This is a genomic window from Microbacterium sp. GXS0129 (assembly GCF_044769785.1).
Taxonomy (GTDB): Bacteria; Actinomycetota; Actinomycetes; order Actinomycetales; family Microbacteriaceae; genus Microbacterium; species Microbacterium nymphoidis.
The window spans coordinates 1-56,979 of sequence record NZ_JBIZVZ010000003.1 but is presented as its reverse complement, the minus strand read 5'-3'; the positions used below and the strand labels follow the sequence as shown (position 1 = coordinate 56,979).

54 protein-coding genes (1 of these 54 only partly in view) are annotated in these 56,979 nt (G+C 69.1%); 36 read left to right on the top strand and 18 right to left on the bottom strand.

From position 1 onward, the window contains the following. From ACIQJ5_RS10440 to ACIQJ5_RS10430, 3 genes are all read right to left on the bottom strand, one after another. Window positions 1-48, bottom strand: the 5' end (the start) of a protein-coding gene (locus ACIQJ5_RS10440; RefSeq protein ID WP_231092259.1) for an acyl-CoA dehydrogenase family protein. Its footprint begins 1,113 nt before the window's first position; only the first 48 of its 1,161 coding nucleotides appear in the window; it begins with the start codon at window positions 46-48; its stop codon lies beyond the left edge, outside the window. Window positions 49-187: 139 nt separating this feature from the next. Then, window positions 188-1,123 (bottom strand): NADP-dependent oxidoreductase, encoded by a 936-nt coding sequence (locus ACIQJ5_RS10435; protein ID WP_402843543.1) that lies wholly within the window; start codon window positions 1,121-1,123, stop codon window positions 188-190. Window positions 1,124-1,217: 94 nt separating this feature from the next. Next, window positions 1,218-2,489 (bottom strand): MFS transporter, encoded by a 1,272-nt coding sequence (locus ACIQJ5_RS10430; RefSeq protein WP_231092261.1) that lies wholly within the window; start codon window positions 2,487-2,489, stop codon window positions 1,218-1,220. A 399-nt stretch (window positions 2,490-2,888) separates the two neighbouring features. Between ACIQJ5_RS10430 and nrdH the strand changes: the two genes are divergently transcribed. From nrdH to ACIQJ5_RS10390, 8 genes are all read left to right on the top strand, one after another. Beyond that, the gene (gene nrdH, locus ACIQJ5_RS10425) at window positions 2,889-3,122 is read left to right on the top strand and encodes a glutaredoxin-like protein NrdH (protein WP_231092262.1); all 234 of its coding nucleotides are present in this window, start codon (window positions 2,889-2,891) and stop codon (window positions 3,120-3,122) included. A gap of 12 nt (window positions 3,123-3,134) precedes the next feature. Then, entirely contained in the window at window positions 3,135-3,602 is a 468-nt protein-coding gene (gene nrdI, locus ACIQJ5_RS10420) for a class Ib ribonucleoside-diphosphate reductase assembly flavoprotein NrdI (protein ID WP_231092263.1), read from the top strand. Next, window positions 3,584-5,743, top strand: coding sequence for a class 1b ribonucleoside-diphosphate reductase subunit alpha (nrdE, locus tag ACIQJ5_RS10415; protein ID WP_402843538.1), 2,160 nt, complete (start codon window positions 3,584-3,586; stop codon window positions 5,741-5,743). The genes nrdI and nrdE overlap by 19 nt, the downstream gene beginning before the upstream one ends. Window positions 5,744-5,791: 48 nt before the next feature. Beyond that, window positions 5,792-6,769, top strand: coding sequence for a class 1b ribonucleoside-diphosphate reductase subunit beta (gene nrdF, locus ACIQJ5_RS10410; RefSeq protein WP_231092265.1), 978 nt, complete (start codon window positions 5,792-5,794; stop codon window positions 6,767-6,769). Between the two features lie 11 nt (window positions 6,770-6,780). Further along, a complete protein-coding gene (locus tag ACIQJ5_RS10405; protein WP_402843535.1) occupies window positions 6,781-7,602 on the top strand; it encodes a hypothetical protein in 822 nt (273 codons plus the stop codon). Between the two features lie 42 nt (window positions 7,603-7,644). Next, window positions 7,645-8,346, top strand: coding sequence for a VOC family protein (locus tag ACIQJ5_RS10400; protein WP_402843533.1), 702 nt, complete (start codon window positions 7,645-7,647; stop codon window positions 8,344-8,346). Window positions 8,347-8,422: 76 nt separating this feature from the next. Next, a complete protein-coding gene (locus ACIQJ5_RS10395) occupies window positions 8,423-8,908 on the top strand; it encodes a DUF523 domain-containing protein (protein ID WP_231092268.1) in 486 nt (161 codons plus the stop codon). A gap of 128 nt (window positions 8,909-9,036) precedes the next feature. Further along, window positions 9,037-9,840, top strand: a complete 804-nt coding sequence (locus tag ACIQJ5_RS10390; RefSeq protein WP_231092269.1) for a TerC family protein — start codon at window positions 9,037-9,039, stop codon at window positions 9,838-9,840. Between the two features lie 51 nt (window positions 9,841-9,891). Here ACIQJ5_RS10390 and ACIQJ5_RS10385 read toward each other — a convergent pair whose 3' ends face one another. Continuing rightward, the gene (locus ACIQJ5_RS10385; RefSeq protein ID WP_402843529.1) at window positions 9,892-11,106 is read right to left on the bottom strand and encodes an FAD-dependent oxidoreductase; all 1,215 of its coding nucleotides are present in this window, start codon (window positions 11,104-11,106) and stop codon (window positions 9,892-9,894) included. An 80-nt stretch (window positions 11,107-11,186) separates the two neighbouring features. On the opposite strand from ACIQJ5_RS10385, the gene ACIQJ5_RS10380 reads away from it, so the two are divergent. The 7 genes from ACIQJ5_RS10380 (at window position 11,187) to ACIQJ5_RS10350 (ending at window position 16,329) form a co-directional block, all read left to right on the top strand. Next, window positions 11,187-11,660 carry a MarR family winged helix-turn-helix transcriptional regulator gene (locus ACIQJ5_RS10380; RefSeq protein ID WP_402843526.1) on the top strand — a complete coding sequence of 158 codons (474 nt, stop codon included), beginning with the start codon at window positions 11,187-11,189 and terminating at the stop codon, window positions 11,658-11,660. A 32-nt stretch (window positions 11,661-11,692) separates the two neighbouring features. Next, a complete protein-coding gene (locus ACIQJ5_RS10375) occupies window positions 11,693-12,043 on the top strand; it encodes a hypothetical protein (RefSeq protein WP_402843523.1) in 351 nt (116 codons plus the stop codon). A 218-nt stretch (window positions 12,044-12,261) separates the two neighbouring features. Beyond that, window positions 12,262-12,861 (top strand): alternate-type signal peptide domain-containing protein, encoded by a 600-nt coding sequence (locus ACIQJ5_RS10370; RefSeq protein ID WP_231092273.1) that lies wholly within the window; start codon window positions 12,262-12,264, stop codon window positions 12,859-12,861. 49 nt (window positions 12,862-12,910) lie between these two features. Beyond that, entirely contained in the window at window positions 12,911-13,537 is a 627-nt protein-coding gene (locus tag ACIQJ5_RS10365) for a hypothetical protein (protein WP_231092274.1), read from the top strand. A 4-nt stretch (window positions 13,538-13,541) separates the two neighbouring features. Continuing rightward, window positions 13,542-15,005, top strand: coding sequence for a hypothetical protein (locus tag ACIQJ5_RS10360; protein ID WP_231092275.1), 1,464 nt, complete (start codon window positions 13,542-13,544; stop codon window positions 15,003-15,005). Continuing rightward, window positions 15,002-15,751 (top strand): hypothetical protein, encoded by a 750-nt coding sequence (locus ACIQJ5_RS10355; RefSeq protein WP_231092276.1) that lies wholly within the window; start codon window positions 15,002-15,004, stop codon window positions 15,749-15,751. Before ACIQJ5_RS10360 ends, ACIQJ5_RS10355 begins: the two co-directional genes overlap by 4 nt. Beyond that, window positions 15,748-16,329 (top strand): signal peptidase I, encoded by a 582-nt coding sequence (locus tag ACIQJ5_RS10350; RefSeq protein ID WP_231092277.1) that lies wholly within the window; start codon window positions 15,748-15,750, stop codon window positions 16,327-16,329. Before ACIQJ5_RS10355 ends, ACIQJ5_RS10350 begins: the two co-directional genes overlap by 4 nt. Window positions 16,330-16,374: 45 nt before the next feature. Here the strand turns inward: ACIQJ5_RS10350 and ACIQJ5_RS10345 are convergent, their stop codons facing one another. Beyond that, window positions 16,375-17,109, bottom strand: a complete 735-nt coding sequence (locus tag ACIQJ5_RS10345; protein ID WP_231092278.1) for an EI24 domain-containing protein — start codon at window positions 17,107-17,109, stop codon at window positions 16,375-16,377. A gap of 84 nt (window positions 17,110-17,193) precedes the next feature. Here ACIQJ5_RS10345 and ACIQJ5_RS10340 point away from each other — a divergent pair, with 84 nt between their 5' ends. The 10 genes from ACIQJ5_RS10340 (at window position 17,194) to ACIQJ5_RS10295 (ending at window position 27,043) form a co-directional block, all read left to right on the top strand. Next, window positions 17,194-18,111, top strand: a complete 918-nt coding sequence (locus ACIQJ5_RS10340) for an aldo/keto reductase family oxidoreductase (RefSeq protein ID WP_231092279.1) — start codon at window positions 17,194-17,196, stop codon at window positions 18,109-18,111. Continuing rightward, window positions 18,108-18,548, top strand: coding sequence for a MarR family winged helix-turn-helix transcriptional regulator (locus ACIQJ5_RS10335; RefSeq protein ID WP_231092280.1), 441 nt, complete (start codon window positions 18,108-18,110; stop codon window positions 18,546-18,548). Before ACIQJ5_RS10340 ends, ACIQJ5_RS10335 begins: the two co-directional genes overlap by 4 nt. A gap of 91 nt (window positions 18,549-18,639) precedes the next feature. After that, a complete protein-coding gene (locus ACIQJ5_RS10330) occupies window positions 18,640-19,101 on the top strand; it encodes a DUF3817 domain-containing protein (RefSeq protein WP_231092281.1) in 462 nt (153 codons plus the stop codon). Window positions 19,102-19,192: 91 nt separating this feature from the next. Further along, entirely contained in the window at window positions 19,193-20,089 is an 897-nt protein-coding gene (locus ACIQJ5_RS10325) for an SIS domain-containing protein (RefSeq protein ID WP_231092282.1), read from the top strand. Then, a complete protein-coding gene (locus tag ACIQJ5_RS10320; protein WP_231092283.1) occupies window positions 20,086-21,009 on the top strand; it encodes an ROK family protein in 924 nt (307 codons plus the stop codon). The genes ACIQJ5_RS10325 and ACIQJ5_RS10320 overlap by 4 nt, the downstream gene beginning before the upstream one ends. Beyond that, a complete protein-coding gene (locus tag ACIQJ5_RS10315; protein ID WP_402843515.1) occupies window positions 21,006-21,968 on the top strand; it encodes a 1-phosphofructokinase family hexose kinase in 963 nt (320 codons plus the stop codon). Before ACIQJ5_RS10320 ends, ACIQJ5_RS10315 begins: the two co-directional genes overlap by 4 nt. Further along, complete coding sequence (locus ACIQJ5_RS10310) at window positions 21,965-22,807, top strand: class II fructose-bisphosphate aldolase (protein WP_231092285.1); 843 nt, start codon at window positions 21,965-21,967, stop codon at window positions 22,805-22,807. The genes ACIQJ5_RS10315 and ACIQJ5_RS10310 overlap by 4 nt, the downstream gene beginning before the upstream one ends. Beyond that, window positions 22,804-23,604, top strand: coding sequence for a DeoR/GlpR family DNA-binding transcription regulator (locus ACIQJ5_RS10305; protein ID WP_231092286.1), 801 nt, complete (start codon window positions 22,804-22,806; stop codon window positions 23,602-23,604). Before ACIQJ5_RS10310 ends, ACIQJ5_RS10305 begins: the two co-directional genes overlap by 4 nt. Before the next feature lie 57 nt (window positions 23,605-23,661). Continuing rightward, window positions 23,662-26,187, top strand: a complete 2,526-nt coding sequence (locus tag ACIQJ5_RS10300) for an ATP-dependent Clp protease ATP-binding subunit (protein WP_402843511.1) — start codon at window positions 23,662-23,664, stop codon at window positions 26,185-26,187. Between the two features lie 133 nt (window positions 26,188-26,320). Continuing rightward, complete coding sequence (locus ACIQJ5_RS10295) at window positions 26,321-27,043, top strand: DUF1684 domain-containing protein (RefSeq protein ID WP_402843508.1); 723 nt, start codon at window positions 26,321-26,323, stop codon at window positions 27,041-27,043. A gap of 84 nt (window positions 27,044-27,127) precedes the next feature. On the opposite strand, the gene ACIQJ5_RS10290 is transcribed toward ACIQJ5_RS10295, so the two are convergent. Genes ACIQJ5_RS10290 through ACIQJ5_RS10270 form a run of 5 tightly spaced genes read right to left on the bottom strand, consistent with a single transcriptional unit; the run spans window position 27,128 to window position 31,417 of the window. Then, window positions 27,128-28,237: a PLP-dependent cysteine synthase family protein gene (locus ACIQJ5_RS10290; protein WP_231092289.1), complete on the bottom strand. Its 1,110-nt coding sequence runs from the start codon at window positions 28,235-28,237 to the stop codon at window positions 27,128-27,130. Window positions 28,238-28,247: 10 nt separating this feature from the next. Then, window positions 28,248-28,622 carry a hypothetical protein gene (locus ACIQJ5_RS10285; protein WP_231092290.1) on the bottom strand — a complete coding sequence of 125 codons (375 nt, stop codon included), beginning with the start codon at window positions 28,620-28,622 and terminating at the stop codon, window positions 28,248-28,250. 32 nt (window positions 28,623-28,654) lie between these two features. Then, on the bottom strand, window positions 28,655-29,536 hold the full coding sequence (locus tag ACIQJ5_RS10280; protein WP_402843504.1) for a phosphotransferase: 882 nt from the start codon (window positions 29,534-29,536) through the stop codon (window positions 28,655-28,657). Then, entirely contained in the window at window positions 29,537-30,415 is an 879-nt protein-coding gene (locus ACIQJ5_RS10275; RefSeq protein ID WP_231092292.1) for an NYN domain-containing protein, read from the bottom strand. 12 nt (window positions 30,416-30,427) lie between these two features. Continuing rightward, a complete protein-coding gene (locus ACIQJ5_RS10270; RefSeq protein ID WP_402843500.1) occupies window positions 30,428-31,417 on the bottom strand; it encodes a Gfo/Idh/MocA family protein in 990 nt (329 codons plus the stop codon). 72 nt (window positions 31,418-31,489) lie between these two features. Between ACIQJ5_RS10270 and ACIQJ5_RS10265 the strand changes: the two genes are divergently transcribed. Next, a complete protein-coding gene (locus ACIQJ5_RS10265) occupies window positions 31,490-32,317 on the top strand; it encodes a sulfurtransferase (protein ID WP_402843497.1) in 828 nt (275 codons plus the stop codon). A gap of 81 nt (window positions 32,318-32,398) precedes the next feature. On the opposite strand, the gene ACIQJ5_RS10260 is transcribed toward ACIQJ5_RS10265, so the two are convergent. The 4 genes from ACIQJ5_RS10260 to hrpA form a co-directional block, all read right to left on the bottom strand. Further along, window positions 32,399-33,340, bottom strand: coding sequence for an NADP-dependent oxidoreductase (locus ACIQJ5_RS10260; protein ID WP_231092295.1), 942 nt, complete (start codon window positions 33,338-33,340; stop codon window positions 32,399-32,401). A gap of 89 nt (window positions 33,341-33,429) precedes the next feature. Continuing rightward, on the bottom strand, window positions 33,430-34,191 hold the full coding sequence (locus tag ACIQJ5_RS10255) for a polysaccharide deacetylase family protein (RefSeq protein WP_402843494.1): 762 nt from the start codon (window positions 34,189-34,191) through the stop codon (window positions 33,430-33,432). A gap of 25 nt (window positions 34,192-34,216) precedes the next feature. After that, entirely contained in the window at window positions 34,217-36,274 is a 2,058-nt protein-coding gene (locus tag ACIQJ5_RS10250) for a BCCT family transporter (RefSeq protein WP_402843491.1), read from the bottom strand. A 117-nt stretch (window positions 36,275-36,391) separates the two neighbouring features. After that, window positions 36,392-40,351, bottom strand: coding sequence for an ATP-dependent RNA helicase HrpA (gene hrpA / locus ACIQJ5_RS10245; protein WP_402843488.1), 3,960 nt, complete (start codon window positions 40,349-40,351; stop codon window positions 36,392-36,394). A 195-nt stretch (window positions 40,352-40,546) separates the two neighbouring features. On the opposite strand from hrpA, the gene ACIQJ5_RS10240 reads away from it, so the two are divergent. After that, entirely contained in the window at window positions 40,547-41,380 is an 834-nt protein-coding gene (locus tag ACIQJ5_RS10240; protein WP_231092299.1) for an aldo/keto reductase, read from the top strand. Between the two features lie 4 nt (window positions 41,381-41,384). Continuing rightward, a complete protein-coding gene (locus tag ACIQJ5_RS10235; protein WP_402843485.1) occupies window positions 41,385-43,154 on the top strand; it encodes a thioredoxin domain-containing protein in 1,770 nt (589 codons plus the stop codon). Here ACIQJ5_RS10235 and ACIQJ5_RS10230 read toward each other — a convergent pair whose 3' ends face one another. Next, window positions 43,155-44,843 (bottom strand): dolichyl-phosphate-mannose--protein mannosyltransferase, encoded by a 1,689-nt coding sequence (locus ACIQJ5_RS10230; RefSeq protein ID WP_402843482.1) that lies wholly within the window; start codon window positions 44,841-44,843, stop codon window positions 43,155-43,157. A 23-nt stretch (window positions 44,844-44,866) separates the two neighbouring features. Here ACIQJ5_RS10230 and rsmI point away from each other — a divergent pair, with 23 nt between their 5' ends. From rsmI to ACIQJ5_RS10210, 4 genes are all read left to right on the top strand, one after another. After that, window positions 44,867-45,685, top strand: coding sequence for a 16S rRNA (cytidine(1402)-2'-O)-methyltransferase (rsmI, locus tag ACIQJ5_RS10225; protein WP_231092302.1), 819 nt, complete (start codon window positions 44,867-44,869; stop codon window positions 45,683-45,685). A gap of 53 nt (window positions 45,686-45,738) precedes the next feature. Further along, window positions 45,739-47,313, top strand: a complete 1,575-nt coding sequence (metG, locus tag ACIQJ5_RS10220; RefSeq protein ID WP_402843479.1) for a methionine--tRNA ligase — start codon at window positions 45,739-45,741, stop codon at window positions 47,311-47,313. Continuing rightward, window positions 47,310-48,218: a TatD family hydrolase gene (locus ACIQJ5_RS10215; protein ID WP_402843476.1), complete on the top strand. Its 909-nt coding sequence runs from the start codon at window positions 47,310-47,312 to the stop codon at window positions 48,216-48,218. Before metG ends, ACIQJ5_RS10215 begins: the two co-directional genes overlap by 4 nt. Window positions 48,219-48,315: 97 nt before the next feature. Next, window positions 48,316-49,503: a hypothetical protein gene (locus ACIQJ5_RS10210; protein WP_402843473.1), complete on the top strand. Its 1,188-nt coding sequence runs from the start codon at window positions 48,316-48,318 to the stop codon at window positions 49,501-49,503. Here ACIQJ5_RS10210 and ACIQJ5_RS10205 read toward each other — a convergent pair. Further along, window positions 49,452-50,744 carry an MFS transporter gene (locus ACIQJ5_RS10205; RefSeq protein ID WP_402843470.1) on the bottom strand — a complete coding sequence of 431 codons (1,293 nt, stop codon included), beginning with the start codon at window positions 50,742-50,744 and terminating at the stop codon, window positions 49,452-49,454. The two genes, ACIQJ5_RS10210 and ACIQJ5_RS10205, sit on opposite strands and share 52 nt — an antisense overlap. Before the next feature lie 77 nt (window positions 50,745-50,821). On the opposite strand from ACIQJ5_RS10205, the gene rsmA reads away from it, so the two are divergent. The 4 genes from rsmA to ACIQJ5_RS10185 all read left to right on the top strand — a co-directional run bounded on the left by rsmA (window position 50,822) and on the right by ACIQJ5_RS10185 (window position 55,158). Continuing rightward, entirely contained in the window at window positions 50,822-51,664 is an 843-nt protein-coding gene (rsmA, locus tag ACIQJ5_RS10200; protein ID WP_402843467.1) for a 16S rRNA (adenine(1518)-N(6)/adenine(1519)-N(6))-dimethyltransferase RsmA, read from the top strand. Window positions 51,665-51,782: 118 nt separating this feature from the next. Continuing rightward, window positions 51,783-52,844: an aldo/keto reductase gene (locus ACIQJ5_RS10195; protein ID WP_402843464.1), complete on the top strand. Its 1,062-nt coding sequence runs from the start codon at window positions 51,783-51,785 to the stop codon at window positions 52,842-52,844. Further along, entirely contained in the window at window positions 52,841-53,785 is a 945-nt protein-coding gene (locus tag ACIQJ5_RS10190) for a 4-(cytidine 5'-diphospho)-2-C-methyl-D-erythritol kinase (RefSeq protein ID WP_372459806.1), read from the top strand. Before ACIQJ5_RS10195 ends, ACIQJ5_RS10190 begins: the two co-directional genes overlap by 4 nt. 62 nt (window positions 53,786-53,847) lie before the next feature. Next, window positions 53,848-55,158 carry a GNAT family N-acetyltransferase gene (locus tag ACIQJ5_RS10185; protein WP_402843461.1) on the top strand — a complete coding sequence of 437 codons (1,311 nt, stop codon included), beginning with the start codon at window positions 53,848-53,850 and terminating at the stop codon, window positions 55,156-55,158. Between the two features lie 99 nt (window positions 55,159-55,257). Here the strand turns inward: ACIQJ5_RS10185 and ACIQJ5_RS10180 are convergent, their stop codons facing one another. Together ACIQJ5_RS10180 and deoD are read right to left on the bottom strand one after the other, a co-directional pair. Further along, on the bottom strand, window positions 55,258-55,761 hold the full coding sequence (locus ACIQJ5_RS10180) for a hypothetical protein (protein ID WP_231092309.1): 504 nt from the start codon (window positions 55,759-55,761) through the stop codon (window positions 55,258-55,260). Window positions 55,762-55,982: 221 nt separating this feature from the next. Next, window positions 55,983-56,690 (bottom strand): purine-nucleoside phosphorylase, encoded by a 708-nt coding sequence (gene deoD / locus ACIQJ5_RS10175; RefSeq protein ID WP_231092310.1) that lies wholly within the window; start codon window positions 56,688-56,690, stop codon window positions 55,983-55,985. Window positions 56,691-56,979 lie beyond the last annotated feature (289 nt).

The following is a 56,979-nucleotide window of genomic DNA, read 5'->3' as shown; positions in this document are numbered from 1 at the left end:
CTCCAGGAGATCGTCGGGAAGATAGTGGGCCGGATCGAACACGCTCATACGTCCATTCTGTCCCCGTCCCCCGTGTGCTCGCGGGGGCTTGCCTCGCGTTCCTCGCGCTCACCAGGCTTCTCTCCAGGCGCAGGAGAAGCCTGGTGAGCGCGACGAAACCGGCTTCACAGGAGCGATGACACCGGCTTCACACGAGCGCCGGGTCCACCGCGATGACGAGCTTGCCACGCACATGGCCGTCACGCAGTCGCTTGACGGCAGCCGCCGTCTCCTCGATCGGATAGGTCCCGGCGATCTCCAGACGCAGTGTGCCGTCGGCGATGCGTCGCTGGATGTCGGCCAGGGCGTCGGGACGTGCGTTGCCGCCGCCGGTGGCGATCACGCCCTCGGGAAGCGTCGCGCCGTTGGCCGCGATGGACGTGATGCGCTCGGGGGAGACGCCGAGAGCGAGCGCGGCATCCACCGTCTCCGTTCCCTGGAGGTCCGTGGCGGCGGTCACCGGGCGATCCGTCGCGGCGCGAACCCGCTCGGCGAGCCCGGCGCCGTAGGCGACGGGGATGGCACCCAGCTCGCGCAGGAAATCATGGTTGGACTCGGAAGCGGTGGCGATCACCTGCGCTCCGGTTGCGACGGCGAGCTGGACGGCGATGACGCCGACTCCTCCCGCCGCGCCACCGATCAGCACAGTGTCCGACGCCGTGAGCTCGAGCGCGTCCACCGCAGCCGCGGCGGTGCGACCGGCGATGTCGAGTGTCGCAGCGTCGCGCAACGAGACACCGCCCGGCACCGCGACGAGCTTCGTCGCGGGAACGACGACGAACTCCGCGATGGCGTGTCCGCGCGCCGCACCGAGCACGCGATCACCGACGCTCCACCTCTCGACGCCGTCGCCGAGGGCGTCCACCACACCGGCGAAGTCGTTACCGTACCCGCCGGGGACCGTGACGCGGAAGGCCTCGGCCAGCGCGGGATAGGCCGCCAGCTTCCAGTCCACCGGGTTCAGCCCCGCGGCGGCGACGCGCACCCGCACCTCGCCGGGGCCGGGAACCGGCACCTCCGCCTCCACGATCTCGATGTTCTCCGGTCCGCCGAACGCGGTCTGCCACACGGTGCGATTGCTCATGCAGCCGCCAACACGAGAGCGGTCCAGCGCTATTCCCCCGTGTCGGCGGAAGTCCCGATCACGGACGGGAGGACGGCGAGTCTCCCATCGAGCGTCAGGAGACCGTCTGGATCGGCGCCGTGTCGGGGATCGGTGCGGCATCGCGGTGCCGCAGGTCCGGGAAGCCTCGGACGAACACGGTGGAGACCACCGTTCCCACCAGCGCGAGCCCCGCCGCCGCGATGTACGCGCCGGCGGGTCCGATGCCATCGATGAGGAAGCCGGCGAGTGCGGAACCCGCAGCGCCTCCGATGAGCTGGCCCGTGGCCACCCACCCGAAGGCCTCGGCGGTGTCGCTGAACTTCACGCTGGCGGTGGTCATCGCGAACAGCACCGCCAGAGCGGGGGCGACGCCGATGCCGGCGAGGGTGAGAGCGGTGCCGATGGCCCACGGCTCGCCCGCCCACTCGGGATTCACGAAGAACGGGATGACGGCGAGGCCCACGGTGACGATGAGGAGGCGTCGTGCCATCGCCCAGCGGCTGATCGGGATGGCGCCGGAGATGAGTCCGCCCGCCAGCGAGCCCACCGAGAACACCGCCAGCACGAGGCCGGCTTCCACACCGCCGTGGCCGAACGTGGCGATCACGCCGGCCTCCACGGCCGCGCAGGCGCCGATGAGGAGGAAGCCCACCACGGTGGCCAGCAGCACCGCGGGCTTGCCGAGCACCTTGCCGAAGCTGCGCCGGCTCTGCGGGATGCGGACGCGGCCCACTTCCGGCAGCACGAGGAACCAGGTGCCGCCGCCCACCAGGATGGCGACGATCGTGAGGAGCCCGACGATCGTATTGATCTGGGTGCTGACCAGGGTGATCAGCACCGGAGCGATGATCCAGATGATCTCCTGCAGCGAAGCGTCCAGGGAGAAGAGCGGGGTGAGCTGTCGGGAGTTCACCATCTTGGGGTAGATGGTGCGCACGGCGGACTGGATCGGGGGAGTGGCGAGGCCGGCGATGAAGCCCAGCACCATGTAGATGAAGACGATGGGCGGGAATACGCCGCCGTCACCGCGCACGACAGTCTCCGGTACCACGAGATGAAGCGTGGTGATCGCGACGAGCGCGGCGGCGCAGACGGCGATCATGGCCCCGATGACGGGGCGGCTTCCCCAGCGGCCCATCCAGCGGCTCGCGACCGGCCCCGCGATGGCCTGCCCCACCGAGGTGGCGGCCAGGACGAGACCCGCGGCCGCGTAGTAGCCGGTGATCTGCTCCACGTGCATGAGGATGGCCAGACTCGTCATCCCGTTGGGGAAGCGCGCGACGAGCTGAGCGATGATGATGCGCGCTACGCCTGGCGTGCGCAGCAGATCCTTGTACCCGGCCACGAGAGTCCAGATTACCGTTCGGCGACCCGGCTCAGGAGGGGATCCGGCGTGGCGTCCGGCGCGTCGATCACGACACGCCGCGACACGCCGAGATCGGGTCTGTCCACCGGATTGCGATGTCGGAGGCCCGGCGTAGCGTGCAGCCTGTGGAAGGACGAGGCCGTGACGTCCGACACCCCGGCTTTCCCGCGGGTTTCAGGCCCTCAGATTCGTCCCTCGGTTGTGGATGAAATCGTGGACAACCTGTGTTGAACCCTGTGGAGGACGGTGGATAACTACACGAATGTAACTACTACCTCTTGTGGTCACTTCCAATGTCGACACCTATATGTAGTATTGGAGCTCCGGCACTGGTTGCCGGCCACACACCAAGATCATCAGAGGGGAAAGACGGTCAAAATGTCTGTAACGGTCTACACGAAGCCCTCCTGCGTCCAGTGCAACGCGACCTACCGCGCACTCGACTCCAAGGGCATCGAGTACGAAGTCCTCGATGTCACGCAGGACGCTGACGCTCTCGAGCAGGTCAAGGCTCTGGGGTACATGCAGGCGCCGGTCGTGATCACGGAGGGCGACCACTGGTCGGGCTTCCGTCCCGACAAGATCGACGAGCTCGCCGCCCGCCTCGCCTGATCGGATCGGCGCATGTCGGTCCTGCTGGCTCCGCAGGCGCCGGGTCTCGGCACGACGCCTTCCCACCCCGCGGCGGATGCACCGCTGCTGGTCTACTTCTCGAGCGTGTCCGGCAACACGGCCCGCTTCATCGAGAAGCTGGGCATGCGTGCCGTGCGGATCCCGCTGTACCGAGCCGACGAGCCGCTCGTCATCGAAGAACCCTACGTGCTCGTCACCCCCACCTATGGCGGAGGTGACGGGCACGGCGCGGTCCCCAAGCAGGTGATCCGCTTCCTCAACGACGCGCGCAATCGCTCTCTGATCCGCGGTGTCATCGCCGCGGGCAACACGAACTTCGGTGAGGCCTACTGCCTCGCCGGCGACATCATCTCCCGCAAGTGCCACGTGCCGCATTTGTATCGAGTGGAACTCTTCGGCACGCCAGATGACGTGGCTCAGGTGAGCAACGGATTGGAACGATGGTGGAAGCAGCAGTGACCGAGGTCAGCGACTTCAAGGCGAACCCCGCGTACGAGGGTATGGACTACCACTCGCTGAACGCGATGCTCAACCTCTACGACGCGAACGGCAAGATCCAGTTCGACGCCGATCGCCGCGCCGCGCGCGAGTACTTCCTGCAGCACGTCAACCAGAACACCGTGTTCTTCCACTCGCTCAAGGAGCGCCTGGACTACCTGGTGGAGAAGGAGTACTACGAGCCGGCCGTGCTCGAGAAGTACTCCCTCGATTTCATCCAGAAGCTCAACGACCGCGCCTACGCCGCCAAGTTCCGCTTCGAGACCTTCCTCGGCGCGTTCAAGTACTACACGAGCTACACGCTGAAGACCTTCGACGGCAAGCGCTACCTGGAGCGCTTCGAGGACCGCGTCGTGATGAGCGCACTCGCACTGGCCGACGGCGACCAGAAGGTCGCCGAGCAGATCGTCGACGAGATCATCTCGGGCCGCTTCCAGCCGGCCACTCCGACGTTCCTCAACGCGGGCAAGGCGCAGCGCGGCGAGCTCGTCAGCTGCTTCCTGCTGCGCATCGAAGACAACATGGAGTCCATCTCCCGCGGCATCAACTCCGCGCTGCAGCTCTCCAAGCGCGGCGGCGGCGTGGCGCTGCTGCTGTCGAACATCCGCGAGTCGGGTGCTCCCATCAAGCAGATCGAGAACCAGTCCTCCGGCATCATCCCCGTGATGAAGCTCCTCGAAGACTCCTTCAGCTACGCGAACCAGCTCGGTGCACGTCAGGGTGCCGGCGCCGTCTACCTGTCGGCGCACCACCCCGACATCATGAAGTTCCTCGACACCAAGCGCGAGAACGCCGACGAGAAGATCCGCATCAAGACGCTCTCGCTGGGTGTCGTGGTGCCCGACATCACCTTCGAGCTCGCCAAGAAGGGCGAGGACATGTACCTGTTCTCGCCGTATGACGTCGAGCGCGTGTACGGCGTTCCGTTCGGTGACATCTCGGTGACCGAGAAGTACCACGAGATGGTCGACGACCCGCGCATCAAGAAGACGAAGATCAACGCGCGCGAGTTCTTCCAGACCCTCGCGGAGATCCAGTTCGAGTCGGGCTACCCGTACATCATGTTCGAGGACACGGTGAACAAGGCCAACCCGATCAAGGGCCGGATCAACATGAGCAACCTCTGCTCCGAGATCCTGCAGGTCAACACCCCGACGACCTACAACACCGACCTGTCGTACGACGTGATCGGCAAGGACATCTCCTGCAACCTGGGATCGATGAACATCGCTCTCGCGATGGACGGCAAGAACCTGGCCGGCACCGTGGAAACCGCCATCCGTGCGCTGACCGCGGTGTCCAACCAGAGCCACATCGCCTCGGTCCGCTCGGTGGAGGACGGCAACGACCGCTCGCACGCGATCGGTCTCGGCCAGATGAACCTGCACGGCTTCCTGGCTCGTGAGCACGTGTACTACGGCTCGCCGGAGTCGATCGAGTTCACCGACGTGTACTTCGCCACGGTCCTGTTCCACGCGCTGACCGCGTCGAACAAGATCGCCATCGAGCGCGGCGAGCACTTCGACGGTTTCGAGGACTCCACGTACGCGTCGGGCACGTTCTTCGACCAGTACCTGGAGAACGACTTCCTGCCCACCAGCGAGAAGGTCGCGTCCCTGTTCGAGGGACACCAGCTCCCCACCCGCGCGGACTGGGCAGCGCTGAAGGAGTCCGTGCAGAAGCACGGCATCTACAACCAGAACCTGCAGGCTGTCCCGCCGACGGGATCGATCTCCTACATCAACAACTCGACCAGCTCGATCCACCCGATCGCGTCGAAGATCGAGATCCGCAAGGAAGGCAAGCTCGGCCGCGTCTACTACCCGGCGCCGTTCATGACGAACGACAACCTGGACTACTACCAGGACGCGTACGAGATCGGCTACGAGAAGGTCATCGACGTGTACGCGGCAGCCACCCGCCACGTGGACCAGGGACTGTCGCTGACGCTGTTCTTCAAGGACACCGCCACCACCCGTGACATCAACCGTGCCCAGATCTACGCGTGGAAGAAGGGGATCAAGACGATCTACTACATCCGCCTGCGTCAGATGGCACTCGAGGGCACCGAGGTCGAGGGCTGCGTCAGCTGCATGCTGTGACGCCCCTCACCACCGCCCATCACCCCTGAATCACCCAGAGAAGAAGAGATGACTCCCGAGAAGCTCAAGCTGGCCTCCACGGTCCAGGCCATCAACTGGAACCGTATCGAGGACGAGAAGGACGTCGAGGTGTGGAACCGCCTCGTCAACAACTTCTGGCTGCCCGAGAAGGTGCCGCTGTCCAACGACATCCAGTCGTGGAACACGCTCACCCCGGAAGAGCAGCTGCTCACCATGCGCGTGTTCACCGGTCTCACCCTGCTGGACACCATCCAGGGCACGGTAGGCGCGGTCTCGCTGATCCCCGACGCCATCACCCCGCACGAGGAAGCGGTGTACACCAACATCGCGTTCATGGAGTCGGTGCACGCGAAGAGCTACTCGTCCATCTTCTCGACGCTGGCGTCGACGAAGGAGATCGATGAGGCCTTCCGGTGGTCCACGGAGAACCCGAACCTTCAGAAGAAGGCTCAGATCATCATGGACTACTACCAGGGCGATGACCCGCTCAAGCGCAAGGTGGCCTCCACCCTGCTGGAGTCGTTCCTGTTCTACTCGGGCTTCTACCTGCCGATCTACTGGTCGTCCAAGGCGAAGCTCACCAACACGGCCGACCTCATCCGCCTCATCATCCGTGACGAGGCCGTGCACGGCTATTACATCGGCTACAAGTTCCAGAAGGGTCTCGAGAAGGAGACCGAGGAGCGTCGTCAGGAGCTGAAGGACTACACCTTCAACCTGCTGTTCGAGCTCTACGACAACGAGGTGCAGTACACGCAGGATCTCTACGACGGCGTCGGCCTGACCGAGGACGTGAAGAAGTTCCTGCACTACAACGCCAACAAGGCGCTGATGAACCTCGGCTATGAGCCGATGTTCCCCTCCACGGTCACCAACGTGAACCCGGCGATCCTGTCGGCCCTGTCGCCGAACGCGGACGAGAACCACGACTTCTTCAGCGGTTCGGGCTCGTCCTATGTCATCGGCAAGGCCGTCGCTACGGAAGACGACGACTGGGACTTCTGAGTCACACCGAGATGAGTGTCAGTCAGGGGGAGCCGCCATATGCGGTTCCCCCTGAGCTGCTCACCCCGGGCGAGAAGTTCCCCCTCCCGGTGGCCTGGGGAACCGGGGCCGTCGCGGCTGCGCTGGGCGCCGTCTCGGTGTGGTGCACCGTGTCCGGTTCCCTGATCTGGGCAACCGTGAGCGCGGTGCTGTTCGGTGTGGTGGCCGTGCTGGCTTTCGCATTCGATCTCGGCGACGCGGCGGCGCGCCCCCCACAGCTGCTCAACGCAGTGGTCCTCGGGCGCGCCACCGTTGCGCCCGCCGATGACTGGGTGCACTTCTATCGCGAGCAGACCATGCACGTCTGGGTGCGCGTGTGGATGGTGCTCAGCGGCATCGGCACCGCAGCGCTGCTCGTCTTCGCGATGATCGCCGTGCTCGCGACGCCGGGTGGCGTGTGGTGGTTGTTCCTCTTCGTTCCGCTCCTGATCGTGTGTGCGGTCGCGGGGACATATGCGCTCCTGCAGAACCTGCTCGACGCCAAGAACACGTCCTTTGGCAGGATCCCGGTGGGTCTCACGCTCGGCAGGAGCGGCATCACCCGGCACCTGGTCGCGGGTGCGCACTTCGTCCGCTGGGAAGACGTCACGGCTGTCGACGTCGCGCCGCATGCGCGCATCCGGATCTGTCGCGGTGCGGGTGAATCTCTCGAGTTCACGGCCGGGATGATGCAAGAGCGAGCCGGCCTGATCTACAACGCCATCCGCCTGTACGCCGAGCATCCGCATCTGCGCGCGGAGCTCAGCACGACCGAGGCGCAGCGGCGCTTCGAGGCTTGGCACTCCTCCGGCTGACGCTCCTTTCGCGCGTCGAGCGCTGAGGCCTAGGGTCGAAGCATGCCGATCACCTTCGAATCCGTCATGCTGCGCAGTCCCGAACCCGAGCGCGCCGCTGCGTTCTGGTCCGCGCTGCTGCACCGGGAGACCCGCGAGGACACCGAGGGCATCCTCCTTCCCGGATCCGCCACGCAGGCGGGCCTCCGATTCGCGTCGGGTCGCGCTCACTCGGCTCTCAAGAATCGGGTGCACCTTCACCTGAGCCGCGCGGAGCGGACACAGCAGCAGACGATCGCTGCCGCCGAGCGCGCCGGAGGGCGACTGCTCGGCAGCGGGAACATTCCGGCGGGCAGCTACGCCGTGATGGCGGATCCCGCCGGAGACGAGTTCTGCGTGATCGAGGACGAGAACTCCTACCTGGCGGGCTGTGGCCCGCTCGGTGAGGTGACCTGCGAGGGCACACGCGCCTCCGGGCTGTTCTGGTCCGCCGTGCTCGGATGGCCGCTGGTCTGGGACGAGGGGGAGGAGACGGCGATCCAGTCCCCGGAGGGCGGGACGAAGCTCGCCTGGAGCGGAGACGCCGTGGATCCTGCGCGCGATCCGTCTCGTCAGGCCTTCGTTCTCGTCTGCGCATCACCGGAGCTGGCCACCGAGCTGGCGCGTGTGGAAGCGCTCGGCGCCCGGGTCGTCGACAGCTCCTCGGCCACGACCACCGTCCTGGAGGATCCGGAGGGCGTCGAGTTCCTGCTGCGCTCGGCGTGAGGAGGCGCCCGCGCTCGACGATTCCGGAGCGTCCCCGACGCTCGGGTATCGTCGGCAGTGATGATCGGAGGCGGACATGGCGCGAACCCGGCTCCTGGTGAGCGCATGCCTCGCCGGTGAGGCATGCCGCTACGACTGCCGTGCGAAGCCCGATGCCGCTGCGGTTGCGGCCGTGCGCGCGGGGGAAGCGATCGCGCTGTGCGCGGAGCAGCTCGGTGGGTTGCCGACGCCACGACCCGCTGCCGAGATCGTGGGCGGCGATGGCCACGACGTCCTCGCCGGCACGGCGGCCGTCGTCACGATCGAGGGGGAGGACTGCACCGACGCCTTCGTGCGCGGCGCGCACATCGTCGCCGAACGTGCGGTTGCTGCCGGGGTGACCCGTGCGGTGCTCCAGGCACGCAGCCCCTCGTGCGGGGCGGGCACCATCTACGACGGGACGCACGCTGGCAAGCTCGTGCCCGGGGATGGGGTACTGGCCGCGCTGTTGCGTTCGCGGGGGATCGCGGTGACGTCTGTGCGCGGGACCAGCCCGGAGAGCAGCGCGTCCGCGCCCGTGTGATCCAGGTCTGATCCGAGCCGCTCCGTACTGGTGCATTCCCGGCAAGTCGCCGAGAAGGCGCCGCTGATCCGCCGCGAAGCACCCTGACGGGTGCACAATGCGCCGAAATCATGCTCTACGCTCAGGCCATGGAGTTCGACTTACCCCTGTCCCCAGATCTCATCGCCGTCTTCCTGGCCCTGTTTCTGCTCGAGGTGGTGCTCGGTGTCGACAATGTGATCTTCATCTCCATCCTCGCGGGCAAGCTGCCGCAACATCAGCAGGCACGGGCGCGCAAGCTCGGTCTCACCCTCGCCATGCTGATGCGCATCGTGCTCATCTTCTTCGCGGGCTGGATCATCACGCTCACCAACGATCTGTTCCACATCGGCACCCTCGGCTTCTCCGTGAAGGACCTGATCCTGATCGCGGGTGGACTCTTCCTGCTGTTCAAAGCGGTGCAGGAGATCCATCACAAGCTGGAGGGCGATGACACCGAGGTCCACGGACCCGGCGTCGTGGCGACCACCTTCGGCGCCGTCATCGTCCAGATCCTCGCGCTCGACCTGGTGTTCTCGCTGGACTCGGTCATCACCGCCGTCGGGATGACCGCGAACATGATCGTCATCATCGCCGCGGTGCTCATCTCGTTCACGATCATGCTGTTCGCGTCCGGCGCCATCTTCGCGTTCGTGAACCGTCATCCCACGGTGAAGATGCTGGCTCTGTCGTTCCTCCTGCTGATCGCGGTGTTCCTGATCGCCGAGGGATTCGGCATCAAGATCGACAAGGCGCTGATCTACGGTCCGATGGCCTTCGCCATCCTGGTGGAGACGCTGAACCTCGCCGCGCGAGCCCGTTCCGACAAGCGCCGGGCGGCGAGGGCCGAACACGGGGATGACGCCGGTGGACGCTCCAGCCTGGAGGCGGCGCCGGACGGCGCCACCTCCTGACCGAGTCGCTGAGGCGACCGCCCGCGCCGGCGTGGCTCGGGCGGTCGCCTCTTACCGTCTGCGCGGGTGTCCATCCGGTGAGGGCGCCGGCTCATCGGCGACCACGTAGTTGTACAGGTCGTTGTTGCGCGTGTCGGTCATCGCGCCACGCAGGAACACCGGCAGCATCGCATCGCGCAGCCATCGCGTGAGCCGGGTGCGCGGAACGCGCTTGTTGCGGTTGATGGACGCCGCGTACGCGACGACCTTCTCGGCGCGCGGCTGACGACGCTGCTGGTAGCGCACGAACGCATCCGGGAACCCACCCGTGCGGAGGCACTGCGCGAGGGTCGCGGCGTCCTCGAGGGCCAATGAGGCTCCCTGCCCCGCGCTCGGCGACGTGGCGTGGACGGCATCGCCGAGTGCCACCACCCGGCCACGGTGCCAGGAGGGCACGTGCGTCAGCTCGTAGACGCCGTATGCGCCGACCGCTCCGACGACGCCGTCGAGGATTTGCGGCACGGGGTACGGGTCGTTTCGATGGGCATCGCGCAATTCGGCCAGGATCTCGTCGCGCGGCCAGGTGCGCAGCGCTTCGCGGTCGATCTCCTCGTGCGTGGGGTTGGCGAACCAGTACACGGTGCCGTCCTCGCGTACGAGGTATCCGAAGAAGCCGTGCTCGCCGAACACCATCGTCTGCGCGTCCGGGGTGGGCTGCAGCCCCTCCACCCGCGCGAACCCGCCGACGCTGAGGAGTCCCGCACAGCGTGGCTCCGGGGCGTGCGGATCGATCCAGCGCCGCGTCACCGAGCCGACGCCATCGCAGCCGATGAGGATGTCGCCCACAGCGGAGGTGCCGTCGGCGAAGTGCGCCGTCACGGCATCGGGGCCCTCCTCAATGCGCTCGAGGCGAGCGCCCCATCGCGTCGGGATCTGGGCGGCTTCGGCGGCCTCACGCAGCACGAGATTCAGCCACTCGCGCCGCACGACCGCGCTTCCGCGTTCGGGCTCGCCGGCGGGGCCGTTGGGCACGGTGGCCAGGAGCTGTCCTCTCGCGCCGCGCATGTGCATGTACGGGCAGTGATGGGCATCGCTCAGCAGTCGTTCGCGTACGCCGAGTGTCTCCAGCACCGCCAGACCGTTCGTCGCGACGTTGAGGAACAGGCCACCGAACGCGTCCGGCTCGCGTCGTGATTCGAACAGCTCGACCTCCCATCCGTCGCGCTGGAGGAACAGCGCCATGGCGGGCCCCACCACGCCGCCGCCGATGATGAGTGCCTTCGGCATGATCGCCCTTCGATAGAGTGAACTGAGCAGAAGAGAGTCTCGTTCGCAGAGTCTCTCGGATTTAGAGAGAATAGCAGACGATGAATGACGATGCCCGTCGTGCCGACGCGATTGTGCGTCAGGCGGAAGCCATGCGTGACTTCCAGGCGCGATCGGTGGTGTTCCAGGATGCCGTGGCGCGTTCTGTCGGACTCAACGGCACCGATGTGCAGGCGGTCGGCCTCCTTCTCGGCGAGGGACCCGCGACGCCCGGTGAGCTGGCGGCGCGCACCGGGCTGACATCCGGCGGTGCGGTGACGGCGATGATCGACCGGCTTGAGCGGGCGGGGTATGTGACCCGCTCGCGGGATGAGTCGGATCGACGCCGGGTCATCGTTGCGGCTGATGCCGACGCGCTGATGGCCGACCTCGGTCCGGTATACGCGCGAGTGTCGGAGCTCTGGGGGGAGTACCTTGACACGCTGAGCGTGGAGCAGGTGGAGTTCGCCGCCGCGTTGTTGCAGGCCGCGGCCGATGTGAACCGCCGCGCCGTGGAGGAGATCCGGCGCGGCTGACTCGCGCCGCCGGCACTGGCTACCCTCGTGTCATGGACATGCAGACGGTCACCCTGCTCGTATCGCTCGCCGCACTCGCCATCTCGCTGCTCGCGCTGACGACTGCGGCCCGGGCGTCCCGGCGCCGCGACGACAGTGCGAGCCGGACGCTTCCGAGTGGCGCTGTGCTCAACCCGGGAGTGAGTAGCGCACCCCCGGCGGTCCATTCGGCACCCTCCGTCGGGGCTGCGACGAGCGATAGCACATTCGAAGTGCCGGCTGACGTCGTCGAACTGGTGCGGCGGGGGGAGAAGATCCAGGCGATCAAGGCGTTGCGTGATGCGCATCCGGGCCTCGGTCTCGCTGAGGCCAAGCGCGCCGTGGATGCCCTGTCTCAGCTCTGATCAACAGTTTTCGGGCGGTGATCGTCCCCTGCATTGTGCGCGTTGCACAATGCAGGGGATTCGATGGGGGAAGCGGGAGACATGTCGCACGAACTCGTGCACAATTACCGGAAGCTCCCCGCGCGAAACCTTTGGGCGACCCACCCGGAGGGGAAGATCCGAGAGGTTCTGGGTGAGGGGTGCGCGGAAACTCCCCTACTCCGAGAACCCGAGGAATCATGAAGAAACTCACCAAGGCCGCTATCGCGGCCGCCGCCGGCACGGCGCTGCTGCTGGGCGCCGGCGGAACGCTCGCCTCCTGGAACGCATCGGTCAACGCGGGCGGGGCCACCATCACCGCCGGTGACCTCGCCTTCGTCGAAACGGCCCCCACCGGCACCTGGCAGGTCAAGAAGAACGCGGCCGCGACCGCGGTGGCCATTGCGGACATCAGCACGTTCCGGGCCGTCCCCGGCGACATCCTCATCTATACGTCCACCGCGACCGTGCGTGCCCGAGGCGACAACCTCAGCTTCACGGTGGGCCTCACCCCCGGCTCGATCACCGGTGCGACGGCATCGGCCGCTGATACCGCGCTCGCGGCGACCCTCTCCGGTGCGGTGACCTATGCAGTCTCCAGCACCGCCCCCGGCGTGACAGTGACGAACAACTCGTTCACGATCACGAACGTCGGCGCGGCCGAGAAGACCTACCCGGTCACCGTGACCGCCACCATCACCTGGCCGTTCGGCACATCGGGTTCCGACAACGCGAACAAGACCGGCGCAGTGAACCTGTCGCAGTTCGCCGTCCTCGTCAACCAGGTCGCAGCCTCCTGATCGGACGCGGGTGCCGCCGACGCAATGCGGCGGCACCCGGGCAGCGCAGATGACGACCGCTGAGCACACCAACACCACGGCCGTCCCCGCCCGGGGCGTGTCGCGACGCAGCGAGCGCGCTCGACGCGCGGTCGCTGCTCGCCGCGCCCGCAGGCGCTCCGCCGGTGTGCTCACCGCATTCGTCGGCGCGGGTGTCGTGCTCGGACTCGCCGGTGTCGGCGGCACGTATTCCTTCCTCACCGCGCAGATCACCGCACCGGCGAGCGTGGTGAAGGCGGGATCGCTGAGCCTCACCGTGGACGGCGCACAGAGCGCCGCACTGGCGGCCCTCCAGCTCGCACCGAACGTCTGGCAACTGCGTTCCGTGACCGTCATGAACACCGGGGACGCGCCGGCCGCCCTGACCGCCTCGGCAGCGATCACGAGTGCCGATCCGATCTCGGCCGACGCTGTGGTGCGCCTCACGACGGTGCCCTTCGGCTCCACGTGCGTGGCGGGGGGAGTCGTGCCGACCGCCCCGCTCTCCGGATTCAGCGGCGGGCTGGGATCCCTCGCACCGGGAGAGCGCACCGTGGCCTGCCTCGAGGTCGGGCTCCGCCCGGCGACCCCGCCCGATCGCAGCGGTCAGGCAATCGCCTTCCAGCTGACCATCACCGCACAGCAGCAGGCGGGGTGAATCCATGACCGCTTCGCATCGCCGCTCTCGCACCTGGATCGCCTTCGGTGTGGCGTTGCTCACGGTGCTCTTCACCGGCGTCGCGAGCACGTCGATCGCCTCATGGACGACCGCGGTCCCGGTGACCGGCACCGTCACGACGACGCGCGTCGCGATCACCCAGCAGGGGTTCGGGGCGCTCTCGGCCACCTACCTGAACAGCTCGATCAATCCGCTCGCGGCAGACTTCGAGGGCCCGGGCCTCGCCAGCACGGGTGTGTTCACCGTGACCAACACCGGCGCCGCCGCCGGAGCGGTCACCGTCAGCCTCACGGCGGGAACCGGCGCGCTCGGCACCGTGCTGAACAGGACGGTCTGGCCCGTCAGCCAGTCGGCCGATTGCACGCCCCAGGCCGCCGTCGGCTCCCCGATCTCGACGATCGGGACGACGTGGGCATCGGGCGGCTCCTTCACCACGGGCTCGCTCGGAGCGGGCGCTTCCGCGATCTTCTGCGTGCGATCGTTCGCCGACCGCGCGGCGCTGGCGAATACGAGCGGTACCCAGACCGTGTCGGCGAATCTGTCTGCAACGCTCGCCGCCGCGGGATGGACCACCGCGCCCGCAACCGACACGCTGACTCTGAAGACGGCGGCCGTCTATCCCCTCACGGCGACGATCACCCCCGACAACAGCCAGCTCGGGTGGATGATGCTCCGGCTGGCGAGCGATCCGGCCACCTGTCTCCAGATGGCCAATGACGGGGGCGTCGGAGCTGCGGTCAACCTCGGCCCCTGCCGCGCCGCAGGTCAGACGAAGCCCTACACGCGCTCGATCTGGCAGCTGACGGGGGCCATCGCCAACAACACGGTGCTCACGATGCGTCCCGGAACGGCCACCACCGCCCGTCTGGCCGCCGCCGCGGACGGGAGCGTGAGCCCGGCCGCCGCGAACGCCGTGCTCGGCGCCGGCGGCAGCGCTCAGAACCAGCGCTGGTTCGTGCAGGAGCGACAAGCGCAGCAGTACCAGCTGGTCTCGATGCTCAACGGCAAGTGTCTGGGCATGGTGTCGGGGGCGGGGCGGCTGGTCGACTGCACTGATCCGGCAGTCGTCGTGCTGACCACACCCGAGGCGATCGCACCGAGCGCCGGACTCGGGCTGCTCGGTCTGAACATCTCGGCGATCCTCGACGTCGGTGCGGTCCGGGCGACATCGACGGCGCCGGGCTACAAGGTGCAGATCGCGAACTCCGCGAACCCCACCAGCTGGAACTCCTGCGTTCTGCTCGGACTCGGCCAAGCAGTCGTACAGCCCGGCAGCAGCTCGGTGTCGTGCGTGATGCTGCTCACGGCGGGTCAGGCCAACTACATCCGGGTCACCGATGCCGGCTCGGACAGCGACATCATCATGCAGTTCGTCACGAAACTCACCTGTACGAACCTCATCACCCTCGTCTGCTCGGATCCGACGGTGGATCAGGTGAGGCGATGAGGCCGCATCGCGGACGCCGGCTGGTGCCGGCTGCGGCGATGTCGGCGATGGCGGTCGCGGCGATGCTGGTCATCGCACCGGCGGTCGCGCGCGCGTCCCCGTCATCCGATGCCGGGCCGCTGGAGATCTCCCATGACGGCGTCACTTTCACGGTGGACGGCGACGAGCCGCTGTTCGACGCCATCGACCGCGTCGTTCCCGGGGACCGCCTCGCCGAGAGGCTCTGGGCGCGAAGCGCTGCCCCGACGGAGGGTCGTCTGGGCGTCCAGCTCACCGACGTGACGGCCGATGACCTCGCGCTCTCCCGGGCGATCAGCATCGCAGTGAGCGTGGACGGCGTACCGGTCGGCTCGGTCACCCTCGCCGATGCGGACGGCGGGTGCATGGTGATCGACGACTCGACCCTGCTCCAGCCGGGAGAGACCGCCCGCATCGACGCCGAGCTCACCGTGTCCGCTGCGCTCGGGGGCCCCTCGCTGCCGGGCGGGCAGGACGGGAGCGTGGGCTTCGAAGTGCGTCTGACTCTCACTGACTCCGCCATGCCCGAAAGCGGACCGGGCCCGTGTCGCACCGCGCCGACGGCAACGCCCTCCCGCACCGCGCCGACCGGCGTGCCGTCGACATCCCCGGCGGGGCCCGGCACGCTCCCGGCGACCGGTGTCACGTCGTTGGTGCTGGTTGCCGTGGCCGCGCTCGCCGCGACGGTGGCCGGCGCAGCCATGCACCGTAGCCGGAGGACGCGATGACGGATACCGTGCCGAGCTCTCGCCGCGAACGCCGAGCGCGGCGCACCGAGAGCGCCGAGCGAGGGCTGCTGTCCTCCCTCGGCAGCGCGGTGATGGCGGTCGTGCTGGTCATGATCCTGGCGATCGCGGCAGCCGCCATCGTCGTCCCCGCGGTGACCGGATCCACGGCCCTCACGGTGCTCACCTCGTCGATGGAGCCGAACCTGCCGCCCGGCACCCTGATCGTCGTCCGTCCGACGCCGGCCGAAGAGATCCACCCCGGCGACATCGTGACGTATCAGTTGCGCAGCAACGAGCCCGAGGTGATCACCCATCGGGTGATCCAGCGCACGGCGCTCGCGGACGGCCAGCTGGTGTTCATCACCCAGGGTGATGCCAACCCCGTGCCCGACGACGCCCCCGTGCAGGAGGTGCAGATCCGCGGCACGCTCTGGTACGCGGTGCCGTATCTGGGGTGGATCAGCGTCTGGCTTACCGGGCCGTGGAAGGCGTGGGCGATCCCGCTGGCGGCGTTCCTCCTCTTCGGCTACGCCGCCCTGCTCGTGGTGTCCCACCTGCGGGACAAACGTCGTTCGTAGCGCGCGATTTGTCCCTCACTCCCGGCAATTCGGTCGTTTCGCGCGCTATGAAACGGCCTCGCCGACCAGGCGACGAGACAGGACCGTGGCGCCGGCGACGGCCGTGGGCAGCACGAGGATCGGCGCGAGCGGGATCAGCATCAGCAGCTGGGTGGCGGCACCGAAACCCCACACCCGTGCGCGGTCGCGCCGGCGCACCTCGCGGCGCTGGCTCCGATCGAGCCCGCGATGCGTGAGCGCGCGTGAGGTGAGCTCATCGGCGAGAACCCGGCCGGTGAGGAGGACGCCGACGACGGGGCCGAGCACGGCGCCCACCACGGGGATCAGCCCCACTGCGGCCGCGACCAGGGAAGCGAGGACCCCCTTCAGCACCAGCACGACCCCGTCGGCGATGCTGCGCCCGATGCCGTAGGGACGATCGGGCGCCTCGCCGCCGCCGCTGATCTCCACAGCCCGCCACACGCGCTCGTAGAAGGGATCCCCGAGCGCGAGCGTGAGCGCGACGAACACCACGCTGGCCAGCAGAGCCGTTCCCACCAGGACAGCCAGGGTCGCGGCGACGCGGACGATGCTCGACCAGATCGCGGGCCAGGAGTCGAGGAACGGCGTCCAGTCGTCGATGAACGCCGGAACCGTCAGCGCCACAGCGATCCACGCACCCAGCAGGATGGCTCCCGCGATCACGGCGGGCACCAGCGCCAGTGCCATCACCTTCGGCTCACGGCGCCACCAGATCGCGGCGCGGAACAGGTCGAGGGCACCCTGGATGAAACGCTGCATGCCCACACCCTACGGGGCGCGGCGTCGCGGCGTACCGGCTACGGGCGGATGAGGGCGGTAGCGTTGACCACGGAGAGGATGGCAATGAAGAGGATCACCGTGGGCGCGGGCGCCGGGCCGAACATCGTCGCAGGAATGATGCGCATCGCCGAGATGCCGGACGACGCGGTTCGCGAGCTGGTGGGCACCGCACGCGATGCCGGGATCGACTTCTTCGATCACGCCGACATCTATGGCGGTTCGCTCCACGCCAGCGAGCGTCGTTTCGCCGAGGCGATGGCTCTCACCTCCTCGGAGCGCGAACAGATCACGCTGCAGACGAAGGCCGGAATCGTTCCCGGTGCGGGCTACGACTTCTCCTACGAGCATCTCGTTGCCTCGGTCGAGGGCTCCTTGCAGGCGCTGCGCACCGACTACATCGACATCCTGCTGCTGCACCGCCCGGACGCGCTGATGGAGCCCAACGAGGTGGCTCGCGCGTTCGATGACCTTTACGACGCCGGCAAGGTGCGTGCGTTCGGCGTCTCCAACCACACGCCGCGTCAGATCGAATACCTCTCGCGGTGGATCCGCCGTCCGATCGTCGCCAACCAGCTCCAGCTCTCGCTACCGCACGCATCGATCATCGCGCAGGGCATCGCGATGAACACGTCCGGCGACCAGGCCGTGGACCGCGACGGCGGGGGAGTGCTCGACTACTGCCGCGACGAGAACATCACGATCCAGGCCTGGTCTCCGATGCAGGGACCGAACGGCGTGTTCCTGGGCTCGACCGCGTACCCCGAGCTGAACGCGGTCATCGATCGCCTCGCGGCGAAGTACGACGTGCCTCCCATCGCCATCGCCACCGGCTGGATCACCCGCCACCCCGCCAACATCCAGGTGGTGATGGGAACCACCAGTCCCCAGCGGATCGCCGACGCCGCCCTCGGATCGGAGATCCCGTTCACGCGCGCGGAGTGGTACGAGCTGTTCACCGCGGCGGGGCACGTGGTGCCATGAGCACCGAACCCGATCGGCGGCAGCGGCGCCCGGAACAGGTGAGTCCGGTGGTGGCGCTGCTGACGCTCTCGTCGGTGTGGGATGCGGAGCTGGGGGCGGCGCTGTCCGATCTCCGCCTGACCACCCGCAAGTACGCGCTGCTCGCTCACATCCACGGTGCGCCGGGGATCTCGTTCAGCGAGCTGGCCCGGCGCAGTCAGATCACCGTGCAGTCCGCGCACACCGCCGTGAAGGCCCTGGTGGCGGACAAGCTGGTGCAGGACGCCACCGCCCACGCGGGAGCGGCCTCCAACCTCCGCTCCACACCGGCGGGCGAGGCCGCGCTGCGCGAGGCGGGGGAACGCGTCGCTGCCCTCGACGCCCGGCTGCACCAGTCGGCGCCCGCTCTGGCGGCGGCGCTGATCACGGCTGACGACGAGCCTCACCTGGCGCGCTGACTCGCAGTCGGTCCACAGCTTGGCGGGCTTCCTTCAGCTAGACTGAAACTACCTTCAGGTGGGCTGAAGGGATGTGACGAAGCAGGTGGAGATGTTCCGCACCCCCCGTTCTCTGTTCCGCGTCCTGGCGATCGCCGAGGCGATCACCTGGACGCTCCTGATCGGCGCCCTGATCGCCCGGGCGACGGGAGCCGATCCGATCGTGGTCACCATCGCGGGTGGCATCCACGGTCTGGTCTTCCTGTCGTACGGCGCGACGGCCATCCTGGTGGCGTTCAACCAGCGCTGGGGCGTGGGTCCCGCCGTGCTCGCCATCGCGAGCGCCGTCATCCCCTACGCCACCATCCCGGTGGAGATCTGGCTCCAGCGCTCCGGGCGTCTGGAGGGGCAGTGGCGACGGGAGGCGACGGATGATCCCCGCGACGCCGCCTGGTACGACCGCTGCATGCGCTTCTTCCTGAATCGGGCCTGGCTGCTCGCCGTGGTCATCGTGGGCGCCATCGTTGCCCTCTACGTGGTGCTGCTGCTCGTGGGCCCTCCGGGTGGGCGGTGACCTCTTCCCGATGCGCGATCGGAAGTGATTGATTGCGCACCATATCAATCATCTGCAATCATGAGTGGACGCATTCACGATGGGAGCGATGATGACCGAGGCGACACCGGGCGCATTCATGGAGGAAGAGCTGACCAGTCAGCCGGACACCTGGGCGCGCGCCAGCGCGATGACCGAGGAGCAGCGCAAGCTCCCCGCGAACGGGCAGCGCGTGGCCGTCGTCGGCTGCGGCACGTCGTGGTTCATCGCCCAGGCTTACGCGGACCTGCGTGAGCGCGGCGGGCACGGCGAGACCGATGCCTTCACCGCCACGGAGGCTCCGCTGGCCCGCGGCTACGACGCCATCGTGCTGCTCACGCGCTCCGGCACCACCTCGGAGATCCTCGCCATCGCGCGAGAGCTGCGGGGGAGGGTTCCGCTGATCGGCGTCACGGGAGACCCGACCTCGCCTTTCGTCGAGCTGGTGGACGAGGTCGTCGTGCTCGACTTCGCCGACGAGCGCTCCGTGGTGCAGACGCGGTTCGCCACCACTGCCCTCGCGCTGTTTCGCGCTTCGCTCGGGGAGGACCTCACGGCGGCGATCGCGGATGCGCGCGCGGTGCTCGCGGAGGACCTCGAGGACGACCTGGTGAACGCCGAGCAGTTCAGCTTCCTCGGCACGCACTGGAGCTACGGCCTGGCCAATGAGGCGGCGCTCAAGATGCGCGAGTCCTCGCAGTCGTGGACCGAGGCGTACTACGCCATGGAGTACCGCCACGGGCCGATCGCGATCGCCGCCCCGGGACGGGTGACCTGGGCCTTCGGCGAGGTGCCGGAGGGTATCGCCGCCGATGTCGCGCGCACCGGGGCGCGCTTCGAGCACCGCGACATCGACGCGATGGCCGACCTCGTGCGCCTGCACCGGGTGGCGCTGGAGCGTTCGCGTCGTCGGGGGCTGGACGCGGACAAGCCGCGCAACCTGACGCGTGCCGTGATCCTCGACGCATGACCTCTCTCGGCCCCGGTGCCGCCGTCCTCGCCTTCGATGTCGGCGGCACCGACACCAAGTCGGCTCTGATCGATGAGACCGGCACAGTGCGTGATCTTCGCCGCACGGCGACGGCTCGTGGCGCGGATGCGGCCGGGGCCGTCGTCGCGGATGTGGCACGACTGGTGCGCGAGCTGCGTGAGCGGCATCCCGGGGCCGATGTCGCCGGGGTCGGCGTCGTGGTGCCTGGGCTCGTGGACGAAGCTGCCGGCGTCGGCGTCTTCTCCGCCAACCTCGGCTGGCGCGACGCGCCGATCGCCGCGCTGCTGCAGGATGCGATCGATCTGCCCGTCGGATTCGGACACGATGTCCGCGCCGCCGCCCGCGCCGAGCTGGAAATCGGCGCGGCCCGCGGGCTTCGTGATGTGGTGATCGTTCCCATCGGCACGGGCATCGCCGGCACCATCGTCACCGACGGACGCATTCTCGTCTCGGGTGGGTACGCGGGAGAGCTCGGGCACACGCTCGCGGATCCGCACGGGGACCCGTGCCCCTGCGGCGCGGTCGGCTGCCTGGAGACGGTGGCCTCGGCAGGCGCGATCGTACGTCGTTATGCCGAGCGCAGCGGCACCCGCCTGCCGGGCGCCCGCGACGTGCTCGCGGCCGCGCGCATGGGCGATCGGGTGGCGGATGGCGTCTGGAACGAGGCGATCGACGCCCTCGCCCAGCAGATCGCGCGACTGGCCGGAGTCCTGGCGCCGGAGGCCATCGTCATCGGCGGCGGTCTGGCGCAGGCCGGCCCTCTGTTGTTCGGCCCGCTCGCCGAACGGGTCGACGCGCTGCTGTCGTTCCACCGTCGCCCGCGGCTCATTCCCGCCGCGGTGGGCGAGGACGCCGGGCTGCTCGGATCCGCCCTTCGCGCCCGTGAGGTGCTGTCGTGATCCTCACGGTGACACCCAATCCCGCGCTGGACATGACCTGGCACGTCGACCGGCTGGAGCCGGGGCAATCCCACCGGGTGGAAGCCGGGGTGTCGCGCGCCGGGGGCAAGGGACTCAATGTCGCCCGGGTGCTCCACCAGCAGGGGGAGCGCGTGATGGCGCTGACCACGGCCGGTGGCCGAGTCGGTGCCGAGCTGCGCGCGGAGTTGGAGGCATCCGGGCTGGTGCACAGACTGATCCCCGTGGTCGCCGAGACACGGCGCAGCCTTGCCCTCGTGGATGAATCCGCCGCATCCGCGACGGTGCTCAACGAGTTCGGGACTGCCCCGACGGCCGCGGAGACCGCCGAGCTGTGGGACGCGGTGCTCACCGCGGCGGCGCAGGCCCGCGCGGTGGCCATCAGCGGCAGCCAGCCGCGGGGAGCGGACCCGACCGTCCTGGTCTCCGCCATCGCCGAGCTTCGCGCACGCGGCATCCCCGTGCTCGTCGACACCAGCGGCACCGCCCTCATCGATGCCGCCGATGCGGGGGCCGCCGTGCTCAAGCCCAACCACCACGAACTCGTAGAGGCCACCGGCATCGCGGACGTCATGAGCGCAGCGCAGGCACTGCTTCGTCGCGGCTCCACCCTGGTGCTGGTCTCGCAGGCGGAGGAAGGCATGCTGCTCGTGCACCGTGACGGCCGCGCCCTGCGCGCCCGTTTCCCCGATGTCGTCCGCGGAAACGCCACGGGAGCGGGAGATGCCGTGTCGGCGGCGATCTCCGTGTCGCTCGCCGATGACCCCGCCCTCGCCCTGTACGACGCGTTGGAGGTGCTCGCCCGCCGCGCGGCGGCCTGGGGTGCTGCGGCCGTCGCCGCCCCGCAGGCCGGTGACCTGGATCCCGACATCGCCCGCCGCACGGCCGATGTCATCATCACCCCGGTGTCCGAAGCGTCACCACCCGAAGGAGCCTCATGACCCTCGCTCGAACCTCGGACCTGCTCGCCGCCGCAGCGGCGGACAGCGTCGCCGTCGGTGCGTTCAACGTGCTGCATCTGGAGACAGCGGAGGCACTGGTGTCCGCCGCGGAGCGCAGCGGACTGCCGGTGATCCTCCAGATCTCGGAGAACTGCGTCACCTTCCATGGGTCGCTGGCGCCGATCGCCCGCGCGAGCCTCGCCCTCGCGGCTGCGGCCACCGTTCCCGTGGCCGTGCACCTGGATCACGCGGAGAGCGACGAGCTGGCGCTGGCGGCCATCGATCTCGGCTTCACCTCGGTGATGTATGACGGCGCGAAGCTGCCGTTCGCCGACAACGTGGCCACCACCCGCCGCGTCGTGGCGGCCGCACATGCGGCGGGGGTGTCCGTCGAGGCCGAGCTGGGCGAGATCGGAGGCAAGGATGGCGCACACGCTCCCGGGGTACGCACCGATCCCGCCGAGGCCGCCGAGTTCGTCGCCGAGACCGGCGTGGACTCCCTGGCCGTTGCGGTCGGCTCCTCCCATGCGATGACGGAGCGTACGGCGACGCTGGACCTCGAGCTCATCGCACGGCTGGCGACGGCGGTCCCGGTCCCCCTGGTGCTGCACGGATCGTCTGGGGTGGCCGACGAGGTCATCGTCGCGGGCATCCACGCCGGACTGGTGAAGGTCAACGTCTCCACTCACCTCAACGCGTCCTTCACGGGCGCGGTGCGTTCGTACCTCGCCGAGAATCCCGCGGTCGTGGACTCCCGCAAGTACATGGCCGCAGGACGAGCGGCGCTGTCGGCGGAGGCGGAGCGGCTGCTGCGCCTGTTCCGGGGGCAGTCGTCGTGAATCGCGATCAGCGCCTTTCCGCGATCCTCGATCTGCTCGGTGAGGCCGGGCGCATCGAGGTGGAGGACATCGTCGAGCGCCTGGCGGTATCGCCCGCCACCGCGCGGCGCGATCTGGACGCGCTGGCCGAGCAGCAACTGCTCAACCGCACGCGCGGTGGTGCGGTTGCGCACTCCGTGGCCTACGACCTCCCGCTGCGATACAAGAATCAGCGACACGTCGACAGCAAGGCCGCCATCGCCGGGCGGGCCTCCGAGATCACGCCGCGAGGTGCCGTGATCGGCCTCTGCGGCGGAACGACCACCACCGCGATCGCCGACGCGCTGATGTCTCGTGCGGATCTGCAGGACCCGTCGCCCGAGCCCGGCTTGACCGTGGTCACCAATGCGATCAACATCGCGATGCACCTGGCCGCGCGGGATCAGATCAAGACCGTCATCACCGGCGGAGTGCTGCACGCGCGCTCCTATGAGGTCGTCGGCAGCTACGCCGACTCGGTGCTCGGGGCGATGAACCTCGACATCGCCTTCATCGGCGCCAACGGCCTCGACGCTGCCGTGGGAGCCTCGGCCAGTGACGAACGAGAGGCGGCGGTCAACCGCCTCATGGCCCAGCGCGCCGAGCGTGCGGTGCTGGTGGTGGACTCCTCGAAGATCGGGACCCGATCCTTCGCGGCGATCGGGGGAGCGGAACTGTTCGACACCGTGATCACGGACGACGCCGTGAGCCCGGAACAGCTGGAAGCGCTGCGCACAGCGGGTTATCAGGTCATCGTGGCCGAGGCTGGGAATAGCTGAGCCTCCATCGCGTTGAAACTTGAGTGAAGGCAACTCAAGTTTCAACCTGGAGGTATCGTGCCTGATGACCGCGCCGCCGACGGCGGCAACTCGTTCGACGACTTCCTCGCCCGCTACCTGGAGGGCGAGCGCGCCCGTGCCGCGCGATCGATCGACCTCGCGCGCTTCCTGAGCGCGGGTACCCAGGAGCTCTTGCAGACCGCGGGCCGGTATGCGCTGGGCCGCGGGCAGAGCGAACTCGACGCGCTGCACATCCTTCGCGTCCTGCTGGACACGGCCCCCGCCCACGACGCGTTGCGCCGGATCGGGGCGGACGCGGCCGCACTGGCGCGAGCCGTGGAGTCTCGTCTGCCGTCCGCGGCAGAGCCGATCAGCGCCGACGGGGCCGTGATCACGCCATCGGTGCGCCGCACGCTGTTCCACGCGCTGCAGGTGGCGCGCTCCTCGGGCTCCACGTACATCGATCCCGAGCATCTCTTCTTCGCCCTGGTGCTCGCACAGGACACGCCCTCGGGCGCCGTGCTGGCTGAACACGGCGTGACCGCCGATGCCCTCGTGCACGGCGTCCGCGAATCCGTGGCGGCACCGACAGAGACCCCGGGCGGCTCGGAGGGCGCTTCGGCGCCGCAGAGCATGCTGGAGACCTACGGCACGGACCTCACCGAGCGCGCCCGCGCGGGTGCCCTGGACGTGGTGATCGGCCGTGAGGACGAGATCGAGCAGACCATCGAGATCCTCAGCCGCCGTACCAAGAACAACCCCGTACTGGTGGGTGAGGCGGGTGTGGGCAAGACCGCCGTGGTGGAAGGACTCGCGCAGGCGATCGTCGCCGACACGGTCCCCGCCCAGCTCCGCGGGCGTTCGGTGATCATGCTGGATCTGCCCGCGATGCTCGCGGGAACCCGCTACCGCGGGGACTTCGAGGAGCGGCTGACGAAGACGCTCGAGGAGATCGCGACGCGCAACGACGAGGTCATCGTGTTCATCGATGAGATCCACACCGTGGTCGGAGCAGGCGCGGGCGGCGACGGCGCGATGGACGCGGGAAACATCCTCAAGCCCCGGCTCGCTCGCGGTGAGCTGCACCTGGTGGGTGCCACCACGCTCGCCGAATACCGCACCATCGAGAAGGATCCTGCGCTGGAGCGCCGGTTCCAGCCGGTGCGCGTCGGCGAACCCAGCATCGAGGACGCCGTCGCCATCCTGCACGGGCTGCGCGACGCCTACCAGGACCACCACCACGTCACCTACACCGACGACGCGCTGCGCGCTGCCGTCGAGCTCAGCGACCGCTATCTGACCGATCGCGTCCTGCCCGACAAGGCGATCGACCTGATCGATCAGGCCGGCGCGCGCGTGCGGTTGCGTTCCGGCGCCGTTGTGGACACCACGGCCCTGCGTACGCGGCTCGGCGAGCTGGAGGCGCAGAAGAACGCCGCCGTGGCCGCCGAACGCTACGAGGAGGCGAGTGCATTGCGGGACGGCATCGCGGAGGTCGAGGCGCAGCTGGCGGCGGCGTCGCGGGCCGGCGTCCTGCCGGTGATCGGCGAAGCCGAGATCGCCGCGGTGATCTCACGGGCCACGGGCATCCCGGCGTCGCGGCTCACCGAGACCGAGCGAGAGCGCATGGCCGAACTCGAATCCGAACTGCACCGCCGCGTGGTGGGTCAGGACGACGCGGTGTCCGCGGTCGCCCGAGCGGTGCGGCGCAATCGCACCGGGATGAGCGATCCGCGCCGTCCCGTCGGCTCGTTCCTGTTCCTCGGCCCCACGGGGGTGGGCAAGACCGAGCTGGCCAAGGCGCTGGCGCAGAGCCTGTTCGACGACGAGGATGCGGTCATCCGCTTCGACATGAGCGAGTTCGGCGAGCGTCACACGGTGTCGCGGCTGATCGGGGCCCCTCCGGGGTACGTCGGCTTCGACGATGCGGGCCAGCTCACGGAGCGGGTGCGGCGCAATCCGTACTCGATCGTGCTCTTCGACGAGATCGAGAAGGCGCACCCCGACATCTTCAATCTGCTGCTGCAGGTGCTCGATGACGGTCGTCTCACCGACGGGCAGGGGCGCACCGTCGACTTCCGCAACACGGTGGTCGTGATGACCAGCAACATCGGCGGCGAACTGCTGGCCAGTCGCGGCGGCGCCATCGGCTTCCTCGCGGACGGCGGCGGCGAGACCGGTTTCGGATCGCAGAACGAGTTGCGCGAGCGCATCATGGGCCGGCTCCGGGAGCAGATGCGTCCGGAGTTCCTCAACCGCATCGATGAGATCGTGCTGTTCCGCAAGCTCGCCGCCGAGCAGTTGCAGCAGATCGTCGGGCTGCTGATGCGCGAGACCCGTCAGCGCCTGGAGAGCCAGGGCATCGAACTGGCGGTCACCGAAGCGGCGACCGCGTGGATTGCGCGTAACGGGCACCAGGCGGAGTACGGCGCTCGGCCGCTGCGCCGCGTGATCCAGCGCGAAGTGGACGACCGGATCGCCGACCTTCTGGTCGGGGGCGCAGTTGGCGCCGGCGACACCGTCGTGGTGGACGTCGTCGATGACGCACTGAGCGTGCGCGCCCCACAGGAAGTTCTCGCCTGACCGCGACGACGAAGGACCGGACGTGTGTCCGGTCCTTCGTCGTCTCCGGCGCCCCCTCCGGGACTTCGTGCGTCGCGCACGTTGCGTTACGCTCGCCGGGTCCGGCGCACCCGAGAGGTGGAAGACTGGACGGGTGAGCATTCAGAGCGACGAGTACGCCCAGTTCCGCCGGCAGCGCCGCGCCTATGCCACCGGCCCCACCGGTCCGCTGGCGCTCGTCGAGACCACCTGGCTGGCGCCGGGGGAGACCGGCATCCCGGAGCGCGCCGGTTCGGAGACCACGCGGCTCACCACCCTGGAGCGCGAGGACCTCGATCACGGCGGCGTGCAGCGCGGCTATCGGATCTGGGACGACGCGGCACCCACGCGTGCGGCCTTCGAGGACATCGACGCGTACGACTTCGACGAGTCGTGGGTGCTGAGCGGCCGCTTCGAGCTGGTCGCCGAGGAGCGCCTGGTGCCCTTCGAGCACATCGCGGACGGCGGGCGGCTGCGCCAGCACGGTGCCGCCGGCGACGTGGTCTTCAGCCACGAGGGCACGGAGTACCGGCTGGCCGCGTTCGACGCGGACGATGACGACTCCGTGCAGCTGGTCTTCGCGGACACGACCAACGGCGCCGAGACCTACGGCACGGGTCGTTTCCTGTGGGTGGACCTGCCCCCGCAGTGGCGTGACCTCCGCCCGGGCGAGAGCGTGCCCGTCGAGGTCGACTTCAACCGGTCGGTGATCCCGCCGTGCGGCTTCTCGATGTGGTTCAACTGCCCGCTGCCGCCGCTGTCGAACCGTCTGCCGTTCCCGATCCGCGCCGGGGAGAAGCACGTGCGATTCGCTCCCGGCTTCGACCTCTACGCCTGAACAACCCGTTTCATTGCGCGCAAAACGCTCGAAAAGTGGGCGAATTGGAGCCAATCGCGCGCTATGAACGGGTCGGGGGTCCGCTCAGCAGTCCAGCAGCTCGCGGATCATCGTTCGGTACGGTTCCGGGTCGATGCCCTGGGATTCAAGCCACTCGGGGGAGTAGTAGCGGTCGGCATAGCGTTCGCCGCCGTCGCACAGCAGGGTGAGCACACTTCCACGCTCACCCGCAGCGCGCATCTGCGCGACGATGCGCAGCGCCGCCCATAGACCGGTGCCGGTGGAACCGCCGGCCTGCCATCCGGTGCGCTGCTGCAATTCGTGGATGGCGGCGATCGATGCCGCATCGGGCACCTTCATCATCCGGTCGATCACGCCGGGCTGGAAGCTGGGCTCCATGCGACCGCGGCCGATTCCCTCGATGCGTGACGGCGTGGGGCAGTGCACCGCGGGATCATCGGTGCGCCAGCCCTCGAAGAAGCACGAGTTCTCCGGGTCGGCCACGCAGACGCGCGTACCGCGGCGGGTGTAGCGCACGTAGCGGCCGATGGTGGCGGACGTGCCGCCCGTGCCCGCCGTGGTCACCACCCACGCCGGCACCGGATGCCGCTCGGCCTTCATCTGCCGGAAGATCGAGTCGGCGACGTTGTTGTTGCCGCGCCAGTCCGTGGCCCGCTCCGCGTACGTGAACTGGTCCATGAAGTGACCCCCGGTCTCGGCGGCGAGCCGCGCGGATTCCGCGTACACCGCTCCCGGCTCGTCGACGTAGTGGATGCGTCCGCCGGCGAACTCGATCAGCCGCGTCTTCTCCGCACTCGTCGTTCGCGGGACCACGGCGATGAAGGGGACACCGATCAGCCGCGCGAAGTACGCTTCCGACACGGCGGTGGATCCGCTGGACGCCTCGATCACCGGAAGACCGGGCCGGATCCATCCGTTGACCAGGCCATAGAGGAACAGCGAGCGCGCCAGCCGGTGCTTGAGGCTGCCCGTGGGGTGGGTGGACTCGTCCTTGAGATAGAGGTCGATGCCCCAGCTGATCGGCAGCGGGAACTTCAGCAGATGCGTGTCGGCGCTGCGCACGGCGTCGGCGTCGACGGCGCGGATGGCCTCGGTGAGCCAGGCCTCGTAGTCGGCGTCGCTGCGATCCACGTCGAGCGTGGTGTCGTCGGCGAGGATACGGGCAACGGTCATGACACTCCGTTCAGAAGGTGATGGCATCGCCGGCGGCCACCGAGACGCGCTCCACGAAGAGCACGCCCACCAGGGTGCCGGGCTCGGCTGTGGTCGAACGGCGACCGCGCGTCTCCAGAGCCTTCACGGTCGCGGGCTCGGACCCGCCCGCCGCGTGCTGGATGGTGATCCGGTCTCCGGCGGACAGCCGCGCGAACTGGACGCGGCCGGTGGCCACCGTTCCGCGTCCGGTGATCTGGAACACGTCCTCCACCGTCAGCATCCCTCCGGTCGCCGCGGCGACGGGCGCTTTCGCAGCCGACGACGGGGCGGGAGATTCGGCGTGGAATCGCGCCAGCATCTCTTCGGGGGTTTCCAGATCCTTCTTGCGTCCGAACCAGCCCATGCGCCCAGTCTAGGGGCGGGGCCGTGCCGCTCTCAGTCTCCGGCGGCGACTTCGGCCAGGATCTCCGCACCCAGCGCCGCATAGTCGGCTCGATCATCGCTCTGCGCCAGCAGGATCGCGCCCACCGCGGCCGCCCACCCGCGAGCCCGCACCCAGAGCATGTCGTCGGGCGCCGCCAAGCGATCCTGGAAGAGCCGCCGACCCCGGGCATCGAACAGCAGCCAGGCTGCGGCGAGATCGTACGCCGGGTCGCCGCCCGTCACATCCCCGAAATCGACGATCGCCGCCAGCCGCGATCCGGAGACGACGAGGTTTCCCGGATGAAGGTCGCCGTGGATCCACACCGCGGGTCCGGCATACGGCGGAACCGCCACCGCACGCTCCCATGCCGCCCGCGCGGCAGCGGGCGCATCGATTGCGGCGAAGCGTGCCGCATCCGCTTCAGCGCGCTCGCTGAGCGGGATGCCGCGATACGGATTCGTGGGCGCGTCGGGACGGGAGGCAACGTGCAGCAGACGAAGCGCATCGGCGAGAGCCGAGGCCCAGGCTGCGCGCGCCGGTCGCGGGGTGTGCCACGCCGCGACTCCGCTCACCCAGGGCACCACCGACCAGGGATGGGGGAATCGCTCGGACGGGACGCCGGCGTGGATCGGCGCGGGCACCACGACACCGCTCGGTGCAAGCCGTTCGGCGATTGCGGGAAGCACCCGCTGTTCATTGCGCAGGAGCTGGTCGGCGAGTGCCCGCCGGGGAATGCGCACCGCGCGATGCTCACCCAGGCGCCAGATGTCGTTGTCCCACCCGGAGGCGATCAGCGTGAGTGGATCATCGGCGTACCGCAGACCCGCGAAGCGCAGCACCTCACGCAGCTGTGCCGCGTCGAGACCGTACTCCGCTTCGGGAGAGCCGGCCACTCAGCCCTGACCCGAGCGGGGCTTCAGACGCACCAGCCGCTCGTGACCGGTCTCCTCCAGCTCGGCGACGGTACCGCGTGCCTTCACGAAGTCGGAGAACGACGAGTACCCGAGCGCCTTCTCGTTGAAGGAGGGATCCATGCGCTTCATGTGCTGCTTGACCGCCGACGAGTGCAGCCAGTCGGCATCGTCCTTCTCGTGACCGGTGCGCAGCGCGCGCTCCAGCAGCTGCGTGGCGAGCACCTCCGGATCGTCCTTCTTGGTGCGTCGTGTGGGGCGCTTCGCCGCCTGTTCCGCGGGAGCGGCGGGCTCGTCGGGGAGCACGCCGGGAAGCGAGTCGTATGTGGCGAAATCGTCGCAGGCGGCGGCCAGTGACTTCGCGGTGGAGCCGGCGACGCCGATACCCACCACGTATCGTCCGAGCCGCTTACAGCGCTGGGCGAGGGGGACGTAGTCCGAGTCACCGGCCACGATCACCACGTGGGTGAGGTCGGGGAGACGGAACATGTCCTCGACCGTGTCGACCGCGAGCCGGATGTCGGCGCCGTTCTTCGCATACGCCGCGGCGGGAAACAGCTGCACGAGGTCGACGGCGCGAGCCACGAGCTGGTCGCGGTACTCCGCGTTCACCGGGGAGGACCAGTCGGCGTAGGCGCGCGTCAGCACCAGGGTGCCGAAGCTCGCGGCGAAGTCGATCACCGCGCCGATGTCGACCCGGGCTTCCGTGAGGCGGGCGACGATCTCCGGATCGCTCGGATCCTGGATGATGCGCTGTCGATCGCGTCCGTACGAGTTGCGTCCGTGGACGCTGTCGTACCAGCTCATGACGATGTTGTCGAAGTCGAGGTACACCGCAACGCGGCCGGAAGCGTCAGCCATCTGCTCAGTCTCTCAGTCGGCGCTCTCGCCCGGGTAGACCAGGCCGATCTGCGAACGGATCTCGTCCAGGCACGCCATGATGGCTACCGTCTCGTCGATGGTGAGGATGTCGCCGCCGAACTCACCGGCGGCCACGAGGCGTTCGGCGGCGAGCGCCTCGAAGTACAGACCGGTGCCGTCGTAGTCGGATTCGTAACGCTCCAGCACCGTGCCGTCGTTCGCGATCACCTGGAAGGACGTTCTCGCGTACCAGACGCCGGCGATCTCGATGCGGGCCTCGGTGCCGAGGATGGTCGCGATGTTTCGTCCCTTCGTGCGCGATGAGCTGAAGGTGGTCGCGATCTGCCCGCCCGGATAAGTGAAGATCGTCGCGAGTTCCTCGTCGGCGCCCGTGTCCATCATCCGTGCCGCGGCGAGAATCCGCTCGGGGCGACCGAACACATCCCAGGTGAACGAGATCGGGTAGATGCCGAGGTCCAGCAGCGCTCCGCCGCCGAGCTCCAGTGCGTTCAGCCGGTGGGCGGGATCCGCGGTGATCGCCTGCGTGTGATCGGCGGTGAGACTGCGCACCTCGCCGAGGGTCCCCGCGGCGAGGATCTCGCGGATGCGGATCATGTGCGGCAGATAGCGGGTCCACATCGCCTCCATCGCCAGCACCCCCTTCGCGGCAGCGGCATCGCCGATCTGCGCCGCCTCCGCGGCGTTGACCGTGAAGGCCTTCTCGATGAGGACGTGCTTGCCCGCGTCGATCATCAGCAGAGCGGGTTCGATGTGCTGCGGATGCGGGGTGGCGATGTAGACGATGTCGACGTCCGGGTCTGCGGCCAGATCGGCCCACGAGCCGTGTGCGCGGGGGATGCCGAACTCGGCGGCGAACGCGTCGGCGCGGTCCTGTGTGCGGGACGCGACGGCGACCACGTCACGTCCGGCCACTCGCAGATCCGACACGAACGAATGAGCGATACCGCCCGTGGCCAGGATGCCCCATCGCAAAGCAGTCATGAAGCCGAGCCTAGCGGGCGCAGATGCTTGCGGGGCGGTGGCCGCCTGGTGACCGTGGTGCAGGATGGAGCCATGTCCGCATTGGTCTCCGCCGCAGAACTCATCACCGAACTCTCCAGCGGCCGGCCGCCGCGACTTCTCGACGTGCGCTACCAGCTGCTCAAGCCCGACGGCCGTGACGACTACCGCGCCGGGCACATCCCCGGAGCCGTCTACGTGCCCCTCGAGGAGGAACTCTCCTCCCACGGGGATCCGGCGGACGGTCGTCACCCGCAGCCCTCGCAGGAGACGCTGCAGAACGCGGCACGTCGGTGGGGCCTGAACGACGGCGACCGCGTGGTGGTCTACGACGGCGGATCCACGCTGGCCTCCGGGCGCACCTGGTGGACCCTGCGCGGCGCCGGGGTCGACATCCGCGTGCTTGACGGCGGTCTGCCCGCGTGGATCGCGGCGGGCGGCGAGCTGGCCACCGACGATGTCGTGCCGGCGCCGGGTACCATCACGCTGGGCACCCTCCCCGCCGGCATCGACATCGGCACAGCCGCCTCGTGGCCGGTGGACGGGGTGCTCGTGGACGTGCGCGCCGCCGAACGCTTCCGCGGCGACGTGGAACCGATGGATCCCATCGCGGGGCACATCCCGGGGGCTGTCAATCTGCCCTCCGCGACCTACTTCCGCGAAGACGGCACCTTCCGCTCGCCCGCCGAGATCGCCGCAGCCTTCGATTCCGTCGGCGCCACCGCTGACGTGAAGGTGGCCACCTATTGCGGGTCCGGCATCACGGCGGCGCAGGCCGCGCTCGCCGCCGAGGTGGCGGGGCGCTCCGTCGCGGTGTTCCTGGGTTCCTGGAGCGCCTGGTCCAACACCCCCGGTCTTCCCGTCGCCACGGGCGACGCCTGAACCGCTCGCCCTGGGCGGTAGAGGGAAAACGCACCTCCGGCCGGTGCCGGGGGTGCGTTTTCCCTCTGCCAGCGCGGGCGATCAGGCAATGACGACGACCTTGCCGTCGGTACCCGCATCCACTGTGGCCTGAGCCCGGCCGGCCTCCGCGAGCGGGAAGCTCTCACCGAGTTCCACCTGGAACGCTCCGGCTGCGAGGAGGGAGAGGGTCAGGGGCAGCGCCTCACGACGCCACGCCTCCTCCTGCGCCGTCAGCGGAGCGGGGCCGCCGCCGCGGAACGACCGGATGCCCCAGCCGGCGGCGTCCGCGCCGCGCACCAGGGTGGCCGCGCGCGAGCGATCGTGCACGAGAGCGATCGACGCCTCGTTCGCCTCGTCGGTGCCGGCCGCGTCGATGGCGACGCTCACACCGTCCGGAGCGATCGCGCGTACGCGCTCGATGAGCCCGGGCCCATAGTCCACCTGGGTGGCGCCGAGCGTGCGAACCACGCCGGCGCGGCGCTCGCTGGAGGTGGCGATCACCGTCGCACCGAGCAGACGTGCGTACTGGATCAGGAACTGACCGACCGATCCGGAGCCTCCGTGCACGAGTACGGTGTCGTTCGCGCTGACCGCGAGTGACCGGATGGTCTGATAAGCCGTTCCTGCCGGGATACCGAGTGCGGCCCCGGCCGACGCGGAGACCGTGGCGGGGCGGGGCGCGGCATCAATGGCGGCGACGACCACGTCCGTGGCATAAGCGCCCTGGGCGTTGCCGAACGCAACTGCATCGCCCACACGGAAACCGTCGACGTCGGCACCCACCTCGGTCACGATGCCCGCCCCGTCGTGTCCCGTGCCGCGCGGCCCGGTGAACGGCGGGGAGGGACGAAGCCCCGAGCGCAGTTTTCCGTCCACGGGATTGACCCCCGCGGCCTCGACACGGATGCGGATCTGGTCCGGGCCCGTCTCGGGGAGATCGACCTCGCGCAGGGTGAGGACTTCGGGGCCGCCGAGCTGTTCGTACTGGATCGCCTGAGTCATGTTCCTCAGCCTAGGCACGCCGCCCGCGCGCTGGGGCCGACCGCGTACCGGTGATCGTCACCCGGCGAAACACCCCGGCGAGGACGGCGTCAGCGGACGGACCGGGAGCGGAGGGTGGTGAGCTCCAGCGTCCGGACGGGGGCGGCCCCCGCGGCCAAGGCATCGTGGAGGGACCGCACCCGGATGCCGCGCTCGTCGCAGCGTCGCAGGAAGTCGCGGGTCAGCGCGGCGCGATCGCTGACCGGGGGCGGCGGATCCGTCACGCCGTCGCGCTCGTCGGCGATGCCGTCATGGGCCAGCACGATGCGACCCGCTGCGGCGGCACGGTCGGCCGCCGCAGTGCGACGCGCGACATCGACCGCCGCGGAATCGTGCAGTGTCCCTGACCAGAGCACGGGGACCAGACCGCTCCGCCGCGCCGCCCGCCAGCTGGTGGGGGACTGGGCGCCGTACGGCGGGCGATACCAGCGCACCGCGGTGCCGGTCACGTCTTCGAGTTCGATGCGTGCCCGGGCCAGCCGGGACGCGGCATCGGCCGCGGAGAAGGTGGTCAGGGCACGGTGGTCCGCACCGTGCAGGGCGATCTCGTGACCCGCCGTGAGCACGGACCGCACCAGGTCCGGGTACTGGCGCACCCGCGTGAGCAACACGAAGAACGTGGCGGTGGCGTCGTGCTCGGCGAGGAGATCGAGCACCCGCGGGGTCTGGTGGGGGTCGGGACCGTCGTCGAAGGTGAGCACGACCGACGGCGAGGTGGTCGCCGTGATCGATCCGAGGAGCGAGCCGCCGTGACGCCGGATGAGTCCCAGGACCCGGGCGCGCGGAGAACGGGCGGAACGTGCGGAGGGCATCCGCACAGCGTAGGCGAATGAGAGATCAGGCGTCGGGGTGCTGTGGATGACGGGGGTCGTCGTCGGAGCGCCGTGCGCCCTCGGCCTCCACGGCTGCCGCGTCATCGGCCGCGGCCTCCGCGAGAGCCGCCGCCGCCGTGCCTTCGGCAGCGGCCGCATCGTCCACCTGCTGGAGGATCACGTCGATGGCACCGGTCTTGGCCTCTTCGTACCACTCGGTCAGCTCCCGCGCGGTGCTGTCCAGCCAGGCGCCGGCGCCCTCGTCGGGCGCGGTGGGCGAGGATTCAAACACGAAGTCGTCGCCGTGCTCCTCGATGCCGCGCCGCACACCCTGTGCGATGGCGACCTTCGCGAAGCGGGCGCGCAGGATCAGCGGATCGGTGGACAGCTCCTTCCACCACGCGAACATGATGCCGATCACGATGATCGCGAAGGGCAGGGCCGACACCGTCACCAGCGACTGCAGCGCCGTTAGCGCGTCCTTGCCGCCCGCGAGCAGCAGCGTGGTGGCGATGGCCGCGAGCGCGATGCCCCAGGTGATCGTCACCCAGCGGGCCGGAGTCGGGTTTCCGCGCTGACTCATCTGTCCCATCACGATGGAGGCGGAGTCCGCGCTGGTGACGAAGAAGATCACCACGGCGATCATGGCCACCACGGCGGTGACCGTGGAGAACGGCAGCTGGCCGAGCACGTTGAACAGGATGTCCTGCGCGTCTCCGGCACCGGCCACGTTCTGACCCGACTCCTGCATCCGCATGGCGGTGCCGCCGAAGACGCCGAACCAGATCAGGCACACCAGCGACGGCACGATCATGACCACCAGGGTGAACTGGCGGATGGTGCGCCCGCGGGAGATCTTGGCGATGAACATCCCCACGAAGGGCGTCCAGGACACCCACCACGCCCAGTAGTAGGTGGTCCACGTCTTCATGAACTCGGCGGTGTCCGCACCCTCGGCACTCGAGCGCTGCAGCATGGTGCCGAGGTCGCTGAGGAAGGCGACGCCGGCGGTGGGGATGAAGTTCAGCAGGAACAGGGCGGGGCCCACGACGAACACGAAGACGGCCAGTACCGTCACCATCAGCATGTTGATGTTGGAGAGGATGCGGATGCCGCGCTTCACACCGGACACCGCGGAGATGATGAATCCGCAGGTGAGCACGGCGATGATGCCGACGATCACGCCGTTGCCGACCGGGCCGATGCCACCGACGATCTCGATGCCCCGCGCGATCTGCAGCGCCCCGATACCGAGGGAGACGGCCGTGCCGAACAGCGTGACGATGATCGCGAGCATGTCGATGACGGCGCCGATGGGGCCCTTCGTGCGCTCACTGAAGATGGGGTCGAAGATCGAGGAGATGAGCGGGGAGCGGGCGCGGCGATACGCGACGTAGGCGATCGCGCCCCCGACGAGCGCGTAGTAGCTCCACGCGAACGGACCCCAGTGGAACATGGTCTGCGCCATCGCGCTGAGCATGGCCTCCCGCGTGCCGGCATCGATGTGGAAGCCGGTGGGCGGGTCGAGGAAGTAGACCAGCGGCTCGTACGGGCCATAGAAGAGCAGACCGATTCCCATGCCGGCCGCGAAGAGCATGGTGATCCAGGAGATGCCCGAGAACTCGGGCTTCTCCCCGTCCGCACCGAGCGGAATCCGGCCGCGTGCGCTGAGGGAGACGACCAGCATGAAGACGAAGACCACCAGGGTCAGCAGAGAGAACAGCCAGCCGAAGTTCGTCGATACCGCACCGAGCGCGGAGGTGGCGAAGCGGCCCATGCCCTCGGTGTCCAGCAGTCCCCAGGTGATGAAGCCGACGGTGAAGGCCGCGGTGATCACGAACACCCACCAGTTGGTGCTGAACTTGCGTCCGGTGTCGTCGACGCCGATGCCGGGGATCAGAGCGGGGTGGACGCCATAGGGAGTGTTGACCTCACGGAAGATCCGCTTGGCGGCATCACGCGCGTCGCGGCGCCGCACCGGCTGCGTCGGAAGCACCGCGGTGGAATGCGGTTCGTCGCCGGTGGCGGCGCGCCGTGCGGGGTCGCCGGATTGCGGCGTGCTGGACTGCTGGTCGGCGCTCATACGTCCCCCTTCGCGGCTGACGGCCGCAATCCAGGGTACGCCGACCCTCTGAAGGTACTGATCAGCGAAGGATGCTATTCGCGCGAGCGCACGACGCGCGCCGGAGACTGTGCATGATCAGGCGCGCTCGCGGAGGGCTTTCGCGACGCGCTGCACGGACACCGCCTCGGCCGTTCCGAGGCGCTGGGCGAAGAGGGACACCCGAAGCTCCTCCAGGAGCCAGCGCACGTGGACGAGGGACGCGGACATCCCGGGGGTTTCGGGAATGGTGCCGCCGGCCTCGTCGTAGAGGGCGCGGGCGCGTTCGAACTCGGTCATCCATGCTCGGTCGCGTCCGGGGTTCTCGCTCAGCTGCTGGAGACGGATCTTCACCGCCTCCAGGTAACGGGGCAGGTGAGCGAGCCGGGCGAGACCGGTGGCGGAGACGAATCCGGGCCGCACCAGCGCATCCAGCTGGGCGCGGATGTCTCCGAGCGCCCCCAGAAGCGCCATGCTGGTCGTGCCCTTGAGGAGCTTGCCGGCCTCGCGGTGCAGATCGAGGATGCGGGAGATCAGGCCCACGGTCTGGAAGGTGCGGTCGATGACGGCCGCGGAGACCGCATCGCGCGCGCGTTCGAAGTCCGCTCGGGTCCGGACGACGCCGGGAACGGTCGCCGCGATCACCTCGTCGGCCACGGCGACGCGCGCGTCCTCGATCAGCGCACGCACGCCGGAATACGGGGATGCGGCAAGGGAGAGCTTCTCCTTCGAGGTGAGATGCTCCTGCACGTACGACACGGGCGACGGCACATGCAGCAGTACCAGCCGGCGCACGCCGAGGCGCGTCATGCGCTCCGCCTCCGCCGGATCGGTCAGCACGCGAATCGACACGGACTCGCCGTCGTCGGACAGCGCCGGGTAGCCACGCACGACACCGCCGGCTACCTTCGTGTCCACCTGCACGGGCAGCTCGTCCAGGTCCCAGTCCGTGATGCCGCTGCGTTCGATGGTGCGCTGCGGCGCGGCGGCGACGCGGTCGGGGGAGGACGTGGGCGAGCGCTGCAGCGAGGAGGCGACGGAGTCGCGCGCGCGGTCGGCGAGTCGTGCCTGCAGGGCGGCGAGGTCGCGGTCGGAGTCGATGGCCCGTCCCCGGGCGTCCACCGCGCGGAACGACATCGTCAGGTGCGCGGGCACCCGATCCAGCTCGAAGGCGTCCGCGGACACCGGCTGGTTGGCGATGGGCTGGATGCGCCGGGCGAGCGCGGCCGCGAGGCTCGTGGCCGGAAGCCCGTCCGTGTCCTCCGGGCCGGTGCCGGCCAGCTCCGCGGAGAACTTCTCCGCCCAGTCGGCGGCGGGCACCACGTTGCGGCGGATCGCCTTGGGCAGCGCACGCAGCATCGCCGTGATGAGTTCGTCGCGCATCCCGGGGACCTGCCAGTCGAACCCGTCGGGTCGGAGACCGGCGAGCAGGGGGAGGGGGACCACGACGGAGACGCCATCGTCGGCCGCTCCGGGCTCGAACCGGTAGGCGAGGTTCAGCGTCTGGTCGCCCTGCGTCCACCGGGAGGGGAAGTCGTTCGCATCGGAGCGGTGTGCGCGATCGACGAGGTCCTCCTCGCGCATCGTCAGCAGCTTCGGGGTGCGCGTGATGCTCTCCCGCCACCACGCCTCGAACGAGCGCACGTCGAAGACGTCGGCCGGGATCCGGGCCTGATAGAAGTCGAAGACCGCTTCATCGCCCACCAGGATGTCGCGGCGGCGCTCGCGCTCCTCCTGCTTCTCCAGCCGGCGTCGCAGCTCATGATTCTGGCGCAGGAACTGCGTGAGGTTCTGAGGGAGGCGGGACGGATCCCACTCGCCCTCGACCAGCGCGTGCCGCACGAACAGCTCCCGCGCCGCCGCCCGATCCACGCGCGCGAACTGCACGCGTCGGCGGGGGACGATCTCCACGCCATAGAGCGTGACCTTCTCGTACGCCATGGCCGCACCCGACTGCTTGGACCAGTGCGGCTCGCTCACGGAACGGTGCGCCAGATCGCCGGCGAGCGACTCCGCCCAGGCCGGGTCGATCGCGGCGACCGTGCGTGCGAAGAGACGGGAGGTCTCCACCAGCTCCGCCGCCATGACGGCCTGCGGCGAACGCTTGCGCAGGCCCGAACCGGGGAAGATCGAGAACGTGATGCCGCGCGCACCGCGGTACTGCGTGATCTTGCGCCCCTTCTCGGGACGCTGACCCGGGACCTGTCGCGGAGCGGAACGCTCATCGAGCACGCCGATCTGGCTCAGCAGGCCCGACAGCACAGCCTGATGGATCGCATCGGCCTGTGCGCCGGGGATCCGGCTTCCCTCGCGCGGCGCGGCGTCGGCGGACCGGGAATCCCGGCGCGGCGCGCGGCGGGCGGATCCGGACCGTTCGGCCGGACGCTCGCGCTCGCGACGGGCCACGTCGCGGGTGAGGCTGGTGAGCTGGCGATGCACGTCGAACCACTCGCGCACGCGGACGTAGTTGAGGAACTCCTCACGGCACAAGCGTCGGAACGCCGACGACCCCAGCGCTTCCCGCTGCTCGTTCAGGTGGTTCCAGAGGTTCAGCAGGGTGAGGAAGTCGCTGGTCGGATCCGTGAAGCGGGCGTGCTTCGCGTCGGCCTGCTCGCGCTTGTCTTCGGGGCGCTCGCGGACGTCCTGGATGGAGAGGCCGCCGACGATGGCGAGGAGGTCGCCGAGCACACCGGTGCGTGCCCCCTCCAGGAGCATGCGGGCGAAACGCGGCTCGATCGGCAGGCGCACCAGATCGCGGCCGATACGGGTGAGCTGGGGGCCGTCACGTCCCTCACGCACCGCGCCGAGCTCAGTGAGCAGATCGATCGCGGCCTTGATGTTGCGGGAGTCCGGCGGCGTGAGGAACGGGAACGCGGCGATGTCCCCGAAGCCCAGCGACAGCATCTGCAGCACGACCGAGGCGAGGTTGGTGCGGAGGATCTCGGGGTCGGTGAACTCGGGGCGGCGCTCGAAGTCCTCCTGCGCGTACAGGCGGATCGCGATGCCGTCGCTGGTGCGGCCCGCGCGCCCGGATCGCTGCTGCGCGGAAGCCTGGGACACGGCTTCGATCGGCAGCCGCTGCACCTTCGAGCGCGTCGAGTAGCGCGAGATGCGGGCGGTGCCGGTGTCGATGACGTACTTGATGCCGGGCACCGTGAGGGAGGTCTCCGCCACGTTGGTGGCGAGGATCACCCGGCGACGCACTCCGGCCACCCGCGACGGCTCGAACACCCGGTGCTGGTCGGCGGCCGACAACCGGCCGAACAGCGGCAGGACCTCGACAGGCGCCGTCGTGCTGCGAAACGCCCCGCGCACGGCGTCCGCGGCATCGCGGATCTCCGCCTCGCCGGGCAGGAACACCAGGACGTCGCCCGGGGCCTCGCGGTCGAGTTCCTTCAGTGCCGCCACGATCGCATCGATGTCATCGCCGCTGTCGTCGTTCTCGCCGTCCTCGTCCTGCTCGGGTGCGCGATAGCGGATCTCCACCGGGTAGGTGCGTCCGGAGACCTCGATGACAGGGGTGGGGGAGCCGGGGCGCCCGAAGTGCTTCGCGAAGCTCTCCGGATCGATGGTCGCGGACGTGATGATGACCTTGAGGTCGGGCCGCTCCGGAAGGATCCGCACGAGATAGCCCATGAGGAAGTCGATGTTGAGCGAGCGCTCGTGCGCCTCGTCGATGATGATCGTGTCGTAGCGGCGCAGCAGCCGGTCACGATGGATCTCGTTGAGGAGAATGCCGTCGGTCATCAGGGCGATCGCGGTGTCGTCGCTCACCTGGTCCGTGAAGCGGACCTTGTAGCCGACGAGCGAGCCCAGCTGGACCCGCATCTCCTCGGCGATGCGCTCGGCGATGGTGCGCGCGGCGAGCCGCCGCGGCTGCGTGTGGGCGATGCGGCGCCGCCCCAGTTCGTACGCGATCTTCGGCAGCTGTGTCGTCTTTCCGGAGCCCGTGGCACCGGCGACGATCACCACCTGGTGGTCGCGGATGGCAGCGGCGATCTCGTCGCGCGCCGCACTGACCGGCAGTTCCGGGGGATACACGATGACGGGCGCAGACATAGCCCTCCAGTCTCTCATGCGCGGCACGGTGACGGCGGCGCCGGCCTGAAACGAGGGGATGTGCGCGAAACGAGGGGAATCGGGCCGGTTCGGCGCTCCTCTCGGCGCATTCCCCTCATTTCGGGACGCGGTGGACGGATGACCGGATGCGACGAAGCCGGCGCGCGGGGGCCGAAACGGTGGTTGCATAGGACGATGAGCATTCCGACCCTCACCCTCAATGACGGCACCTCGATTCCCCAGCTCGGCTACGGCGTCTTCAAGGTGCCGCCGGCAGACACCGAGCGGGCGGTGAGCGAGGCGCTGGAGATCGGCTACCGTCACATCGACACCGCGGCCATCTACGGCAACGAAGAGGGCGTCGGCGCTGCGATCGCCGCGTCCGGCATCCCCCGCAACGAGCTGTACGTCACCACGAAGCTGTGGAACGACCGGCACGACGGCGACGAACCGAACCGCGCCATCGAGGAGAGCCTCACCAAGCTCCGTCTCGACTTCGTCGACCTGTACCTCGTGCACTGGCCGACGCCCGCGAAGGACAACTACGTCCACGCGTGGCAGAAGGTCGTCGAGATCCGTGACGCGGGCCTGACGCGTAGCGCCGGCGTCTCCAACTTCCTCGTGCCTCACCTCGAGCGTTCGGTGGCGGAGGTGGGCGTGGTCCCCGCCGTCAACCAGATCGAACTGCACCCGCGTTACCAGCAGCGCGAGATCGCCGAGTGGGCCGCGCAGCACGACGTGAAGATCGAGGCCTGGGGGCCGCTCGGACAGGGCAAGTACGATCTGCAGGAGTTCGCCGCGATCAGCGACGCCGCTACCGCCCACGGCAAGTCCGCGGCCCAGGTGGTGCTGCGCTGGCACCTGCAGGAGGGGCGCATCGTGTTCCCCAAGTCGGTGCGCGCCGAGCGCCTGCGCGAGAACCTCGACGTGTTCGACTTCACGCTGAGCGACGCGGAGGTCGCTGCCATCACCGCACTGGATGAGGGAGCGGCCGGCCGCGTGGCCTCGCACCCCGACGACGTCAACTGAGACCGTGGCGTCCCGGCTCGCCGACGCGATCAGCCCGTACCTGCGCACCCACGCCGCTCATCCGGTGGCGTGGTACCCGTGGGGCGAGGAGGCTTTCGCGCACGCGCGGGACCGGGACGTCCCGGTGCTCGTCTCGATCGGTTACTCCACCTGCCACTGGTGCCACGTCATGGCACGAGAGTCGTTCGCAGACCCCGAGACCGCGGCGATCCTCAACGCCGGCTTCGTGGCCGTCAAGGTGGATCGGGAGGAGCATCCGGAGGTCGACGCCGCATTCCTCGCCGCCGCGGCCGCCTTCACGCGTGATCTGGGGTGGCCCCTCAATGTGTTCGTCACCCCCGATGGCCTCCCGCTCTACGCCGGTACCTATTGGCCCCCGGTGCCGGTCGCGGGGCGCCCCGACTTCCGCTCCGTGCTCGCCGCGGTCAGCGAAGCCTGGACGCAGCGGCGCGACCAGGCGGAATCGATCGGGCGGTCGATCCGCGGTGCGCTCGCCGCCGCGGCTCCCGTCCCCGCGAAGCAAAGCGACCTGGTGCAGGCGGTGGGTGCGGCGCTTGATCGGCTCCGCGAGGCGGAGGACGCCCCGTATGGCGGTTTCGGTACCGGAGCGAAGTTCCCCCTGCCGACGGTGTTGCGATTCCTCCAGGCGCCGGGGCTGCCGGTCACCGCCGCCGAGATCCTGCACCGTGCGCTGAACGCGATCGAGCGCTCACCGCTGTTCGATCCGGTCGACGGCGGGGTCTTCCGCTACGCCACCCGGCGCGACTGGACAGAGCCGCACTACGAGCGCATGCTCATCGACAACGCGCAACTGCTGCAGGTCGCGACCGCGGCCAGGCAGGCGGGCCTGGCCGCGCATCTCGGTCGCTTTCTGCTCGATGTGCTGCAGCAGCCCGGCGGCGGATTCGGCGCCGCACAGGATGCCGAGTCGATCATCGACGGGGAGCCGTCCGCCGGGGGGTACTACACCTGCCCGGCGTCGCGGCGCGCGGAACTGGATCGTCCCGCCATCGATGGCAAGGTCATCACCGGCTGGAACGGCCTGGCCATCGGTGCGCTGGCGGAGGCCGGCGCACGCCTGGATGATCCCGAGCTCATCTCCGCGGCCGAACGCGCCGCGTTGGCCGTGCTCGAGATCAACGGCGCGGACGGCGTGTGGGTGCGTGCTTCGGTGGACGAGATCCGCGGTCGTGCTGCCGCCGGCGTCGCCGATCTCGCCCAGCTGGCCGGCGGCCTGTTCCGGCTCGCGATCGCGACGGGCGACAGCCACTGGGCGGTACGGGCGCGAGACCTGCTCGCCGAGGCGCCGAGCCGCTCGGGTGATCCGGTGCTCGGGACGCTCGGCATCACCGTCCCCGGCGACGTCTCCGACGGTGACGAGCCGTCTGCCCCCGCGGCCCTCGCCGACGCCCACCTTCTGGCCTGGATTCTCGGCGCAGGCGACGAGCACCGTCACGCGGCGGAGGACATCGTGCGCCCGCATCTCGCGACTGCGGCGGCCGCGCCCCTGGCACACGGCGCGCTGCTGCGCATCGCCGCTGACATCTCCCGTCCCTCGCGGCAGATCGTGGTGGTCGAACCCGACGCCGGACCGCTCAGCCGCCGGGCGCGCGAACTGCGGGCGGACCTCGTGGTGTGCGTCACACCGGCCCAGGCCGAGTCCTTCGCTGCGGCCGGTTTCTCCCTGTTCGCGGGCCGCAGCGGCCCCGCAGCCTACGTGTGCGAGGAGTTCGTCTGCCGGCTCCCGATCACCGATCCCGCCGACTTGGCCTGATCAGATCCAGGTGGGCAGCCACATGTGCAGCTGCCAGTAGTCGCGCGACGTCGCCATTCCAGTCCACAGCGGCAGGAAGAAGACCGAGAGCGCGACGGCCACGGCGATGATCACGCCCGTCACGATCCGCCAGGCGCGGCGCTCGTCAGGTGGCCCGGATTCGCTGAGTCGCTGCAGCACCAGCGCGATCGCCATCATCATGAACGGTTCCATGATGACGGTGTAGAACTGGAAGATCGTGCGCTCGGGAACGGCCAGCCACGGCAGGTACGAGGTCGCGAACCCGACCAGCACGATGGCGTAGCGCCAGTCGCGGAAGCGCACGAGACCGTAGAGGAGCACGAGGGTCGCGATCGCGCCAATCCACCACAGGGCGGGATTCGGGATGGAGGTGATGGCCTCGGCGCACGCGTTGGTCTTGTCCGGGTCGCACGAGGTGGAATCCCAGAACATGGACGTCGGGCGCACCAGGAACGGCCACTGCCACGCCGGGCTCATGTAACTGTGCGGCGTGCTCAGCCCGACATGGAACGAGAACGAGTCCATGTGGTACTTGTACAGCGCCACGAACGGATTGGAATCCGAGTCGCGCATGTAGCCGCCCGAGGTGACCAGCCAGCCGGTCCACGACAGCAGATACACGACGAACGCGACGGGGACCAGCAGCACGAACGTGGCCGGTGCCTGACGGCCGATCGCCGCGGAACCCCACATCTTGATGCCGGCGCGGCGCCGGGCGAACGCGTCGGCCGCCACGAGGTAGATGCCGAAGCCGGCGAGGGCGTAGAAGCCGCTCCACTTGACTGCACCGGCCGCACCGAACGCGATGCCTGCGGCGATCAGCCAGGGGCGATTCCACATGGTGGGGCCCGTGAACGAGTCGGCCGACCGTGCGATGCGCGCCATCGTGGGGCGATGATCCAGCAGCACGAAGTAGACGCCCAGCAGGACGAAGAAGGTGAGGATGCCGTCGAGCAGCGCCACGCGGCTCATCACGATGGCGATGCCGTCGATGGCGACGAAGCCCGCGGCGATCGCGGCCCAGGCGATCGAGCGCGTCATGCGGCGCATGATGAGGTAGACCACCAGCACCGTCAGGACACCGAACAGCGCCGTCGAGAAGCGCCAGCCGAAGCTGGAGGCGCCGCCGAAGATCCACATCCCCGCAGCGATCAGCCATTTGCCTAGCGGCGGGTGCACGACGCGCGCGCCGCTGGTCTCGAAGATGTCCGTGTCGCCGGCGGCGAACTTCTCGTTGGCGCCCTCCGGCCAGTTGGCCTCGTAGCCGAGGTGAGACAGCGACCAGGCGTCCTTGACGTAGTAGGTCTCATCGAAGACGAGCTGATGGGGGTGATCGAGACCGGTGAAGCGGATGAGAGCCGCGACCAGCATGAGCAGTCCCGGAACCACCCACTCCACGGCGCCGCGCCAGTGATCCGGGATGTCGCGCAGAACCGGGGTGGCAGCGCGCCGCGCCCACCAGCGAGCCCAGGCCTCGCGAATCCCGGGACCGACGTAATCGGGCCGCTCGCGGGCGGTGTCGGCCGGTCGTTCGTCCGCAGCGAGGAGCGTCGTCGCTCCGGTGGCTGACGCGACATCCGTCGCGCCGGGATCGGTGCCCACGGGCGCGGGCGCGGTGCTCTCGGCGGCCGCAGGAAGCAGCTCATCGCGGTCACGGGGTTCGGTCACGGCGTCCAGCCTAAGCTGGAACCGTGATCATCCTCGCGGCCACGCCCATCGGCAATCTCTCCGACGCCTCGGCACGGCTGGTCCAGGCGCTGGAGAACGCCGAGGTGATCGCCGCGGAGGACACCCGTACCACGATCCGGCTGCTGTCGGCGCTGGGTGTTCAGAACCGTCCCCGGCTGCTGGCGCTGCACGATCACAACGAGAAGGCGAAGGCCGCCGAACTCGTCGCCCTGGCTCGCGACACCGATCTGCTCGTGCTGTCTGACGCCGGAATGCCGACGGTCAGCGATCCGGGTTACGGACTGGTGGCTGCGGCCGCCGCTGCAGGTGTCACGGTCACCGCGATCCCCGGTCCGAGCGCCGTCATCACCGCGCTCGCCGTCTCGGGTCTGCCGACGGACCGCTTCAGCTTCGAGGGCTTCCTCCCGCGCAAGCAGGGAGAGCGCCGCTCGGTGTTGCGCCGCCTGGCCCGAGAGTCGCGCACCATGGTGTTCTTCGAGTCGCCGCAGCGGCTGGCGGCTTCGCTCGCCGATGTGGCGACCGAGCTCGGAGAGGGTCGCCGGGTGGTCGTCGCCCGAGAACTCACGAAGCTGCACGAGGAGATTCGTCGCGGCACCGCGGCCGAGCTTGCCGCGTGGGCGGCCGAGGGGGTGCGGGGAGAGATCGCCGTCGTCATCGAAGGCGCCACCGCCGCGGATGTGCCGTTCGCCGATGCCGTCACCCAGGTGCAGAGCCTCGCCGCGAGCGGGATCCGGCTGAAAGACGCGTGCGCCGAGGTCGCCGGGCTCACCGGCCATTCCTCGCGCGAGCTGTATCAGGCGGCTCTCGCGGCGCGCGGCTGAGCGCGGGAGGTCATACGGCGGGAGGCTCGCGGCTCACCGCCTAGAATCGAGGGGTGAGCACCGGCGATTCCTTCTACATCACCACCCCGATCTACTACCCGAGCGATGTTCCCCACATCGGGCACGGGTACACGACCGTGGCGGTCGACACGCTTGCGCGCTGGCACCGCCAGGCCGGGGATGACACCTGGATGCTCACGGGCACGGACGAGCACGGCCAGAAGATGCTGCGTGCTGCAGCCGCCAACGGGGTGACGCCCCAGGAGTGGGTTGACAAGCTGGTCACCGAGGCCTGGTTCCCGCAGCTGGAGACCCTCGACATCGCCAACGACGACTTCATCCGCACGACGCAGGAGCGTCATGAGGAGCGCGTCAAGAAGTTCGTGCAGGCCATCTACGACCGCGGCTACATCTACGCGGGCGAGTACGAGGCGCTGTACTGCGTCGGCTGCGAGGAGTTCAAGCCCGAGTCGGAGATCGTCGACGGCACCGGCCCGTTCGAGGGTTTGAAGGTCTGTGCCATCCACTCGAAGCCGCTGGAGCTGCTGCAGGAGAAGAACTACTTCTTCAAGCTGAGCGAGTTCCAGGACAAGCTGCTCGAGCTCTACAAGGAGCGCCCCGACTTCATCCGTCCCGAGTCCGCCCGCAACGAGGTCGTCTCGTTCGTCCGGTCCGGCCTCAAGGACCTGTCCATCTCGCGCTCCGCCTTCGACTGGGGTATCCCGCTGCCCTGGGACGAGTCGCACGTCATCTACGTGTGGGTCGACGCCCTGCTCAACTACGCGACCGCCATCGGGTTCGGCGACCAGGACGGCGAGTTCGAGCGCCGCTGGCCCGGCTACCACGTGGTGGGCAAGGACATCCTCCGCTTCCACGCCGTCATCTGGCCCGCGATGCTCATGGCCGCAGGACTGGAGGTGCCGAAGGGCGTCTTCGCGCACGGCTGGCTGCTGGTGGGCGGCGAGAAGATGTCCAAGTCGAAGCTCACCGGTATCGCGCCCACCGAGATCACGGACGTGTTCGGCTCCGACGCGTACCGCTTCTACTTCCTCTCGGCCATCGCCTTCGGGCAGGACGGCTCGTTCTCCTGGGAGGACCTCGCCGCGCGCTACCAGGCCGAGCTCGCCAACGGCTTCGGGAACCTCGCCTCGCGCACGGTCGCGATGATCGAGCGCTACTTCGAGGGCATCGTTCCCGCACCCGGCGCCTACGCCGACGGCGACCTGCACATCCAGCAGGTCGTCGCGGACGCCGTGCGCGATGCCGACGCCGCCATCGAGCGGTTCCGCACCGATGAGGCGATCGCGGCCATCTGGACGATCGTCGACGCGCTGAACCAGTACATCACCGACAACGAGCCGTGGTCGCTGGCGAAGGACGATGCGCAGCGTGAGCGTCTGGGCACCGTGCTCTACACCGCGGCGGAGGGGCTCCGCGCGCTCGATGTGCTGCTCAGCCCGGTGATGCCGAAGGCCACGGAGAAGCTGTGGATCGCACTCGGCGCCGCAGAGTCGCTGGGCCGGCTGCAGGACCAGCCGCTGCGCGAAGCCGGGACCTGGGGGGCGCTGAAGCCGGGGACCTCCGTCAACGGCCTCGCGCCGCTGTTCCCGCGCGTGGAGACCGCGTGACCGCGAGCGGAAACGGCGGCACGGGTGACGGCATCAGCAACTACGTCACCCAGCGCCGCGCTGACGGTCGCGACCTGCGTTATCCGGAGGCGCCCGAGCCGCTGCGCGTGCCCGTGTACGACAACCACGCCCATCTGGAGATCCTCGACGGCGACGAGCCGCTGAGCTTGGATGAGCAGCTGGAGCGCGCCGCGTCCGTGGGCGTGGCCGGCGTGATCAACGCGGGTGGCGACATCGAGTCCTCGCGCTGGTGCGCTCACGCCGCCGCAACGCATCCGCGGGTGCTGGCAGCCGTGGCCATCCATCCCAACGATGCCCCGCTGTACGAGGCGGCGGGCAAGCTGGATGAGGCCATCGCGGTGATCGACGAGCTCGCGGCCCAGCCTCGTGTGCGCGCCATCGGCGAGACCGGGCTGGACTTCTTCCGCACCGATGATGACGGTCGCCCGGCCCAGTACCGCTCGTTCGAGGCGCACATCGCGCTCGCCAAGAAGCACGACATCGCGATGCAGATCCACGACCGCGACGCGCACCGTGAGGTGCTGGACACCCTCGCGCGTGTGGGAGCCCCGGAGCGCACCGTGTTCCACTGCTTCTCCGGAGACGCCGAGATGGCGCGCGAGTGCGCTGATGCCGGCTACTACCTGTCGTTCGCGGGCAACATCACGTTCAAGAACGCGCAGAACCTGCGCGATGCGCTGCGGGTCACGCCGGTGGAGCGGATCCTCGTGGAGACCGACGCGCCGTTCCTGACCCCCACTCCGTATCGGGGTCGCCCCAACGCCTCGTACCTGATCCCGATCACACTGCGGGCGATGGCTGCGGAGCTGAACCTGGACGAGGACGTCCTCGCCGCCCAGGTCGCCGAGAACACCGTGCGTGCCTACGGTTCCTTCACGAACTGAGTCGACACCCGTTTCATTGCGCGCAATTGGCTCCAAACCTCCGGGTTTTGGAGCCAATTGCGCACAATGAAGCGGACGAGCCAGGACAATAGGGCTCATGCGAGAGCAATCGCGAGCGGATTCCGCGTCCGACATCCGGATGGCGTCTGACGCGTTCGCATCGCTGTGGGCGGACCAGTCCCGGCGCGCGTGGCTGAACTCGGCCCTCGTGCCGGTGCTGCTGACCGTCGTCGGCATGCTGCTCCTGCTCGGCACGATCGCGGAGGCGGGTTCCGGCCCCCTCACGCTGCGCGCCGTCGCCGAGGTGGTGCCGGTCGAGCGGGTCTCCGAGCTGGTGGTGGACGCGGTGGACGCCTCGCGCATCTACATCCCGGTGGCCGCGGCGGCGTTCACGGTGTTCGTCACCATCGTGATGTTCACCGCGCTGGCATCGACGGACTCCGCCGAGCGGACAGCGATCCTCCTGCGACTGCGCTCGGTGGTGCAGATGATCCTCGCGGTGGGATGGACCCTCATCACGGCCCTCGGCGTCCTCGTGGCGCTGAGCGGAGTGGATCCGTGGCCGATCCTGCTCATTGCCATCGTCCAGCTCCTGTTGACGGCGGCGTTCGCCACGCTGTCGGCGCTGTACCTCGTCGTCGGCAACACCGGGATGCGGGTGTCGCAGGTGCGACGGGTCATCAGCGCCGAGACGGCCTTGCGCGATGATCTGCGCGGCGAGGCGCGAGCGCATCCGCTCTGGCCGCGCGTGCTGGCGTGGACCGGTGTCGTGCTGGTGATCGACGTGGCGGCGGCCTTCGTCGTCTTCCACGGGGATGCGCGCCCGGAGGGCATCGCGCTACGGGCCATCTCGATCGTCGTGCTCCAGGCGGGCTACACGCTGCTGCTGACCTTCCACCGCTACCTCGAGGTGCGGCGCCCGAGCGCGGGCGGGTGGTTTCCACCGGCAGGGCGCATCGTGCTCCTCGCCGTCGTCTGTCCGCTCCTCGCAATCGTCGCGGCGCTCGCTCTCGGCGACAGATCCGACTTCGACGGGTGGGCCGTCGCCGTCATCGTCGCGCTCGTGATCGTGGTGCCGCTCGTGGCCGTGCTCTCGCCCCGCGTCGGCGTAGGCAGTGCCCTGTCGGGGGTCGCCGCTCGCAGCCTCGACGCCTCCGTGCAGCGATACACGCTTCACCTGCGTGCCCTCGAACGGCAGGAGGCGCACGACGAGGCGGAGCCGCGCATCGGCGATCAGTCGGCGTCGTCCGACGAGTCCCCGTCCGACGAGTCCTCGTCCGACTGAGCCGTCTCCTCGGCCGGCCGTGCCGCCGCGATCTGCGAGATGGGCCGCCAGACGAACACCAGGGTGATGGCCGCGCCCACGAACGCGAACCACCAGGGTGCCGTCAGCCCCCAGGTCTGGGCGAGGACACCGCCGATGCCCTGCCCGATGACCATGCCGCCGAACACGCCCACCATGTTCACCGCGCCGATGCGCCCTTGCAGCTCATGGGGGACCAGGCGCTGGCGCACCGTGGTGGAGATCGCACCCCAGATGAACGAATACAGCCCGAAGCCGAACATGATCACCAGCGCGATCACCCCCGAAGTGGTGAGCGCGAACGCCAGGTGCATCACCACCTCCAGCGCGAGGCAGACGCGCATCAGCGTGGCGAACGACACATGACGCTCCAGCCAGCCGAACATGCCGGTGGCCAGCAGGCCGCCGATGGCCGATGCGGTGGTGAGCGCGCCGTACCCCACCTCGCCCATGCCGAGGTGCTCGGTCGCATACAGCACCAGCACGCCCCACGGAGCCGCCCAGGTCACATTGAACACCAGGATGATGATCACGAGCATCCGCACCGGCGGGTTGCGCCACAGCCAGCGCACCCCCTCGGCGATGTCGGTGTGGACGGAGGTGGGTGCGGTGTTCTCCCTCGGAGGAATGGGGGTGTGGGCGATCCGGGACACCAGGATGGCGGCAAGCGCCACGCACAGCGCCTGCAGGAGGAACGGCCAGAAGGACCCGATGGCGAACAGGAATGCACCGAGCGGCGGGCCCCCGAACTGATTGGCGACGAGGAAGCCGGCCTGCAGCCGGGAGTTCGCGATGCCGAGGTCCTCCTTCCGCACGAACATCGGCAGCAGCGTGCCGCTGGTCGTGTCCGCGAAGACCTCGGCGCAGCCGTACAGGAACGCTGCGGCGAGAACGATCCAGATGTTGGCGGTGCCGGTGAAGAGGAAGACCACCAGCGCGAGGATCAGCACCACGCGCACCGCGTTGGCGCCGATGACCAGGCGCCGGCGGTTGAACCGGTCGGCGATCGCCCCGGCGTGCAGCCCGAACAGGAGCCACGGCAGGAACTGCAGCATCGCGCCGGACGCCACCAGCACGGGGGACGAGGTCATCGAGGCGATCAGGAGCGGCCCCGCGGCGAGCATGATGCCGTCGCCGAGGTTGCTCGACCACGACGCCGTCATCAGCCATCGGAAATCGCGACCGAGCCGCGCGGGGGCGATGCGTTCTCCGAGCCAGCTCACCCGTCGATCCTATTGAGGACGGCGGACATCCCGTGCCCGTGTCAGGGAGGGCGTTTCGGGTACGGGAGAATGGACACATGACCGTGTCCCTGCTCGGAGCCGCCGAGATCCGCCGCCTCGCCGCCGAACTCGACGTCACCCCGACCAAGAAGCTGGGGCAGAACTTCGTCGTCGACGCCAACACCGTGCGCAAGATCGTCACCGCCGCACGGGTGCAGCCGGACGAGCGCGTCGTCGAGATCGGTCCGGGTCTCGGCTCCCTCACCCTCGCCATCCTGGAGACGGGGGCGAGCGTGACCGCGGTGGAGATCGATCATCGTCTGGCGGCGCGGCTGCCGGAGACGGCGCGCGAGCGCGGAGTGCTCGAGGGAGCGCTCACCGTGGTGGATGCCGACGCCCTGCGCGTCACGGAACTTCCCGGGGATCCGACGGTGCTGGTTGCGAATCTGCCGTACAACGTGTCGGTGCCGGTGCTGCTGCACTTCCTGGAGACCTTCGACACCATCCGGCGCGGTGTGGTCATGGTGCAGGCGGAGGTCGCCGAGCGGCTGGCCGCAGGACCCGGGTCGAAGGTCTACGGGTCGCCCAGCGTGAAGGCGGCGTGGTACGGATCGTTCGCGCTCGCCGGCACCGTCTCCCGCCAGGTGTTCTGGCCGGTGCCGAACGTCGACAGCCTCCTGGTGGGCTTCCACCGCGACGAGCAGCCCCGCGGTACCGAGGAAGAGCGCCGCGCCACGTTCGAGATCATCGACGCCGCTTTCGGCCAGCGCCGCAAGATGCTGCGCCAGGCGCTGTCGAACGTGCTCGGAGGTTCGGCGGCCGCAGCCAGCGAGGTGCTGGAGCGCGCCGGCGTCGATCCCACCGCGCGCGGTGAGGCGCTCACGGTGGAGGATTACCTGCGGATCGCCCGGGCGCGCTGACCGCCTTCATCGCGCGCGAATCGCGCCTATCCGTCCACTTTTGGAGCGTATTGCGCGCGATGAAGCGGGGGAGGGGTCACGTGACCTCCGCGAAACACGAGCCCGCTAGCCTGGTGGGGTGACTGAGAATCCCCGCTTCCGCCCCGGCACTCCTGACACCCATCGTCCGTACGTCGCCGCCGAAGCACGGTACGACCGCGGCGACTACCGTCGCGTCGGGGAGTCGGGCCTCTACCTGCCGCCGATCTCCCTGGGTCTGTGGTGGAACTTCGGCGACAACGTGCCGTTCGACAACCAGCGAGCCCTGCTGCGTCACGCCTTCGATTCCGGGATCACGCACTTCGACCTCGCCAACAACTACGGTCCGCCCTACGGATCCGCGGAGACGAACTTCGGCCGCATGATCCGCGAGGACTTCGCGCCGTACCGCGACGAGCTCATCATCTCCTCCAAGGCCGGGTGGGACATGTGGCCCGGTCCCTACGGGTTCCTCGGAGCGCGGAAGTACCTCATCGCCAGCGCTGAGGCCTCGCTGACACGGATGAACCTCGACTACGTCGACATCTTCTACTCGCATCGCGTCGACCCGGACACCCCCATCGAGGAGACGGTCGGCGCGCTGGACACCCTGGTCCGCCAGGGCAAGGCCCTGTACGTCGGCATCTCCTCCTACAGCGCCGAGCGCACCGTGGCGGCCAAGGCGGTGGCGCGCGAGCTCGGAACGCCGCTGGTCATCCACCAGCCCGCGTACTCGATCCTCAACCGGTGGATCGAGGACGGCCTCACCAAGGTGCTGCGGCAGGAGCAGATGGGGGCGATCGCCTTCACCCCGCTCGCCCAGGGCCTGCTGACCGACAAGCATCTGGGCGACGGAGTAGCCGATCGATCCCAGCAGCGCGGCTCGCTCCGCGAGATCACCGCCGACGAGCGCGAGGCGCTGCGGTCGCTGAACACGATCGCACGCGAGCGCGGTCAGTCGCTCGCCCAGATGGCCATCCAGTGGGTGCTGCGCGATGAGGTCGTCGCCTCCGCGCTCATCGGCGCATCGCGTCCGCAGCAGCTGGATGAGAACCTCGGCGCGCTGGACGGACCGGCGTTCGACACCGAGGAGCTCGAGCAGATCGACGCTCTCTCCGATGCCATCGACGTCAACCTCTGGGCAGCATCGGCGGATCTGTGAGCATCGGCGCGTACGAACCCGGCACAGCCCCGGTCCGCGTGCGCGCGGCGGGGAAGGTGAACATCCACCTCGGCGTCGGCGAACTGCAAGACGACGGGTATCACGAGCTGGCGACAGCGTTCCAGGCGCTGTCCTTGTACGAGGAGGTGACCGCCACCGCGGCGGAGGACTTCTCACTCACCGTGGAGAGCGACGGCTTCATCGACGTCACCGATGTGCCGGTGGACGACTCGAACCTCGCCCTGCGAGCGGCGCGCCTGCTGGCCCAGAGCACCGGTGTGACATCGGGCGTCCACCTGCACATCCGCAAGGGCGTGCCGGTGGCCGGCGGGATGGGCGGGGGGTCAGCCGATGCCGCTGCGGCGCTGGTCGCCTGCGATGCGCTGTGGGACACGCGGCAGTCCTCGGCACAGCTGCACGAGCTGGCGGCTCGCCTCGGCGCCGACGTGCCGTTCGCCCTGCTCGGCGGGACGGCGATCGGCACCGGGCGTGGCGATGAGCTGACGCCTGCCCTCACGCAGGGACGCTTCGACTGGGTGCTCGTTCCGAGCGAGATCGGCATGTCCACGCCACAGGTGTATGGCGCCCTGGACGAGATCCGTGTTCGTCACCGCGCAGACCTCCCCGTGGTTCCTCTGCGACCGCGTGTGGATGATGAGGTGCTTCACGCGCTGCGAGCGGGGGACTCGCGTCGGCTGGCCGAGGCGCTCGGCAATGATCTGCAGGTGGCTGCGCTCTCCCTGCGGCCAGACCTCGCCGACACGATCGACGCGGGCCTGCGCGCCGGAGCGCTGGCGGGCATCGTCTCCGGTTCCGGTCCGACCATCGCCCTGCTGTGCGCGGACGCCACGGCGGCGCTCGCGGTGCGCGATGAACTGGCGGCGGTCGGGTACGTCGGCGTTCACGCGCACGGACCCGTGCCGGGCGCTCGCATCGTCTGATCGCGACTCGATGTCGCCGGCACCCGATAGCGTGAGGTGAGCCCACGACGCTGGAGGAACACATGACTGTCGACGCCGAGACCTTCCGCACCGCGCCCCTCGACGAACAGGCCGCCGCAGAGATCGCCGCGCGCGGACTGGAGGTGCGTCTGGCGGAGGACGAGGAATCCACGCTCGCCTGGCGTGCCGCGGTGCGCCGCGGATTCCAGGACCGTGAGCCGGAGGAGCGCAATCACGAGGCAGGTCGCCCCGGCACCGCATATCGTCGCCGGCTCGGCGTGTACGACGCCGCGGGCGCTCTGCCGGATATGCCCGTCGCCACGTTCGCCACCTGGCTGAGTGAGCTCACCGTGCCGGGCGGGCGCGCGGTCCCAGCCAGCGCGATCAGCTCCGTCACGGTGGCCGCCACGCATCGGCGTCGGGGCCTTGCCCGATCCCTCATGGCGGGGGAGCTGCGGGAAGCGGCGCGTGCGGGGCTGCCGGTGGCCATGCTCACCGCCTCTGAGGCGACCATCTACGGCCGCTTCGGATTCGCCGCCGCAGCGGCGGCCGCCACGTGGCGCATCGATACGCGACGGGCCGGGTGGCTGAGCGGTGATACCCCGGGGCGGATCGACTACGTCTCCCGGGAGGACGCACGCCGCATCGCGCCGGAGCTGCACGAGCGCATCCGCCTGCGTCTTCCGGGCGAGGTGATCGTTCCGGGACCGCACTGGGACGACATGCTGCGCCTGCGGGGCGACGCGGAAGCGGCGGGTGCCGTGCGCGCCATCCAGTATCGTGATGCGGCCGGTGAGATCCAGGGACTCGCGGCCTTCACCCTCGATCGCACGCCACCCACGCCGGCCACGCTCGAGGTGGTCTTCCTCTACGCCGCGACCGACGACGCCTACGCAGCGCTCTGGCATTTCCTCCTGGAGCATGACCTGGTGGGCACGGTCGTGGCCACCGAACGATCCACGGACGAACCGCTGTGGTGGATGATCGCCGACCAGCGTGCGGCCGAGATCAGGCTCCGCGATCACCAGTACGTCCGCATCGTCGATGTCGCAGCCGCGCTTCAGGCGTGCCGCTACGAGCAGGCGGGATCCGTCGTGCTCGACGTCACGGACCCGCTGGGGATCACCGCCGGCCGCTACCTTCTCGAGGTGGCCGATGACGGCACTGCTCAGGTGCGGATCCTGAGAGAAGGTGAGGCGACAGGGAGCGTCCCGCTGGCATCCCTCGGGATCGCTGAGCTGTCAGCCATCTACCTCGGCGGTGTCCGTGTGCGAACGCTCGCTGCGGCCGGGCGTATCCGCACCGATGCGGTGGACCGGGTGGACGCGCTGTTCCGCGGCAGCGTCACCCCGTGCCTCACCTTCTGGTACTGAAACGCGGCCTGGTACTGAAACGCAGCCTGGTACTGAAACGCGGCGCGGCGGGGTCCAGCACGCCGTGGCGCCGCGGGGGTGCTGCTGGCCGGCGCCGGGCTACGGCGTCGAGCCGACGCCGAGGTGCACCTCGGTGACGGACGGTGTGTGGGTGATGATGAGCTTCAGCATCGCCGTCTCATCGGTGCTCATGCTGGTGAGCGCGGCGCGAATCGGCTGGGTCTCGGTCATCGCGGCATCGGCGATGGCTTCGGCGAACGCGGACGTCGCCTCGTGAGCCTGCCAGGTCTTGGGGTCGGTGAGGACCGCGGATACCGTGTCCTCTTCGCCTGGGACGGATGCCACCCCCGTGAGTGCGGCGAGTGAGTCGCAGTCCAGGCCCAGCACCGTCTTGGCCTCGGTGTCGACGAGCAGATTGAAGGTGACGCCGGGCGTCGTCGAGGGGGTCGGCACATCCTGCAGCGCGTCCGCGGTTCCCTCCACGGTGGTCGATGCACTCGTCGACCCGGCGATGCTGGCCGTCGCCTGAGCCCCGCAGCCCGTCAGCGTCGCTCCCATCAGGAGCGCGGAGAGCGCGAGGGCGTGTCGGATGGGTCGTCGCATGGAGTGGAGGGCCTCCGCGTCGGGCGCCGCAGGTGCGGGCAGGTTCGTGTCATCGCCGGATCGTCAGAGGGGGAAACGACACGTCGAGGCCGGCGGGAGAAGCCTGCCGGAACCACGAGCATACGAGGGGGAGCATCAGCGACAGGGCCTGCTCAGCCACCCGTGATGAACCTGTGACGACCTCGTGATCTGCGCGTGACCTCGCGGGTGCACCGGGCCGCTTAGCCGAACAGTGCGCCCAGCGCGACCTCCACCATGGGGCCGAAACGCGTCTCGCGCTCGTCGGAGTTCATCTCCTCGCCACGGATGATGTGATCGCTGATGTTGCAGACGGCGAGGGCTTCAACCCCCTCGCGCATCGCGATGCCGTACAGCGCAGCGGCCTCCATCTCGACGGCGAGCGTGTGGTGCTCGATAAGCCCCTTCGTCTGCTCCGGACGGTCGGAGTAGAAGGTGTCCGAGCTGAAAAGCGGGCCCACCCGGTGGGCGAGTCCCTTCGACCGAGCGGTTGCGACGGCTCGCTCGAGCAGGTCGTAGCTGGGAACCGCGCTGAAGCGAACACCGGGGATGCGGAAGTCGGCCATGGACGAGTCGGTGTGCGCGGCGTTCGCGATGACGACCTCACCAAGCTGCACCTCATCGGCCATGCCGCCGGCCGTGCCGACGCGGACGATCCGCTTCACCCCGTAGAAGCGGATGAGCTCGGTCGCGTAGATGCTCATCGACGGCATTCCCATGCCGGAAGCCATCACCGAGATGTCATGACCGTTCCAGGTTCCTGTCCATCCTTCGATGCCGCGGACCTCGGTGACCAGGCGCGGGGAGTCGAAGAAGGTCTCAGCGATGCGGCGCGCGCGACGCGGGTCACCGGGCATGAGGACCGAGGGAGCGAAGTCACCGGGCTGAGCGCTGATGTGAGCGGTGGGCATGGGATTCCTTCCGTCGGGCCGAGCGGCCCTCCCAGCCTAGTCCGGGTGCTGTTCTGGCGCCCTCGCAGGGTCAGTGCACCCTGGCGGGTTCTTGCTCGGTCGAAAGGCGGGTGGCAGAGGTGAGGCGCACGGCATGCCTCCGTGTGCCTCCTCGTCGTGAATCGCGTCCCCAGTGCGCCGTGGGGGAGCTGTGATCACAGCGCGCGGAATCGTCTCGGTCGAGCGGTGCATTCGCACCTCGGCCGTGCCTACTATATGTGGCACGGTCTGGGGGCTGGGATGGACGATG

Bases quoted from the DNA above. Each gene is read 5' to 3' on its own strand.
- ACIQJ5_RS10275 (WP_231092292.1), bottom strand. From the start codon at position 30,415: ATGGCTGACGCTTCCGGCCGCGTTGCGGTGTACCTCGACTTCGACAAC.
- ACIQJ5_RS10325 (WP_231092282.1), top strand. From the start codon at position 19,193: ATGACCGAGGCGACACCGGGCGCATTCATGGAGGAAGAGCTGACCAGT.
- ACIQJ5_RS10390 (WP_231092269.1), top strand. From the start codon at position 9,037: ATGGAGTTCGACTTACCCCTGTCCCCAGATCTCATCGCCGTCTTCCTG.
- ACIQJ5_RS10360 (WP_231092275.1), top strand. From the start codon at position 13,542: ATGACCGCTTCGCATCGCCGCTCTCGCACCTGGATCGCCTTCGGTGTG.
- ACIQJ5_RS10285 (WP_231092290.1), bottom strand. From the start codon at position 28,622: ATGGGCTGGTTCGGACGCAAGAAGGATCTGGAAACCCCCGAAGAGATG.
- ACIQJ5_RS10180 (WP_231092309.1), bottom strand. From the start codon at position 55,761: ATGCGACGACCCATCCGACACGCCCTCGCGCTCTCCGCGCTCCTGATG.
- ACIQJ5_RS10400 (WP_402843533.1), top strand. From the start codon at position 7,645: ATGCCGATCACCTTCGAATCCGTCATGCTGCGCAGTCCCGAACCCGAG.
- nrdE (WP_402843538.1), top strand. From the start codon at position 3,584: ATGGTGGAAGCAGCAGTGACCGAGGTCAGCGACTTCAAGGCGAACCCC.
- ACIQJ5_RS10335 (WP_231092280.1), top strand. From the start codon at position 18,108: ATGAGCACCGAACCCGATCGGCGGCAGCGGCGCCCGGAACAGGTGAGT.
- ACIQJ5_RS10240 (WP_231092299.1), top strand. From the start codon at position 40,547: ATGAGCATTCCGACCCTCACCCTCAATGACGGCACCTCGATTCCCCAG.
- nrdI (WP_231092263.1), top strand. From the start codon at position 3,135: ATGTCGGTCCTGCTGGCTCCGCAGGCGCCGGGTCTCGGCACGACGCCT.
- nrdH (WP_231092262.1), top strand. From the start codon at position 2,889: ATGTCTGTAACGGTCTACACGAAGCCCTCCTGCGTCCAGTGCAACGCG.
- ACIQJ5_RS10320 (WP_231092283.1), top strand. From the start codon at position 20,086: ATGACCTCTCTCGGCCCCGGTGCCGCCGTCCTCGCCTTCGATGTCGGC.
- ACIQJ5_RS10290 (WP_231092289.1), bottom strand. From the start codon at position 28,237: ATGACCGTTGCCCGTATCCTCGCCGACGACACCACGCTCGACGTGGAT.
- ACIQJ5_RS10345 (WP_231092278.1), bottom strand. From the start codon at position 17,109: ATGCAGCGTTTCATCCAGGGTGCCCTCGACCTGTTCCGCGCCGCGATC.
- rsmA (WP_402843467.1), top strand. From the start codon at position 50,822: ATGACCGTGTCCCTGCTCGGAGCCGCCGAGATCCGCCGCCTCGCCGCC.
- ACIQJ5_RS10380 (WP_402843526.1), top strand. From the start codon at position 11,187: ATGAATGACGATGCCCGTCGTGCCGACGCGATTGTGCGTCAGGCGGAA.
- ACIQJ5_RS10210 (WP_402843473.1), top strand. From the start codon at position 48,316: ATGCGAGAGCAATCGCGAGCGGATTCCGCGTCCGACATCCGGATGGCG.
- ACIQJ5_RS10185 (WP_402843461.1), top strand. From the start codon at position 53,848: ATGACTGTCGACGCCGAGACCTTCCGCACCGCGCCCCTCGACGAACAG.
- ACIQJ5_RS10405 (WP_402843535.1), top strand. From the start codon at position 6,781: ATGAGTGTCAGTCAGGGGGAGCCGCCATATGCGGTTCCCCCTGAGCTG.
- deoD (WP_231092310.1), bottom strand. From the start codon at position 56,690: ATGCCCACCGCTCACATCAGCGCTCAGCCCGGTGACTTCGCTCCCTCG.
- ACIQJ5_RS10375 (WP_402843523.1), top strand. From the start codon at position 11,693: ATGGACATGCAGACGGTCACCCTGCTCGTATCGCTCGCCGCACTCGCC.
- ACIQJ5_RS10250 (WP_402843491.1), bottom strand. From the start codon at position 36,274: ATGAGCGCCGACCAGCAGTCCAGCACGCCGCAATCCGGCGACCCCGCA.
- ACIQJ5_RS10385 (WP_402843529.1), bottom strand. From the start codon at position 11,106: ATGCCGAAGGCACTCATCATCGGCGGCGGCGTGGTGGGGCCCGCCATG.
- ACIQJ5_RS10340 (WP_231092279.1), top strand. From the start codon at position 17,194: ATGAAGAGGATCACCGTGGGCGCGGGCGCCGGGCCGAACATCGTCGCA.
- ACIQJ5_RS10265 (WP_402843497.1), top strand. From the start codon at position 31,490: ATGTCCGCATTGGTCTCCGCCGCAGAACTCATCACCGAACTCTCCAGC.
- ACIQJ5_RS10330 (WP_231092281.1), top strand. From the start codon at position 18,640: ATGTTCCGCACCCCCCGTTCTCTGTTCCGCGTCCTGGCGATCGCCGAG.
- ACIQJ5_RS10310 (WP_231092285.1), top strand. From the start codon at position 21,965: ATGACCCTCGCTCGAACCTCGGACCTGCTCGCCGCCGCAGCGGCGGAC.
- ACIQJ5_RS10395 (WP_231092268.1), top strand. From the start codon at position 8,423: ATGGCGCGAACCCGGCTCCTGGTGAGCGCATGCCTCGCCGGTGAGGCA.
- hrpA (WP_402843488.1), bottom strand. From the start codon at position 40,351: ATGTCTGCGCCCGTCATCGTGTATCCCCCGGAACTGCCGGTCAGTGCG.
- ACIQJ5_RS10350 (WP_231092277.1), top strand. From the start codon at position 15,748: ATGACGGATACCGTGCCGAGCTCTCGCCGCGAACGCCGAGCGCGGCGC.
- nrdF (WP_231092265.1), top strand. From the start codon at position 5,792: ATGACTCCCGAGAAGCTCAAGCTGGCCTCCACGGTCCAGGCCATCAAC.
- ACIQJ5_RS10435 (WP_402843543.1), bottom strand. From the start codon at position 1,123: ATGAGCAATCGCACCGTGTGGCAGACCGCGTTCGGCGGACCGGAGAAC.
- ACIQJ5_RS10370 (WP_231092273.1), top strand. From the start codon at position 12,262: ATGAAGAAACTCACCAAGGCCGCTATCGCGGCCGCCGCCGGCACGGCG.
- ACIQJ5_RS10255 (WP_402843494.1), bottom strand. From the start codon at position 34,191: ATGCCCTCCGCACGTTCCGCCCGTTCTCCGCGCGCCCGGGTCCTGGGA.
- ACIQJ5_RS10270 (WP_402843500.1), bottom strand. From the start codon at position 31,417: ATGACTGCTTTGCGATGGGGCATCCTGGCCACGGGCGGTATCGCTCAT.
- ACIQJ5_RS10355 (WP_231092276.1), top strand. From the start codon at position 15,002: ATGAGGCCGCATCGCGGACGCCGGCTGGTGCCGGCTGCGGCGATGTCG.
- ACIQJ5_RS10260 (WP_231092295.1), bottom strand. From the start codon at position 33,340: ATGACTCAGGCGATCCAGTACGAACAGCTCGGCGGCCCCGAAGTCCTC.
- ACIQJ5_RS10365 (WP_231092274.1), top strand. From the start codon at position 12,911: ATGACGACCGCTGAGCACACCAACACCACGGCCGTCCCCGCCCGGGGC.